The organism is Actinomycetospora straminea, from assembly GCF_028737255.1.
GTDB lineage: Bacteria > Actinomycetota > Actinomycetes > Mycobacteriales > Pseudonocardiaceae > Actinomycetospora > Actinomycetospora straminea.
Window position 1 is genome coordinate 1 of the sequence record NZ_JAQZAN010000027.1, and the last position, 57,671, is coordinate 57,671.

The window sequence follows — 57,671 nt, forward strand, 5'->3', positions numbered from 1 at the left end:
AAACACACCAAACATTCAGCACACTGTTGAGTTCTCAAAGGACAACCACACGCGCTTCTGCGAGGCCGTTTCCGGCCCGTTTCTTCGCGGTGTCGACCACCTTACCCGATCCGATCGTGGCCGTTCCCGGGGGGTCCCGGTCGGTCCGTCCGATGATCGGACGCGGTCGGTGCGTGCACCCGAAGGGCTCGGCGCGACCGCGGTCTTCGACTGTACCCGAGGCGCTGGGCCCCGGTCGGCTCCCGGCCGGCCGCTGTCGGCGTCCGTTCCCCGGGTGCGGCGTCAACTGTACGCGACCGTCCGGGCTGACCCGCAACGCGGGGGTCAGCTCCGGCGTCGCTCCAGGTCAGGCGCCTCGTCCTCCGCCGGCGTGGCGTCGTCGTCGGTCGCCGTCGACGCCGGGCGACCCGTCGTCGCGAGCGAGCGGAGCATCGCGTTGTAGGCCTCGAGGTCGGCGTCGCCGTCGCGGTCGGCCCGGCGGTCCTCGCGCCGCGCGGTGCGCTCGTCGGCCCGCGACCACTGCACCAGCAGCGCGACGAGCACCAGCAGCATCGGCGCCTCGCCCGACGCCCACGCCAGGCCGCCGCCGGTGGTCTGGTCGGCGAGCCGGTCGATCCACGGCATCTCGAGCTGCTGGTAGAAGCCCGAGCCGATCACCGTGTTCGAGCTCATCACCGCGATCCCGAAGAAGGCGTGCAGCGGGATGGCGACGAAGAGCAGGCCGAGGCGGCCGATGGGCGGCAGCGGACGAGGGCTCGGGTCGATGCCGACGATCGGCCAGAAGAAGATCAGGCCGACGAGCAGGAAGTGCAGGTTCATCGCCACGTGCGCCCAGTGAGACGCGAGCGCGACCTCGAACAGGCCCGAGAAGTACAGGACGTAGAAGCTGCCGACGAAGAGCGCGAGGGCGACCAGCGGCTGGGTCAGGACCCGCGCGACCGGCGAGTGCACCGCCGCGAGCACCCACTCGCGCGGTCCCGGCGGCGCGCCCGCGCCCGCGGGCGGCAGCGCCCGCAGCAGCAGCGTCACCGGCCCGCCGAGGACGAGCAGGATCGGCACCAGCATGTTGAGGATCATGTGCTGGGCCATGTGCACGCTGAACACGGCGGGCGCGTACCGGCCGAGGCCCGAGGACGTCGCGACCAGCAGCACGAGGCACGCGGCGAGCCACGCGACCGTGCGCCCGACCGGCCAGTCGTCCCCGCGACGGCGCAGGCGCCGCACCCCGGCGAGGTAGAGCCCGGCGAGGACGAGCGAGAGCGTGCCGAAGATCAGGTCGAACCGGGCGTCGGTGAGGAGGCCGGCGGCCGTCAGCGGCTCGTCGATCGGGTAGCCGAGCAGCGCCTCGGTGCGCGTGGGCAGCGGCGCGGGCACCACGGGCGGCGGGGTGCGCCCGAGGGCCACGGCGACGCCGAAGGTCGCCGCCATGAGCAGCACCTCGAGGCCCGCGAAGCGCACGAGCGCGCCCTGGTCGCCCGCGGCGAGCGCGGGCAGCGTCCGCCGGCGGTGCCACCACCCGAAGCCGCCGAGCGCGACGAGCGCCAGCACCTTGACGAGCACGAGGGCGCCGTAGGTGCTCGTCACCAGGTCGCCGGGGGTGATGCGCACCAGCGCGTTGACGACGCCGGAGATCGCGAGCACGACCCAGCAGACGAGCGCGACCGCGGAGAACCGCCGCGCGGCGAGCGCGGGGTGGCGGCCCTTCGCGGCGAGGTGCGTGACGAGCGCGGTGAGCCCGCCGACCCACAGCGCCGCGGCGATCACGTGCATCACGAGGCTGTTGCTCGCCACGTCGTGGGCGCTGCCGCCGGCGGAGTGGCCCGTGAAGGCGAGCGGGAGGAGCCCGGCGAGCGCGACGCCGAGGCCGACCACGGTCGCGCCCCAGCCCAGGACGACGCGGGTCACGACGAGGGCCACGAGGGCGACCAGCGCGGTGAGCGCCCACGCCGTCGTGGTCTCGATGCCGGTGACCGAGGCGCCGAGGATGCGAATGTCGAGCATCTCGGAGACCGGTCGCCCGTAGGCGTCGGCCGCGCTGAGCGGGATCATCAGCAGCGCCGCGGCCGACCACGACGCCGCGGACCACGACGCCACGCGCACCGCCCGGTACCCGTCGGCCGACAGCCAGCCCGAGGAGGCTGGTGGCGTGAAGAAGGCCGCGAACAGCAGGAAGCCGACCGTGGCGGCCGCCGCCACCTGGCTGATCGCCCGGACCACGGGCAGGGCGTAGACGGTGACGGGGCCGGGGTCGGGCAGGCCGAGGCGGGCGAACGTCGCCGCGCCCGACAGCGTGCTCAGCGCGAGGGCCACCACCGCGGCGACGGCCAGCAGCGGCCCGACCTGCGCGGCGAACAGGCCGCCGGGAGCGGCGCGTGCCGCGGGGGTCGGCGCCTCGGTGGGCGGCGGGGTCGTGGTGGCCACGCGACCAGGGTAGGTCGCCGTCGTGGGGTGCACGTCCGGTCGGGCTACGCTCCCCCGCGAGCCCCCGTAGCTCAACGGATAGAGCATCGGCCTTCTAATCCGACGGTTGCACGTTCGAGTCGTGCCGGGGGCGCCTCCGCTCGACGAGGGTGTCGAGGCCGTGGGCCCGATCGCCGAGCAGCCGCCGGCAGAGCGCGGCCTCCCGGTCGTGGGTGAAGAGTTCGCTGGTGTCGGTCATGCGACCACGCTGACGCGACGCCGGCGACCGGGCCAGGGTCCTTGCCGGAACGGCACAGCCTCAAGGGCCGGCCAGGAAGTCGAGGACCTCGCGGGTGAGGCGGTCGGGGTCGTCCTCCATGAGGAAGTGCCCGGCCCCGTCGACCACGACGAGCTCGGCGCCCGGGATGTCCTTCACCAGCCGCTCGGCGTAGGAGACGGGCTGCCACCGGTCCTCGCGCCCCCACACGATGCGCACGGGCACCGCGATCTCGCCGAGCCGGTCGGTGAGCTCCTCGGTCCAGCGCGAGTCGTAGTGGCGGACCTGGTGCTCGAAGAAGGAGGTCCGGCCGATCGGGGTGCGGTGCGGGGCGAGGAAGGCGCGCAGCTCGTCGCCGGTCATGACGGACTCGTCGGCGACGGTCATCGTGAGCTGGCGGGTCATCATCGCCTCGAAGTCCTCGGCCGACATGCCCGCGTAGCTCTCGAGGCGGGTCCGGATGATCTCCCGCCAGGTCTCCGACGGCCACGAGTCGTAGCTGACGGTGTCGATGAGCATGAGGCGCCGGACCGTGCCGGGGTGCAGGACGGCGACGCGCTGGCCGATCGCCCCACCGATGTCGTGGGTGATCAGGGTCGGGCACGTGACGCCGAGCTCGTCGAGCAGGCTGAGCAGCAGTTCGGTCTGGGCGGCGACCGAGGTGTCGCGGTCGAGCGGGCGCTCGGAGTCGCCGTAGCCGAGGAGGTCGTAGGTGATGACCCGGTGGCCCGCGGCCTCGATCGCCGGCGCGACGTGCCGCCACTCGTGGGAGTACGAGGGCGTGCCGTGCACGAGCACCACGGGGTCGCCCTCGCCGCGGTCGCGGTAGGCCAGGCGGACGCCGTCGACGAGGAGGTGTCGGTCGAGGAAGGTCATACTAGGTAGACTAGTCTACCCAGCATGAGCGCACGAGGATCTGCCCGCGCGAAGCTGCTGGACGCGGCGGCGGCGCGCTTCTACGCCCACGGCGTGGCGGGCACGGGCATCGACGTCATCACCGCGGACGCGGGCGTCGCGAAGATGAGCCTCTACAACAACTTCCGGTCGAAGGCCGAGCTCGTCGCCGCCTACCTCGAGCGACGCCAGCAGGAGTTCCTCGACCTCCACCAGCAGCGGCTCGCCGCGCTGCCGGCCGACGCGGGCCCCGGCGTCCGCGTGCTCGCGGTCTTCGACGCGTACCTGGAGCACGCCGAGGGCGCCGCCGACTTCCGTGGCTGCGGGCTGCTCAACGCGGCCGGCGAGCTGCCCGCCGGCGACCCGGGGCGGGCGACCGTGGCGCGGCAGAAGGCCGAGGTCGAGGGGCTGCTGAGGGAGGCGCTGGCGCCCCGCGAGGACGCCGACGCGCTCGCCGAGCACCTGTCGCTGCTGCTCGAGGGGGCCATGGTCCGCGGCGGGCTCGACGGTGACCCGGACCGCCTGCGCCGGGCCCGCGCGATGGCGGCGGCGCTGGTCGGGGCGGAGTGACGGGAAATCGCGTCGTCGGGAGGATCGGCGAGTCCCTACGGTGCCGCCCATGTCGCGCATCCTGTGCGTCGCCCTCGCGGGCCACGGCCACGTCACGCCGATGCTCCCGATCGTCGGCGAGCTCGTGCGACGGGGCCACGACGTCGCCTTCGCGTGCGGTCCCGAGCACGCCGACGCGGTGACGCGCGGGGGTGCCACATGGGTGGAGCTGCCCGGGCTGCCGCCGTTCGTCCCGCCCGCCGAGGTCGGACCGGACGCAGTCCTCACCTGGCTGCGCCACTTCTTCGGCGCGCTCGCGCGGACCTATCCGGTGCTGCTCGCCCACGCCCGCGAGCGGCGCCCGGACGTCGTCGTGTACGACGCCACCAACTGGCCCGGACGGCTCGCGGCGCACGCGGTGGGCGTGCCGGCGGTGCGGACCGTGCCGAACCTCGCCGAGAACGAGCACTGGCGCGGCATCGACCACGCCCTGTTCGCCGGGCTCCACGACCACCCCGAGGCCGCCCGGCTGGGCGAGGACGTCGCCGCGTTCGCCCGCGAGCACGGCGTGGAGCTCGACGTGGCCGCGACGCTCGAGGTCGTCGAGGACCTCAACCTCGTCTTCGTCCCCCGCACCTTCCAGCCCGCCGGCGACACCTTCGACGACCGCTTCCTCTTCCTCGGCCCCGTGGTCGGCGAGCGCGGCGAGGAGCCGTTCGCGCCGCCGGTCGACGACCTCCCGCTGGTCTACGTCTCGCTCGGCTCGATCTTCACCGGCCGCCCCGACGTCTACCGCGCGTGCCGGGACGCCTTCGCGGACGGGCGGTACGCGGTGCGGATGACGGTCGGTGACGTCGACCCCGCCTCGCTGGGGCCGCTGCCGGCGACGATGGAGGTGGCGGCCTGGTCCCCGCAGCTCGCGGTGCTGCGGCACGCGGCGGCCTTCGTGACCCACGCCGGCATGAACTCGACGATGGAGGCGATCCACCACGGCGTGCCGATGGTGGCCCTGCCGCAGATGCCCGAGCAGGTCGTGAACGCCGACCGGGTCGCCGAGCTCGACCTCGGGCGGCGTCTCGCGCCCGACGGGGTCACCGCCGGAGCGCTGCGGGCCGCGGTGGACGACGTCACGACCAGTGTCACGGTGCGCGCTGCCGTCGCGGCGATGCGGGAGGACGCGGCGCGGGGCGGCGGAGCCGTGGCCGGCGCGGACGCGATCGTGCACGTCCTGGGCTTGCCCGGATCGTCCGGCTAGCGGTTGGCTCTCCGATCGTGCTCGCCCCGTTCCCCGCCTTCGCCGCGTGGCGGTTCGTCGACGGCGTCGACGGGTTCGAGGTCGTCTACCCCTCCCCCGGCCGCCTGCGCGGGCACACGTCGGCGGTCGAGGACGGCCTCCCCTACGCGGTGCGCTACGAGATCGTGCTCGACGACGACTGGCACACGCGCTGGGCGCGGGTGTGGACCGACACCCTCGACGGGCCGCGCGAGGTCGTGCTCGTGTCCGACGGCGCCGGCAGCTGGACGGTCGACGGTGCACCGGCCCCGCACCTCGACGGGCTCGTCGACATCGACATCGAGGCCTCCGCCTGCACGAACACGCTGCCGGTGCACCGGATGGCGATGCCGGTCGGCGAGGTCGTCACGGCGTCCGCGGTGTACGTCCGCGCGCTGGACCTCGCGGTGGTGCGCCTCGACCAGACCTACCGCCGGCGCGACGACCACCGGTTCGACTACACCTCCGAGGGCGACTTCACCGCGCTCCTCGTCTACGACGACGCCGGGCTGGTCGTCGACTACCCGGGGGTCGCGCGCCGCTTCGCGTAGGACGTGCCGGGGCGGCTCGTGCCGCCGTCGACGCCACCGTGCTCCGCGAGTCGGCCGGTGGCCGGCGCCGCCCGGGTGACGACCGGCCTGGTGCCGCGGCGCGATCCCGCGACACCGACTCACCAGTAGGTCACACTGGCGGACGAATCGGCGCGCCCGTCTGCGGACGGGGGCGCACCGGAGGCCGAAAGGGATGTCGATGGCGACCATGTCGTTCCGGGACGCGATGTTCCTGCTCGCGGAGTCGAGGGAACGACCGACCCACGTCGGGTCGCTGATGCTCTTCGACCGACCCGAGGGCGCCGGGCCGGACTACCTCGCCGACCTGCACCGACGGCTCGTCTCCGGCGACGTCGAGGTCGCGCCGCTGTTCCGGCGCCGCGCGACCCGGGGGCTGTCCTCGCTGGGCCAGTGGTCCTGGGTGAACGACGACGACGTCGACATCGAGTACCACGTCCGGCTCTCGGCCCTGCCCCGGCCGGGTCGCATCCGCGAGCTGCTCGAGCTCGTCTCCCGCCTGCACGGCAGCCTGCTCGACCGGCACCGCCCGCTGTGGGAGTTCCACCTCATCGAGGGCGTGGAGGGCGACCGCTTCGCGGTCTACAGCAAGATCCACCACGCGATGATGGACGGGGTGCGCGCGATGAAGCACCTCGAGAAGGCGCTCTCCACCGACCCGGAGCGCCGCGACATGCCGCCGTTCTGGGCCGTCGACCCGCGGCCCGGACGGGCCAGCCGTCCGGTGGGCGAGAAGGCCCCCGCGCCGACGGGGTGGCTCGGGTCCGCGCGCGAGTACGTCGGCGGGGCGCTGCGCACGGCGGGCACGCTCGCCGATGGCGTTGGGCAGTCGCTGAACGTGGGACCGGCGCTGCTGTCCTCGGCCTACCGCGGACTCGTCGAGCACGACCTCGCGCTCCCGTTCGAGGCGCCGCCGACCATGCTCAACGTCCCGATCACCGGCGCCCGCCGGTTCGCCGCGGAGTCGTGGCCGCTCAAGCGCATCCAGCGGGTGCGCGAGCGCACCGGCACCACGGTCAACGACGTCATGCTCGCGATGAGCGCGGGTGCCCTGCGGCACTACCTCGCCGACCACGGCGGGCTGCCCGACAAGCCGCTGGTGGCCGCGCTGCCCGTCGCCCTCGAGGACTCGGGGTCGGGCAACGCGCTGGGCGCGATCCTCGTCAACCTCGCGACGAACGAGCCCGACCCGGCCGAGCGCCTGCGGAAGATCCGCCAGTCGGGGCTGGCGGCGAAGCAGAACCTGCAGGGGCGCGACCCGATGACGATCGCCGCGCTGTCCGCGGTCGTCGCCGCCCCGATCGGCCTCGGCCTGGTCCCGGGCTCGTCGGCGGTCAACCAGGGCTTCAACCTGATCATCTCCAACGTGCCGGGACCGAAGGACCCGCTGTACTGGGAGGGCGCGAAGCTCAGCGGGATCTACCCGATCTCGGTGCCGCTCGACGGCCAGGCCCTCAACATCACGGTCATGTCCTACGCCGACTCCATGGAGATCGGCATCACGGGCGACCGGCGGGCCGTCCCGCACCTGCAGCACCTGCTCGGCCACCTCGAGGACGCGCTGGTCGAGCTCGAGGCGGTCGCGGACGCCGCCGACCGCTGATCACAGCCGGTCGATCACGGGGCCCAGCACGTCGTGCGCCCGCTCGAACAGGGGCAGGCGCGCGGCGTGCACCCGGGCGTCGGGGCCCGGGTGCCGGGTCTCGCCGAGCGGGATGCGCTCGGCGACGTCGACGAGCGCGTCGGGGCCGGGCGGGAGCAGGCCGACGCCCTGCATCCCGAGCAGCGCGGCGCCGAAGGCCGAGCCCTGGTCGACGGTCGGGAAGCCGACGGGCAGGTCGAGGGCGTCGGTGAGCAGACGCCGCCACAGCGTGCTGCGCGCGAAGCCGCCGGTGGCGCGCACCTCGTCGACCTCGAACCCGGCCTCGCGCATCGAGTCGAGCACGAGGCGCAGCTGCAGGCACACGCCCTCGAGCAGGGCCCGCACGACGTGGCCGGGCGTGTGCCGCCGGTGCAGCCCCACGAGCGCGCCGGCGCCGCCGACGTCCCAGTGCGGAGCGCGTTCGGGCAGCAGGTGGGGCAGGGCGAGCAGGCCGTCCGCGCCCGCCGGCACCTCCGCCGCGGCGGCGAGGAGGTCGTCGACGTCCCTGCCGAACGTCTCCCGGGCCCAGTCGAGGACCAGCCCGCCGTTGGTGACGGCCCCGCCGACCACCCAGCGGCCGTCGGTGAGGTCGTAGCAGAACACGCGACCGCGGGGGTCGACGGCGGGCCGCTCGACGGTGACGCGCAGGGCGCCGCTGGTGCCGATCGAGCACGCCGCGACGCCGGGACGCACGGCGCCGACCCCGAGGTTGGCCAGAGGCCCGTCCGCGCCGCCCGCGACCATCGGCACGCCGGTGGGCAGGCCCCAGCCGGTCTCGCGCAGCCGCCCGACGACGGTGGTCGGCGCGACCGGCTCGCCCAGGACGGCGGGGGTGATGCCCGCGATCCCCAGGGCCTCGGGGTCCCAGGTGCCGGCGGCGACGTCGAGGAGCCCGCTGCCCGAGGCGCAGGAGGTGTCGGCGACCCGGGCGCCGGCGGCGCGGGCGAGCACGAGCTCCTTGATGCCGCCCCAGGTGTGCGCGGCGGCGTGCAGGCTCGGGCGGGCGCGGCGCAGCCAGGCGAGCTTGACCAGCGGGCTCATCGGGTGCACGGGCGTCCCGGTGCGGCGGTGCAGGTCCAGGGCGCCGTCGCGGGCCCGCAGCTCGCGGGCGACGTCGCTCGCGCGGCTGTCGGCCCAGGTGATGAGGGGCCCGATCGGGTCGCCGCGGTCGTCGAGGGCGAGCAGCCCGTGCATCGCCGAGCTGAACGACAGCGCCGCCACCCGCGCGGGGTCGAGGCCGGCGAGGGCGTCGCGGACCGCGTCGCCGACGGCCTCGTAGACCGCCTCGGGGTCCTGGACGGCGGCGCCCGGTTCGGGCTCGTCGAGGTGGTGGGGCGCCTCGCCGCTGCCGTGCTCGGCGCCGTCGGCCGAGAACGCGACGGCCTTCGTGGCCGTGGTGCCGATGTCGACGCCGAGGACGAGGTCGGGGGTCACGGGGCCGCCACGGGCCGGGTGTCGCTCGCCGTCCACACGCCCGGCCCTGTTCCCCGCGGGGACGACGGCCCGAACCTGCCCGGAGTGTCCGTCGTGCCCCGACCTGCGTGCCCACGGACCCCGACCTAGGCTGCTCCGCGGAGGCGTCAGGGTTCCTGGTGGGCCCCGCGGTCTTCAACACCGTAGTGGCCGAGCATCTCGGCCAGGCGGGTTCGATTCCCGTCCGCCTCCGCCAATCGACACAGCCACACCACCACCTCTCCTCGACCCCAGGGGGCCAACACGTGGGTGCGCGCACCTGGCTCGGCGAGTGGCCGATCTTCCGGCAGGCCACCGGGCCCGACCCGCTCGGACGCGGCGCCGCCGTGCAGAGCCCCCGCACACAGGCCCTGGGGCCACGGACCGCGGACGCCGACGAGGTCGTCAAGTCCGTCTGCCCGTACTGCGCCGTCGGTTGCGGGCAGAACATCTACGTGCGCGACGGGCGCGTCACCCAGATCGAGGGCGACCCCGACTCGCCGGTCTCCCGCGGGCGCCTGTGCCCCAAGGGCTCCGCGTCGACGTCGCTCGTGACCTCCCCGACGCGCGTGACGACCGTGCGCTACCGGCGCCCGTACGCCACCGAGTGGGAGGACCTCGACCTCGACACGGCGGTCGACATGATCGCCGACCGCGTCATCGACGCCCGCCGGCGCGGGTGGCAGGACACCGACGACGACGGCCGCGTCCTGCGGCGCACCCTGGGCTTCTCCAGCCTGGGCGGCGCGACGCTGGACAACGAGGAGAACTACCTCATCAAGAAGCTGTTCATGGCGCTCGGCGCGATCCAGGTGGAGAACCAGGCGCGCATTTGACACAGCGCCACCGTCCCCGGTCTGGGGACCAGCTTCGGTCGTGGCGGCGCCTCGAACTTCCAGCAGGACCTGCAGCACAGCGACTGCATCGTCATCGAGGGCTCGAACATGGCGGAGGCCCACCCGGTGGGCTTCCAGTGGGTCATGGAGGCGAAGCGCCGCGGCGCCACGGTCATCCACGTCGACCCGCGGTTCACGCGCACCAGCGCGGTGGCCGACCTGCACGTGCCGTTCCGGGCGGGCGCGGACATCGCCTTCCTCGGCGGGCTCATCCACTACGTGCTGGACAACGAGCTCGACTTCCGCGAGTACGTCACGACCTTCACGAACGCGGCCGAGATCGTCGGCGAGGACTTCGCCGACGCGGACGCCACGGGCATCTTCTCGGGCTACGACCCCGAGACCGGGCGCTACGACCCGATCTCCTGGCAGATGGAGGGCGGGGGTTACGAGGCGCCGGCGGCCGGGATGCGCGACCACTGGGAGCCCGAGTTGCGCGAGCACCACGCCGCGCACGCCTCGGACACCGCCGGTGGCGCGGGCGAGCAGGCCCACGCCCCCGCCGACCCGCCGCGCGACGACACCCTCCAGCACCCGCGCTGCGTCTACCAGGTGCTCAAGCGGCACTACGCGCGCTACACGCCCGAGGCGGTCGCGTCGGTGTGCGGGATGTCGACCGAGCAGTTCCTGGAGGTCGCCCGCGCGATCACGAGGAACTCCGGCCGTGACCGCACCACGGCGTGGGTGTACTCGGTGGGCTGGACCCACCACACCGTCGGCGCGCAGTACATCCGCGCGGCGGCGATCCTGCAGACGCTGCTGGGCAACATGGGCCGTCCCGGCGGCGGCATCCTCGCGCTGCGGGGGCACGCGTCCATCCAGGGCTCGACGGACATCCCGACGCTCTACGACCTGCTGCCGGGCTACATCCCCATGCCCAACGCGCACCTGCACGAGGACCTGCGGAGCTTCCTCGACGCGGACGCCGCGAAGACCGGGTTCTGGGGTCACATGGACGCCTACCTGGTCAGCCTGCTCAAGGCGTGGTGGGGCGACGCGGCGACGCCGGAGAACGACTTCGCGTTCGGGTACCTGCCGCGCCTGACCGGCAACCACGGCACGTACGGGATCGTCCGCGACCAGATCGACAAGAAGACCTTCGGTTACTTCCTCGTCGGCGAGAACCCGGCGATCGGGCACGCCAACGGCAAGATGCAGCGCCTGGGGCTCGCGAACCTCGAGTGGCTCGTCGTCCGCGACATGCAGATGATCGAGTCGGCGTCGTTCTGGAAGGACGGCCCGGAGATCGAGACCGGGGAGCTGCGCACCGAGGACATCGGCACCGAGGTCTTCTTCCTGCCGTGCGCCAACCACACCGAGAAGTCGGGCACGTTCACCAACACCCAGCGGCTGCTGCAGTGGCGCCGCGAGGCGGTGCACCCGCCGGGTGACGCCCGCTCGGAGCTGCACTTCTACTTCCACCTCGGCAAGCGGATCCGGGAGAAGCTCGCCGGCTCGACCGACGAGCGCGACCGCCCGCTGCTCGACCTGACCTGGGACTACCCGACGTTCGGCGTGCACGCCGAGCCGGACCCGGAGTCGGTGCTCGCCGAGATCAACGGCTTCGACGCCGACGGCGACCACCTGTCGAGCTACACGCAGATGAAGGCCGACGGGTCGACGTCGGCCGGCTGCTGGATCTACACCGGGGTGTTCAAGGACGGCGTCAACCAGGCCGACCGGCGCACGCCCGGCTCCGAGCAGGACTGGGTCGCGGCGGAGTGGGGCTGGGCGTGGCCCGCCAACCGGCGCACGCTCTACAACCGCGCGTCCGCCGACGCCGACGGCAGGCCGTGGAGCGAGCGCAAGGCCTACGTGTGGTGGGACGCCGAGCAGGGCTCGTGGACCGGCCACGACGTCCCCGACTTCGAGGCGACGAAGCCGCCGTCGTACCGGCCGCCGGAGGGTGCGCACGCCGAGGACGCCCTGTCGGGCACCGACGCGTTCATCATGCAGGCCGACGGGAAGGCGTGGCTCTACGCGCCGACCGGGCTCGCGGACGGCCCGATGCCCACGCACTACGAGCCCGTCGAGTCCCCGGTGGCGAACCTCCTGCACGACCAGCAGGACAACCCGGCCCGCGAGGACATCGACCGGGCGTGGAACCGGCTGAACCCGGCCATGTCGGAGACGTATCCCTACGTCTTCCTGACCTACCGGCTCACCGAGCACCACACCGCGGGCGGCATGAGCCGATTCCTGGGCTACCTCTCCGAGCTCCAGCCGGAGTTCTTCTGCGAGGTCTCCCCCGCCCTGGCCCGCGAACGGGGCCTCGAGCACCTCGGGTGGGCCACGCTGATCTCGGCGCGGACCGCGATCGAGGCCCGCGTCGTCGTGACCGAGCGCATGAAGCCGCTGCGCATCGGGGACCACGTGGTGCACCAGATCGGACTGCCCTACCACTGGGGGTCCAACGGCCTGTCCCAGGGCGACCCGGCGAACGACCTGCTCGGCGTCGTCATGGACCCCAACGTCCACATCCAGGAGTCGAAGGTGGCGACCTGCGACATCCAGCCCGGGCGTCGACCTCGCGGACCCGCGCTGCTCGAGTTCGTCGAGTCCTACCGGCGCAAGGCCGGGGTGGAGCCGGGAGGCATCACGTGACCAACGTCTTCGACCGGGCGGGCGGGAAGGTCTGGGACGCGTTCTCCGGGACCACGCCGTCGCTGTCCGGGCCGCTGCCGGACCCCTCGACCGACGCGGGCTGGTCGGGCGATCACCCCAAGCGGGTGGGCTTCTTCACCGACACCTCGGTGTGCATCGGCTGCAAGGCCTGCGAGGTGGCGTGCAAGGAGTGGAACCTGGTGCCCGACGACGGCACCGACGCCTCCGACCTCTACCGCCTCACCGGGATGTCGTACGACAACACCGGTGACCTCGGCGCCTCGTCGTGGCGGCACGTGGCGTTCATCGAGGACGTCCGCCCGCACGGCACGGCGACGCCCGCGCACGGTGGTCAGCAGACCGGTTTCCTGCCCGCCGGGCTGCCCGCGGTGCACGGCGGGGGCAACGGCCACACGCCGCGCGACGCCGCGACGGCGCCGCCCGACGGCGGGACCGTCGATCTCCTCGCACTGCTCCCGGACAGCGGCGCGCACGGCCAGCAGACCCCCGACGACGAGCGCGACGTGCGCTGGCTGATGTCATCGGACGTCTGCAAGCACTGCACGCACGCCGGGTGCCTGGACGTCTGCCCGACCGGCGCGCTCTTCCGCACCGAGTTCGGCACGGTCGTCGTGCAGGACGACATCTGCAACGGCTGCGGCTACTGCGTGCCGTCGTGCCCCTACGGCGTCATCGACGTGCGCGAGTCCGACGGCGGCGCCCACAAGTGCACGCTCTGCTACGACCGGCTCGGCGAGGGCCTCGAGCCGGCGTGCGCGAAGGCGTGCCCGACGAACTCCATCCAGTTCGGCGACCTCGACGAGCTGCAGGCCGCGGCCGACGCCCGCCTCGCCGAGCTGCACGGACGCGGCGTCCAGGAGGCGCGGCTCTACGGGCGCGACCCCGACGACGGGGTCGGCGGCGACGGGGCGTTCTTCCTGCTGCTCGACGAGCCGGAGGTCTACGGGCTGCCGCCGGACCCGATCGTCACCACCCGGGACCTGCCCGAGATGTGGCGCAACGCGGCGCTCACGGCGGTCGGCCTCGGTGCGGCCGTCGTCGCGGCGTTCTGGAAGGGAGGTCGGCGGTGACCGACACCAACCCGGCCGAGATCCCGACCCGGTTCGGGCACGACGAGGGCCGCGAGGCCGACCGCGGCAGCGAGCGGCGCGGGCGGGGACGCAAGGGCGAGCAGCTGCAGGTCCCCGAGGCCGAGTTCCGCTCGTACTACGGCCGCCCGATCATCAAGGCGCCGGTGTGGAAGAACCCGGACGTCCCGCTGTACCTGTTCCTCGGTGGGCTCGCCGCGACGTCGGCCGGGCTCGGCGCGCTCGGCGGGGCGACGGACCGCCCGACGCTGCGGCGCACGGGACGCCTGGCCGCGGCCGGCGGGGCGGTCGGCGGCACCGTGTTCCTCGTCCACGACCTGCACCGCCCGTCCCGGTTCCTGCACATGCTGCGGGTCTTCAAGCCGACCTCGCCGCTGTCGGTCGGCACCTGGATCCTCTCGCCGTTCGCGACCTTCGCCGCGGCGACCGCGGCCGCCGAGGTGGTGGAGCCGTCCCTGCGCCGGCGTGGCGCCCACGGGCTCGCGCGCGTCGTCCGGCGCGCGGGCAACGCCTCCGGGGCCGCGTCCGCGGTCATCGGCCCGGCGCTCGGCACCTACACCGCGGTGCTGTTCTCGAACACCGCGGTGCCGACCTGGCACGAGGCGCACCGCCACCTGCCGATCGTGTTCGCCGGCAGCGCGGCGGCGGCCGGCGGCGGGATGGGGCTGGTCGGGTCGTCGGTCCGCGACAACGTGCCCGCGGCGCGGCTGGCCGTGGCGGGCGCCGCGGTGGAGCTCGCCGCGGGCGAGGTCATGGAGCGCCAGCTGGGCCTGCTCGGCGACGTGTACCGGAAGGGCCGGGCGCACACGCTGATGCGCGCGTCGAAGGCGTGCCTCGCCGCCGGGGCCGTCGGGACCCTGCTGGGCCGGCGTCGTCGCTGGTCGGCGGCCCTGTCCGGGCTGGCGCTGATGGCGGGCTCGGCGCTGACGCGGTTCGGCGTGTTCGACGCGGGCATCGCCTCGGCGAACGATCCGGCCCACATCGTCGTCCCGCAGCGAGAGCGCCTCGAGCAGCGGCGCTCGACGATGGACCAGGACGTGGCCCCGCCGGACCGCACCTTCGCCTGACGTCGGTACTGCCCCGCGCGGGTGGCGGCCGGCGCTCACGCCGCCGTCGGGCGGCGGCGTCGCCGTCGTGTGACGATCGGTGGCCGTGACGGACGCGCGGGTCGAGGTGCGGCGCCGGACGGGGCCGCCGCCGTGGGCGGTGCTGGCGGGGTTCGCGGTACTGGTCGTCGGGGGCCTGCTGTGGGCGAAGTGGGCGCCGTACTGGGTGAAGGTCCCGTCGGTGGCGGGCTCGCACTCGCTCGGACCGTCCATCCTCACCGGCGGGGAGCCCGCCCCGCCCGGGGTGTCGCTGGGTGCCGGCGTGGAGTTCGCCGGCACGTACTTCCTGGCGATCTGGCCCGCGCTCGTCGTCGGGCTCGTGCTGGCGGCGGCGGTGCGGGTCGCCCTGCCCTCCGCGTGGATCGCCCGGGTGTTCGGCGCGGGCGTGCGCGGCGGTGTGCGCGGGAGCGCGCTGGCCCTGCCGTCGCTGATGTGCTCGTGCTGCGCCGCGCCGGTCGCGGTCGGGCTGCGGCGGCGTGCCGCGGACCTGACCGCGACGCTCGCGTACTGGCTCGCGAACCCCGCGCTCAACCCTGTCGTCCTCGCTTTCTGCGCCTTCGTCCTGCCGTGGCCGTGGACCGTGCTGCGCGCGGCCGCCGGGGTCGCGGTCGTCGTCGCGGCGGTCGCGCTCGGCCGGTGGTGGGCGCGGCGCGCCCCCGGCGACGCCGTGGTGGACGCCGCCGACGTCGTCGGTGTCGCCGAGGAGCCCTCGGCGGACGGCCGCCCGCTGGTCGTGCGCTTCCTGCGGGCGCTCGGCGGGCTCGCCGTCCGATTGCTGCCCGAGTACCTGCTGCTCGTCGTCGCCCTGGGCGCGTTCCGCGGCGTGCTGTTCCCGGTCGGCGCGTCGTGGCTGACGGGCACGGGGGTCGTGCTCGCCGTCGTCGCGGTCGTCCTGCTGGCCGTCGCCGGGACGCTGCTGCCGATCCCGACCGGCGCCGAGGTCGCGGTGGTGGTGGCGCTGCTCGCGGTGGGGGTGTCCGGGCCACTGGCCGCGGCGCTGCTCGTCACCCTGCCCGCGGTGAGCCTGCCGTCGCTGCTCATGGTGCGCAGCGCCTTCCCGCGCCGGCTGCTCGTCGCCGTCACCGGATCGGTCGTCGCCGTCGGCCTGCTGACCTCGGCGGGGGCGTGGGCCGTCGGCCTGTGAGCGCACAATGGGCGCCGTGAGCGACGATCACCGCCGCCGGGTGCCGCGGACCGACACGGTGCTCGCCGACGCGCGGCTGGAGCCGGCGCTGGCGACGCTGGGGCGCGCGCGTGTCAAGGAGGTCGTCGTCGCCGCGCAGGGCCGGGCGCGGGCCGGGGAGATCGCGCCGGAGGCCGTGGCCGACGAGGTCGTCGCCTCCCTCCCCCGCACGGCCGCGAGCATGCGCCCCGTCCTCAACGCCACCGGGGTGCTGCTGCACACGAACCTGGGGCGCGCGCCGCTGTCCGCGGCCGCCCGGGACGCGCTGGACGCGGCCGCCGGCACGACCGACGTCGAGCTCGACCTGGCCACGGGCGGGCGGGGGCGTCGCGGCGCGGGGGCGCTCGCCGCGCTCGCGGCCGCGGTGCCCGACGCGGGCGGGGTGCACGTCGTCAACAACGGGGCCGCGGCGCTGATCCTGGCGGCGACGGCGCTGGCCGGCGGCGGGCGGGAGATCGTCATCGCGCGCGGCGAGATGGTCGAGATCGGCGACGGGTTCCGGCTGCCCGACCTGCTCGAGTCGACCGGCGCGCGGCTGCGCGAGGTCGGCACGACCAACCGGGTGCGGGTGGACGACTACGCGGACGCGATCGGCCCGCAGACCGGCATGGTCCTCAAGGTCCACCCCTCGAACTTCGTCGTCACGGGCTTCACGTCGTCGGTGCCGGCGTCGGCGCTGACCGGGCTGGGCGTGCCCGTCGTCGCCGACATCGGGTCCGGGCTCCTCGCGCCGCACCCGCTGCTGCCCGACGAGCCCGACGCGGCCACCGAGCTGCGCGGCGGGGTGCCGCTGGTGACGGCGTCCGGGGACAAGCTGCTCGGCGGGCCGCAGGCCGGGCTGCTGCTCGGCGACGCCGACCTCGTCCACCGGCTGCGCCGCCACTCCCTCGCGCGGGCGCTGCGCGTCGACAAGCTGACCCTGGCGGCGCTCGAGGCGACGCTGCGCGGGCCGGAGCCGCCGGTGCGCGCGATGCTCGCCGCGGACCTGGCCTCGCTGCGCGCGCGGGCCGCCGAGGTGGCCGCGGCGATCGGGGAGCCGGCGGCGGCGGTCGACTGCGCCGCGCAGGTCGGCGGCGGCGGCGCGCCGGGGGTCGAGCTGCCGAGCGCCGGGGTGGCCCTGCCGTCGTCGCTGGCGTCGGCGTTGCGTCTCGGGTCCGACCCCGTGGTGGCGCGCGTCGAGCAGGGCCGGTGCGTGCTGGACCTGCGGTCGGTGCCGCCGTCGGAGGACCCGCGGCTGGTGGTGGCGGTGCGGGCGGCCCTGCCGTGAGGGTCGTGGCGACCGCCGGGCACGTCGACCACGGGAAGTCGACGCTGGTCCGCGCGCTGACCGGGATGGAGCCCGACCGCTGGGCCGAGGAGCGCCGGCGCGGCATGACGATCGACCTCGGCTTCGCGTGGACGACGCTGCCCGGCTCCGCCGAGCCGGTCGCCTTCGTCGACGTCCCGGGCCACGAGCGGTTCGTGACGCAGATGCTCGCCGGGGTGGGCCCGGTGCCGGCGACGATGTTCGTCGTCGCGGCGGACTCGGGGTGGATGCCGCAGTCGACCGAGCACCTCGACGCCCTCGACGCGCTCGGGGTGCGCGACGGGCTGCTCGTCGTCACCCGCAGCGACCTGGCCGACCCGGAGCTCGCGCGGGACGAGGCGCTGGAGCACCTCGCGGAGTCGTCGCTGGGGCGGCTGCCGGCGGTGTGCGTGTCGGGGGCGACCGGCGCCGGGCTGGACGAGCTGCGCTCCGCGCTGTCGGCGCTGGTGGGCGGGCTGCCGGCGCCGGACCTCGACGCCGACGTGCGCCTGTGGGTCGACCGCGCGTTCACCGTGCGGGGCGCGGGCACCGTGGTGACCGGGACGCTCGGGGCCGGGACGATCCACGTCGGCGACGAGCTGGCGCTCGGGTCGCGGACGGTGACCGTGCGCGGGCTGCAGGCGCTGGGCGAGAGCGTCGACCCGGTGGCGGCCGTCGCGCGGGTGGCGCTGAACCTGCGCGGGGTGGGCCTCGACGAGGTCGGGCGCGGCGACGCGCTGACGACGCCCGGGAAGTGGCTGCGCTCCGACGTCGTCGACGTGCGGGTGGGGCCGCCGCGCGGCGCCGACGTCGCGGTCGACCTGCCGCAGCAGGTGATGCTGCACGTCGGGTCGGCGGCGGTGGCGGCACGGGTGCGGCCGCTGTCCACCGAACCCGGCGCCGAGCGGATGGTGCGGCTGACGCTGCGCGAACCGCTGCCGCTGCGGCCCGGCGACCACGCCCTGCTCCGGGACCCGGGCGCGCACCGCGTGCTGGGCGGGGTGACGGTGCTCGACGTCCGGCCGCCCGCGCTGCGGCGGCGCGGCGCGGCGCGGGCGCGGGCCGGGGAGCTCGCGGCGACCGACGGGACGCCGGACGCCCTCGGGGAGCTGGCGCGGCGGCACCTCATGCAGCGCGACGAGCTGGTGGCGCTCGGGGCGTCGGTGCCCGACGAGATCCCGTCGGCGGGCGGGTGGCTGGTCGACCCGGGATGGTTGCCGACGCTGGCGTCGCGGCTGGTGGCGGCGGTCGCCGCGCACGCGGAGGCGCAGCCGCTCGACGCGGGCCTGCCGGCGAAGGCCGCGGCGCGGGCGCTGGAGCTGCCCGAGCCGCGCCTGCTCGACCTCGTGCTCGCCGAGCCGGGCGCGTCGTCGCTGGTCGCGGCGGGCGGGCGGATCCGGTCGCGGGACGCCGGCGGGCTGCCCGAGGGGGTGCGGGCGGCCGTGGCGACGGTGCGCTCGGAGCTGGCGGAGGCGCCCTTCGCGGCACCCGAGGCCCACCGGCTCGCCGAGCTGGGCCTGCGCACCCGCGAGCTGGGCGCGGCGGTGCAGGCGGGCGCGCTGCTGAAGGTGGGCGACGGGATCTACCTGGCGCCCGACGCGGTGGACGTGGCCGTGGCCCGGCTCGCCGGCCTGCCCTCGCCGTTCACGCTGTCCGAGGCCCGCCAGGCGCTGGGCACGACACGACGCGTGGCGGTGCCGCTGCTGGAGTACCTCGCCCGCCAGGGCCGCACCCGCCGCGACGACGAGGGCCGGCACGCCCTGCGCTGAGCCCGGTGCGAGCGGGGGGGTTGCCAGCGTGGCGTCCACGCTGGCACTCAACGTCAGGAAACCCCCCACGATCACCCGGCTTCCCCGCCGTCCCGACCCGCGCCAGGATCGCGTCATGGACCTCCGGCGCGACGTCGCCCTCGGCGCGCGGCTGGCGGTGATGCGCGCCGGCGGGCTGGCCATGGCCGCGGCCGGCGACCCGGTGCTGCGCCTGCTCCACCGCCCCTGGATCGACGACCCGACGTCGGTGCACCGGCAGCTGCTCCAGGGCCCGCAGCCCTACGCGAGCCGCACCGGCGTGCTCGTCGTCGCCACCCACGCGCTGTGCCGCGACCTCGTGCGGGACCGCCGCTTCCTGGTGCGACCGCGGGACGGCGGCTCGCTCGGCGGGTCGGTGGCGGGCGCCCGCGACCCGCTGCTCGAGCCCGTCGACCTGTCGTTCCTCGGCATGGACCCGCCGGAGCACACGCGGCTGCGGCGGCTCGTGGGCGGCTGGTTCACGCCGGCGCGGGTGGAGGCGTACGAGCCGCTGGTCGTCCGGCTGGCCGAGCGGCTGGTCGACGACGCGGTGCGGCGGGAGCGGTTCGACCTGGTCGCCGCGGTGGCGACGCCGCTGCCGGTCGCCGTGATCGCCGAGCTGCTGGGCGTGCCGGACGAACACGCGGCGTCGTTCGCGCGGTGGGGGCGGTCGGTCGGCGCCGGGCTGGGCGGGGTGCGGTCGGCGCGCGCGCTGCACCGGCTCGACGCCGCGGTCGGCGAGCTGCGCGGGCTGCTCGGCGACCTGCTCGCACGGCGGCGGCACGACCCCTCCGACGACCTCCTCAGCCACCTCGCCGCGCAGGACGCCGACGTCGAGGAGACGATCAGCCTCGCCGCGCTGCTGCTGCTCGCCGGGTTCGAGACGACGAGCACGCTGCTGGGCAACGCCGTCGCCGCCATGACCGACGCCCGCGAGCCCTGGGCCCGGCTGGCCGCCGACCCGGCGCGCGCCGCCGACGCCGTCGAGGAGAGCCTGCGCTTCGACGCGCCGATCCGGTTCACCGCGCGCACGCCGCACGAGACGGTGTCACTCGGCGAGCGGGACGTCGCGCCGGACACCGTGGTCCTGGCGATGCTCGGGGCGGCCGGGCACGACCCGGCGGTGCACGCCGACCCCGACGTGTTCGACCTCGACCGCCCGACGCGCGGCGAGCACCTCGCGTTCTCTGGGGGCATCCACTACTGCCTCGGTGCGCCGCTGGCCCGGCTCGAGGCGCGCGTCGCGCTGGCGGCGCTGGCCGAGCGGATGCCGACGCTGCACCGCACGAGGGGCGCGGTGCGGCGGCGCTCGCTGCTGCTGCGGAGCTACCTGCGCCTGCCCGTCGCCGCGTGAGCCGGAGTGATCGTGGGGGCTTTCCCGACGTTGAGTGCCAGCGTGGACGCCACGCTGGCACACCCCGTGCGCCGAGCAGCCCACGGCGTGCCGCGCGGGCGAGGATGTGGCGATCCTGGCGGTGGACGCCAGCCATGCCGCATCGCTCGCAGGGAGCCCTACGACGCCGGCGGGTCCGAGAGGTCGGCGCGGAGGGTCGCGAGGGTGCGGGTGAGCAGGCGCGAGACGTGCATCTGCGACACGCCCACGCGCTCGGCGATCTGGGTCTGGGTCATGCCCCCGAAGAACCGCAGCATGACGATCGTGCGCTCGCGCTCGGGCAGCTTGCGCAGGGCCGGCTGCACGGTCTCGCGGTGCTCGACCTGCTCCAGCTCGGCGTCCGCGGACCCCAGCACGTCGGCGAGCCGCCCGGACGACGGGTCGTCGACGAGCATGTCGTCCAGCGAGCTGGAGCGGTACGCGTTGGCGGCCTCGAGCGCCTCGAGGACCTCCTCGCGGCTGCGCTGGAGGTGCTCGGCGAGCTCGCCGGCGGTGGGCGCGCGGTTGAGCTCCTGCGACAGGTGCGGCATCGCCGACCCGATGGCCAGGCGCAGGTCCTTGAGGCGCCGGGGCACACGCGTCGACCACGCCTTGTCCCGGAAGTAGCGCCGGACCTCGCCGGTGATGGTCGGCACCGCGTACGACAGGAAGTCCGAGCCCCGCTCCGGCGAGAAGCGGTCGACGGCGTGGATCAGGCCCACGGTGGCGACCTGCTCGAGGTCCTCCTGCGGCTCGCCGCGCTGGGCGAAGCGTCGCGCGATGTGCCGCGCCAGCGGCAGGTACCCCTCGACGAGCCGGTCGCGCAGCACCTCGCGACGCGGGTCGTCCTGGTCGAGCCCGGCGTGCTCGGTGAGCATCGGGACCAGGTGCTCGTACGAGTCCTCGTTCCGGGAGCCCGACGACCCGCCCGCGCGGCCCGGCAGGGCGCGCGCCGCCTCGCTCACGGGTCGAGCCGTTGCTTGCGCAGGTGGATGCCGAGCCACTCCGGGTCGGCGTCGAGGACCTGGGCGTCGTCGGTGAGCGTGGTGAGCACGCGCCAGCCGAAGGTGTCCTGGCGCAGCGCGGCGTCCCCGGTGACCGGGACCCGGCAGATCACGTCGATCCGCCCGTCGGACATCGCGAACCCGCAGCGGAGCTGCCCGCCCTCGCGGGCCAGCGGCACCAGCGCCGAGCACGCCTCGTCGACCGCCATGCGGAGGTCGGAGACGGCGTCGAGGTCGAAGTCGGCGCGCGCGGCGAGGTCCGCCGCGACGGCGCGCACCGACGGGATCAGCGCGGGGTCGGCGTGCACGCGGACCTCGACGGGCGTCGGGGTCTCGGCCAGTCCGCCCGAGCCGGTGCCCGGATCGGTGGCGGTGGACGAACGATCACGCTGCTGCGGTTCCGGCGTCTGCACGGCTGCTGATCTCCGTTTCGCGGCAGGTGAGGCGGGCGGTGGCGGGGTGTCACCGTATCGGCGCAGGCGGTGCCGACGGCAGGCCCCCGCACCGGTCATCCGGCGAGCGCGGCCTCGACCGAGGGGTAGAGCGCGAACAGGTCGGTCAGCCCCGTGGCCTGCAGCGGCCGGCTCACCGGTCGCGAGTTCGCCACGAGGCGCAGCGCGACGTCCCGGTTGCGGGACTCGTCGAGCGCCTCGACGAGCAGCGCGAGGCCGCTCGACCCGAGGAACTCGACGGACAGCATGTCGAGCACGAGCACCGTGGGCTTGCCCTGGAGCTCCTCGTTCACCTTGGCGCGCAGCGCGGGCGTCGTCAGCATGTCGATCTCGCCGGCCAGCCGGATCACCGACGCGCCGTTCGACCGCTGCACATCGACGCCCAGCGGGTCCTCCGCGGTGAGGTCGTCATCGGTGGCCACGGTCTGGTCCCCCTCCGGTCTGGTCGGGTGCGCTCGGGGCGTGCGCCGAGCACTCCTCGTCGATCCACGGGCAACGTACTTGCCGTGGTGGCGAGCCTACTCGTCACCCCCCGTGGGCACCTGTTCACGGCCCGGACGACCGCCCGGACGATGTCGTGCAGCCCGCCGGCGGGTGGTGACACGCCGAGCATGACGCACCCGACGCTCGATCGTGACCCGCACTGGGCCGTTCAGGGGTGTTTGGCGTCTCGGAGCGCGGGGGATACCGCGCCTGCACCTCCGGTTCCGGGAGAACAGTCCCCCGCCCGGACGCCCTGAATGGGAGGACCGCCATGGCCGACATCCGCCTCCTGCCCGGCCCGATCATCGACGAGTGGGACTGGCAGCTCCACGGGTCGTGCCGCGGGATGGACTCGAGCTTCTTCTTCCACCCGGACGGGGAGCGCGGACCGCGTCGCGAGCACCGCGCCGCCGAGGCCAAGAAGGTGTGTGCGAGCTGCCCGGTGATCGAGCCGTGCCGCCGGCACGCGCTGGCCACCCGCGAGCCCTACGGCGTCTGGGGCGGCCTGACCGAGGACGAGCGCCGCGTCGCGCTGCGCGGTGACCGCCGCGTCGCCACCCCCGAGGCCGGCGCCGTCGTCTACGAAGCCCCCTGACCGACCCTCACAGGTCCCTCACAGGTACTGCCCGCCGCCGCCGTCCCCGCTCGCCGCGGGACGGCCGCGGCCCTGACGCATCTGTTCGAGCTGCCCGCGCGCGGCCATCTGCTGCGCGAGCACGGCGCTCTGGATGCCGTGGAAGAGCCCCTCGAGCCAGCCGAGCAGCTGTGCCTGGGCGATCCGCAGCTCGGCCTGCGAGGGCGTCGCCTCCGAGGTGAACGGCAGCGTGATCCGGTGCAGCTCGTCGCGCAGCTCCGGGGCCAGGCCCTGTTCGAGCTCGCGGATCGAGCGCTCGTGGATGTCGGCCAGCCGTGAGCGTCCCGCCTCGTCGAGCGGCGCCGAGCGGACCTCCTCGACGAGCTTGCCGACCATCCCGGCCACCCGCATGACCGCGCCCGGCGAGGCGACCAGGTCGCCGGTGCCCGCACCCTCCCCCGCACCCGACGCGGCGGCCGCCGCGAGGGCGGACGAGGGACGTTCGTCCTGATCGCTCATGAGCCCATCATGGCGCGCCACGGCCGGCCCGTCAGATCGGCCCGCGACCGGTCCCCCGCCGCTCGTCCACGCCGGGCGACCCGTCGGCGGGGACGCGCATGCCCCTCCGGGGGCGGGGGTACCAGGGTCCGGAGGTGAGTCGTGGACACAAGGATCGAGCTGTCCCTCGAGAACACGGGGGACGGCGAGGGCGACGCGTGGCCGGACCCGAACGGGACCGGACGCGGGGCCCCACCGGTGGTCGTCGCGCTGTCCGGTCCCCTGTCCCTGACCACCGCCCGCCCGCTCGTGGAGCGGCTCTGCCAGGCGATGCGCGGCTACGGCGCCGTGGTCGCCGACCTGTCACGGGTCGAGCTCGTCCACTCCGGGGCGGTGCACGCGTTCCCCGAAGCCGCCGCGCGCGCCGGTGAGTGGCCCGAGGTGCGGCTCGCCCTCGCGGCCCCGGACGCGACGACCGCCGCGCTGCTCGAGAGCTCGCGCGTCACCGAGCGCGTCCCGGTCCACCCCGACGTCGACGCCGCCCTGGCCCACCTCGACGAGCGCCCGGCGCTGGTCCGCGGCTGGTGGCGCTTCGGTGTGGACCCCCGCGCCCCCGGCGACGCCCGGACGAACGTGCGTCGGGTCTGCGGCTACTGGTCGGTCGACGAGGACGCCCGCGAGGCCGCCGAGATCGTCGTCACCGAGCTCGTCACCAACGCCGTCGAGCACGCGGCGAGCCGGTCGGTGGTCGAGGTGGAGCGCCGCGAGCACCGACTGCGCCTGACCGTGCGCGACTTCGACCTCGCGCCCCTGCCCGAGGCGCACCTGCCCGCGCCCACGTCACCGCGGGGGCGTGGCCTGGCCATGGTCGCCGCCGTCACCACGTCCTGGGGCGTCGAGGCCCACCGCGACGGCAAGACCGTGTGGGCGGAGATGACGACGGCCTGAGCCGCCGTCACCCTCGTCACCCCCGGGGCGTCACGCCGCGGCGGCGAGGTCGACGACGCCGCGGTGGTCGAGCAGCTCGAGCACGGCACGCTCGACGTGCAGGCGCATGGCCCGGTCGTCGCCGGGTGCCGAGCGCAGCGCCTCGGCGATGGTCCGGCCCTGCTCGAAGTGCGTCACGATCACCGGGTCGACGTAGGAGCGCTTGCACACCGCGGGGGTGTTGCCCAGCTGCTCCGCGACGGCCTTCATCGTCCGCGTGACGGCGCTCTTCTGCTTGCGCTGCGCCCGTGGCGGGGCGCCGGCGTCGTCGCACTCGCCGGCGAGCGCCACGGCGGCCTGCACGCCCGCGTTCCAGGTGCGCAGGTCCTTGGCGGTGAACTCCTCGCCGATCAGCTCGCGCACCGCGTCGTTGACGTCCTGCGCCGTGACGTCGTGCCACGGCCCGCGGTCGCCGCCGCGCCCGCCGCGTCGGAACGCGAGCAGGTCCTCGCCCCCGCCGCGACGGCGCTTGAGCGAGGTGACGAGGGCGTGCACGTGCTCGTCGTGCAGCGTGATCCGCCGCGGGACGCCCGACTTGGCGGTGTAGCGGAACTCGACGCCACCGTCGCGCCGGGCGATCGCGTGCTCGCGGCGCAGCGTCGCGAGCCCGAAGGACGCGTCGCCGGGCGAGTCGTCGCTGGCGTACTCCTCGTGCCCGACGCGGAAGACGCCGAGGTCGAGCATCCACACCGCACCGGCGAGCACCCGGTCACGGCCGAGGCCACGACCCGCGGTCAGGCGTGCGGCGATCTCGGTGCGGGCGTCGCCGATGACGTGCCCGAGGCGGGCGACGCGGATGAACTTCTCCTGGTTGCGCTGCAGCGTCCACTGCTCGTGGTAGCGGTACTGCCGGCGACCGGCGGCGTCGGTGCCGACGGCCTGGATGTGGCCGAGCGGGTCGGCACAGATCCAGACGTCCTCCCACGCCGGCGGGATGACGATCTTCCGGATGCGGTCCAGGTGGGCGGCGTCGGTCACCGACGCGCCCGACTCGCGGTCGAAGTAGCTCCAGCCCTTGCCGCGACGACGGCGACCGAGACCGGGTCCGTAGGGCTCGACGTGCACCAGATCCACCGGGCGGGCTTACCCGCCGGTCACCCCTCACGAACGCCGGTTTCCGGCGTGAGGCGGATGGCTAACACCGGCCGGTGACCGACTCCCGCCAGGATCTCCTCGGGCCGTGTGGCCCCGTCGACCGCCCCACCCGTGACGCGGTCGACGCGGCCGTCGTCCGGGTCCTCGGCGAGGGCGCCGAGCTCGGCGACGGCCAGCGCGACGCGGTGCTCGGCGCGCTCGTCGACGACTGCCTGGCCGTGCTGCCGCCGGCCGCGGGCAAGACCGCCGTCTACGCCGTCACCGGTCTCGTGCTGGGTGGTCGGACGGTCGTGGTGTCCCCGACGCTGTCGCTGCACCGCGACCAGGTCGCCCACCTCGTCGACGCGGGCCTGCGCGCCGAGGTCCTGAACTCGACGCTCGCGAAGGGCCGGCACGCCGAGGTGCTCGACGCGTTCGAGGCCGGCGACCTCGACGTGCTCGTGACCTCCCCCGAGCAGCTCGCGCGCCCCGACGTGCTCGACGCGCTCGCGGCCGGCGAACCCTCGTTGCTGGCGATCGACGAGGTCCACTGCGTGTGCGACTGGGGCCCGGACTTCCGCCCCGACTACCTCACGCTCGCCGTCGCGCGCCGCCGCCTCGGCCACCCGCGGGTGCTGGGGCTCACGGCGACCGCGTCGGTGCCCGCACGCCAGGAGATCCTCGAGCTGCTCGGCGTGCCCGAGGCGTGCGTCGTCGTGCGCGACCCCGACCGGCCGCACATCCACCTCACGTCGCACCTCGTCCACTCCGAGGAGACGAAGTGGGAGCGGGTGGCCCGCGAGGTCACCGAGCTTTCCGGCGACGGGGCGACCGGCATCGTCTACGTGACGACCCGCGCGCACACCACGCTCGTGCGCGACCGGCTGCGCGACGCCGGCATCGCCGCCGAGGCCTACCACGGCGGGATGAAGAACGCGGAGCGCGCGCGGGTCCAGGACGCCTTCATGGCGGGCGAGGTCCCGGTCGTCGTCGCCACCAGCGCGTTCGGGATGGGCATCGACAAGCCCGACGTGCGGTGGGTCGTGCACGGCGACACGCCGACCTCGATCGACGCCTACCACCAGGAGATCGGACGCGCGGGCCGCGACGGCGAGCCCGCGACCGCGGTGCTGTTCCACCGCCCGCAGGACCTCGCCCGCCCCAAGCTGTTCGCCTCCGGTCGTGACGCGAAGCCGCGGGCGCTGTCGACGGTGCTCACGGCGGTCCGCGCCAACCCGCGCGGGGTCGCGATCGACGAGCTCGCCGACCCGGCGGGGCTGTCGAAGGCCGCCCTCGCGCGGGCGGTGCCCGGGCTCGTCGCCCTCGGCGCGGTGCGCCAGCTCCCCGGCCGCAAGCTCGCCCCCGGTGACGCGCTCGGCGAGGACGACATCGACGGGCTCGCGAAGGAGGCGGCCGCGCTCGTCACGCGCCGGCGGGAGCGCGAGCAGAGCAAGGTCGAACTGGTGCGCCGCTACGCCGAGGCCACGGGGTGCCGGCGGCGCACGCTGCTCGAGACGCTCGGCGCGTCCCGCGACGAGGCGTGCGGCTACTGCGACATGTGCGACGCCGGGCGCGCCGGTGACCCGGGCGACCGCGCGGGGCTGCACGAGAGCGGCGGCCAGGACGGCGACCCGGTGCCCGGAGAGGCCGTCCGCCACGACGAGTGGGGCCGGGGCACGGTGACGACGGTCGCCGAGGACTCGGTCGTCGTGCTCTTCGACGGCGGCGGTTACCGGACGCTGTCGTTGCCGCTCGTGCGGGAGAAGCACCTGCTCCAGCCCGCGTGATCGTCACGTTTCCGGCGGGGCGGCGGAGCCGATCCCGGTGGTGCGCCCACGACGGAAGGTGACCGTGCTCCACGAACCGACCATCCCCACCCTGGCCCCGCCGGCCGCCGCCCCCGACACGCTGCCCGCTCCCCGCCCCTCCTCCATCGAGGAGCCGTCGACTCCGTCGGCGCCCGAGCCGCAGGCGGTGACCATCCGGTCGAGCGGGCGCCAAACGCCGCCGGCCGACCTGCGGGCCCTGGCCCGCCGGGCGCGTCGGGACACCGTGGCGGCCCGGGAGCTCGCGGCCGCGCTGCTGGCCCGCGGGTGGGACACGGGGCGCGCCGCCGCGGCCACCGGTCTGGCCGAGGGCGCCGTCGCCGCGCTCGCCGGGGTGCGCCGTCCGGGCACCGCGGCCGGCGCCGTCGCCGCCGACGTCGCCGCCCGGGCAGCGCGCCGTGCCGCCGGCACCGAGGAGCTGCCGCCCGCGCCGCGGGCCCGCCCCGCGTCCTGACATCCTGCTCCTCCCCCCGCCCCACCGAACCGAGGAGACGCCGGTGCCCGAGCCGGTCGAGCCGGATCTCGCCGAGCTCGCCACCGCCCACGGCGTGGCGGTGCGGTACCGCGACGCGGACGAGCAGGAGGTCGAGCTCGACCGCGGCGTCGTCCTCGACGTCCTCGCGGCGCTCGACGTCGACGCCCGCACGCCGGAGGCGCTGGGCGCGGCCCTGCAGCGCCTGCGCTCGGTGGACCCCGACGCGCTGCCGGCGACGCTGGTCGTCGACGTCGGGACGACGCGACCGCTGCCGGCGTCGGGCACGGTGACGCTGGAGGACGGCACGCGGCGGTCGGTCGACGAGGTGCCCGACGACCTGCCCGTCGGCTACCACCGTCTCGCGTGCGGCGACCAGGACGTCGCGCTGATCGTCGCACCGCCCGCGCTGGACCCGCCGCCGCCGACGTGGGGGTGGATGGTGCAGCTCTACGCGCTGCGCTCGGCGCAGTCGTGGGGGTGCGGGGACTACGGGGACCTCGCGACGCTGCTGGCGCGGACCGCGTCGGAGCAGGGCGCGGGAGCGCTGCTGGTCAACCCGCTGCACGCGCTGGCGCTGGCCCCGGAGGTCGAGGCGTCGCCGTACTCGCCGTCGAGCCGGCGCTTCCTGCACCCGCTGTACGTGCGGGTGGCGGAGACGGCCGCGTACGCCGCGGCGCCGTCGTCGGTGCGCGCCGACGTGGACGCGCTGCGGCCGCCGACGGGCGACCTCGTTGACCACGACGCGGTGTGGGCGGCCAAGCGCGCGGCGCTGGAGCTGCTGCGGCCGTACGACACCGCGGCGCCGGCCGACGTCGACGCGCTCGACGAGGAGCTGCGCGACGTCGCCACCTGGTACGCGCTGGCCGAGCGCCACGGCAGCGACCTGCACGCGTGGCCGGCGGGGTTGCGGCACGTGGGGGACGTCGAGGTCGATGCCGCGCGGCGGGAGCTCGCCGACCGCGTGCTGTTCCACGCCTGGTGCCTGCAGCTGGCCGACACGCAGCTGGCGGCGGCGCACGAGGCGACGGCCGGCATGGCCGTCGGGCTGATCGCCGACCTGGCCGTCGGGTGCTCGGCCGGGGGTGCCGACGCGTGGACGCTGGCGGACGCGCTCGCGCCCGGGGTGACCATCGGCGCGCCGCCCGACGACTTCAACCAGCAGGGCCAGGACTGGGCGCTCCCGCCGTGGCGCCCGGACGCGCTCGCGGCGTCGGGGTACGCGCCGCTGCGCTCGATGATCCGCGGGGTGCTGCGCCACGCCGACGGCCTGCGCGTCGACCACGTCGCGGGGCTGTGGCGGCTGTGGTGGATCCCGCCGGGGCGCGGGGCACGCGAGGGCGCCTACGTGCACTACGACGCGCGGGCGATGCTCGCGGTGGTGGCGATCGAGGCGTCGCGGGCGGGGGCGGTGGTGGTCGGCGAGGACCTGGGCACGGTCGAGCCGGAGGTCACCGAGGGGCTCACCGAGCACGGGGCGCTGGGCTGCGCCGTGCTGTGGTTCCAGCGGGACCCCGACGGCGAGCTGCTGCCGCCCCGGCGCTGGCACCCCGACACGCTCGCGAGCGTCTCCACCCACGACCTGCCCACCGCGGCGGGGTTCCTGGCCGACGAGCACGTCCGCGCCCGCGCCGAGGCCGGGGTGCTCTCGGACCTCTCGGCGGCGCGGGCGGACGCGGCGCGCGACCGGGAGGAGCTGCTCGGGCTGCTGCAGGCCGAGGGGTTCGGGGTGTCCGCGTCGTCGGACGCCGACGAGATCGTGCTGGCGATGCACCAGCTGCTCTCGACCGCCCGCTCGCGGATCGTGCTCGCGGCCTTCACCGACGTCCTCGGCGACGTCCGCCAACCCAACCTCCCCGGCACCGTCGACGCCTACCCGAACTGGCGCATCCCCCTCTCCGCCTCCCTCGAGGACCTCCTCACCGACCCCCGCGTCCGCGCCGTGGCCCAGGCGCTCCGCGCACGTGCGTGATCTTCTGAGCTATAGCTCAGAAGATCACGCACGCAAGGCAGATGGATCCGCTGGCGGACCGTCTGCGTCGAACCCGACATGGACGAGTTCGACGCCTGGGCGCAGCTCCGGGCTCACCAGCACGATGTGGTCACCCGGGCCCAACTGCTGGCGCAAGGGTTCACCGACGGAGGAATTCGGGCGCAGGTCGATGCCGGGCGGTGGCAGCGCCTCCACGAGGGCGTGTACGCACTCTTCTCCGGCCCGGCGGGTCAGGAGGCACTCCGCGTCGCCGCACTCCTCGCCCGTCGCGGCGTCGCTCTCCTGAGCCACGAGACGGCCGCGGAGATCCACGGCTTCGTCCGGCACGACCCCGAACGCCCGATCCACGTGACCGTTCCCTACGGGACGTCGGCGTTGCGTTCGGACGGGCTCGCGGTCCATCGCTCACGAGCCTTCGCCCACCTCGCGCTCCCCGGCTCCGCCCCGCCGCGCGTCACGCCGGCACACACGGTGCTCGACCTCGCGGTCGCTGCGCCCAGTGCGCCCGAGGCGATGCGGCGGGCTCACCAGCACGCGCTGGACGGCGGCGTACACCCCCTCGCCCTCGAGCGGGCCGTGGAACTCCGCCGCCCCGCGCGCTACCGACGTGCCATCGCGGATGCCGTCGCCCTCCTCCGCGACGGAGTCCTGTCGGCGCTGGAGTACCGCTACCTCGTCGACGTCGAACAGGCCCACGGGCTCCCGGTCGGGCATCGGCAGGATCCCGTCCTCGTCGACGGTGTTCGACGCTACGAGGACGTGACCTACGACCTGCCCGGCGGTCGGGCCATCGTCCGTCTCGACGGGTTCGGGCACCACCGCGACAGCGCGACGGCTCTCGTCGACCGGCGGCGATCGGCCACCGCCGTGCTCGCAGGGACGCCGTCGATCCCGTACGGCTGGACCGAGGTCACGACATCGCCGTGCCGGACGGCGTCGGAGATCGAGGCACTCATCCGGCCTCTTGGCTGGCCGGGGACGTTGCGTCGGTGTTCTCGTCCTACGTGCGTGATCTTCTGAGCCATAGCTCAGAAGATCACGCACGTAGGGCGTCGACGGCGGAGATGCCGCGGTCGGGGAGGGCGGTGGGGGACTCCTGGTGGTAGGCGCCCCCGGGCAGGATGCCGGCGGCGCCGCGGTGTGCCATGACCCGCTGCTGGGAGTACACGTCCTCCCCGTGCGCGTCGGTCGGCACGTCGCGCCAGAACTCGAACCCCCCGGCCTCGACCAGCGCCGCGCGGTCGAACAGCACGCACCCCGCCACCCAGGCCACCTTGTACGGCACGTAGCGCTCGGGCGAGGGCACCGGCGACCCCGGCCCGTCGAGCCCCAGCGACTCGGCCAGGTGCAGGCCGTTCGCCGCGTTGTGCAGGCGCCAGCGCTCCCAGCCCGGGCCGTCCTTGACCAGCGTCTCCGGCTCCACCGGCCCCGACCACGGCTCGAACGACGTCACCTCGCCCGGCCGCCGGTCGTCGGCGTGCCCGAGCGCCTGCATCGCCGCGCCCACCATCCCGCACCGCAGTTCGCCGAGCGCCCGGTGCAGGCGCGCCAGGGCGCCCGGCTCGAGCCACACGTCGTCGTCGAGGTAGAGCACCGCCGGCGCCACCGCGCACGAGAGCAGGAACGCGCGCTGCTCGGCCATCCCCCGCCGCGGCAGGTGACGATGCAGATCCACGGGGACGCCGCGCCGGCGCAGCCAGCGGATCACCGTCCACGCGGGCGAGGTGTCCCAGGAGGGCGCGTCGTCGGACTGGTCGGAGATCACCAGCCGGTACGACACCCCGGTCTGCGCCGCCAGGCCCGCGAGCGTCGTCGCGAGCTCGATCGGCCGGTCCTTCGTGGGGACGAGGACGTCGACGTCGGTCACCGCGCCGACCCCCGGATGCGGTCGACGATCGCGGTGGTCGAGCGGTCGGGCAGGTAGTCGAGGATGACCGTGTGCCCGCCGTAGGCGCGCACCGTCTCGGCCTCGCGCAGCATCTCCGGGGTGTAATCGCCGCCCTTGGCGTACACGTCGGGGCGCAGCAGCTCGAGCAGCTCGACCGGGGTGTCGGCGTCGAACGTCGTGACGTGGTCGACGCAGCTCAGCGCGCCGATCACCGCCGCGCGGTCCGCGAGCGGGTTCACGGGGCGCTCGGGACCCTTGAGCCGGGCCACCGAGTCGTCGGAGTTCAGCGCCACGACCAGCACGTCGCCCAGGCGCTTGGCCTGGTTGAGCGAGGCGATGTGCCCGCGGTGCACGACGTCGAAGCAGCCGTTGGTGAACACCACCCGCCGGCCCATGACCCGCTGCTCGTCGACGAGCGCGGCCAGCGACGCCGCGTCGAGCAGCGGGCCCTCGGCGGCGGCCACGCGCTCGGCGAGCTCGCCGGTCGCGCACACCGAGGTCCCGGGCCGGCCCACGACGACGTCGGCGGCGGCCTGGGCCAGCTCGACCGCCGTGGCGGCCGGGGTGCCCGCGGCGAGCGCGAGGGACAGGGCGGCGGTGAACGTGTCGCCGGCCCCGCAGGTGTGGCTCTCGGGCGCCGGGCGGGCGAAGGTGCGGTGCGTCGGCGCCTGCTCGTCGGGCAGCAGCAGCGCGCCGTCGCGGTCGAGGGTGACGACGACCGCGCCCGCCCCCGACCGCGCCCGCAGCTCGGGGCCCGCGGCCTCGGCGGCGGCCACGCGGTCGGGCCCGCCCAGCTCGCGGCCCAGGAGCCACCCCGCCTCCCCCGCGTTCGGGGTGACGACGTCGGGCCGCGCGGGCGCCCAGCGGCCCGGGTCGTGCGCGTCGACCACGAGTCGCCAGTCGCGCCCGGCGTGCAGCGACCCGACCAGCGCGACCGTCGACTCGTCGAGCACCCCGCCGCCGTAGTCACAGACGACGACGGCGTCGGCGCCCTCGACGGCGGCGCGCAGCGCGGCGTGCACCGTCTCGCGCACGCCGGCGTCCAGCGGGGTGCGCGGCGTGGTGTCGAAGCGCGCGACGAGCGCGTCGTCGGCGAGCACGCGGCGCTTGGCCGCGGTGGGGCGCGTCGGGTCGGTGACGACGCCGTCGGTGCCGACGCCGTAACCGGTGAGCAGCTCGCGCACGGTCGCGGCGTCCGCGTCGTCGCCGAGCACCGAGACGAACTCGGTGCGCGCGCCGAGCGCGGCGAGGTTGGCCGCGGTGTTGGCGGCGGCGCCGGGCGAGCCGCGGGTGTGGTCGACCTCGACGACCGGCACCGGCGCCTCGCGCGACAGGCGCGTCGACGGGCCGGTCAGCCACTGGTCGAGCACCGCGTCGCCGAGCACGACCACCCGCGGGGCGGCGGCGGCCAGCCGCGCGGGGAGGTCCGCCGCGAGCGGCGCGTCGTCGAGCGGGGGGACGACGACGGTGTCGCGACGACCGGTGTCGCGACGGTCGATCTCGGGGGCGGCCATCAGCGATCCGTCCTTCCGGGGGAACACCTACGGGTGCGTTCGGCGGGGTGCGTACCCGCCGGTCGGCGCGGCACCGGTGGCGTGGGTACTGTCGTCCCCCGCCCCGTCACGCGCCTCCGGGAGTGCCGATGGCCCAGGACCCCCCGACCGATCCCGCGCTCGAGACCCAGGGCGCCACGGACACCACCGACGTCACCACCCGCTTCCTGACCCCGGCCGTGGCCGTGGTCCGCCCCGTCGGCGACATCGACACCGCGACGGCCGGGCCGCTGCGCAGCACGATCCAGGAGCAGGTCGCCGCAGGCGCCCAGCACGTCGTGCTGGACCTCTCGGGCGTCGACTTCATGGGCTCGGCCGGGCTGGCCCTGCTCATCGCCGAGCGCGAGGCGGCGATCGCCCGCGAGGGCGAGCTGCGCCTGGCCGGCGTGCCACGGACGGCGGGTCGGGCGCTGAGCCTCACCGGGCTCACCGAGCTGTTCGACACCTACCCGGATCCGGACGCGGCTGCCGCCGACCTGCGCTGACGGGTCGGTCACGGGGGCTCCGGTCACGGGTACGAGCCCTCTTCCGACGACGTGACGACGAGCTCGCGCACCTCGCTGCCCGCCGGGCGGGTGAGGGCGTAGAGCACGGCGTCGGCGGTCTGGGCGGGGTCGTTGAGCTTGGCGTCGGCGCCCGGCTTGTACTGGTCGGGGCGGTCGTCGAAGAAGTGGGTCCACATGCCGCCGGGGATCAGCAGCGTGACCCCGACGCGGCCGGCGGTCTCGGCGGCCAGGGCGCGGGTGAAGCCGACGACGCCGAACTTCGAGGCGCAGTAGGCGGTGGCGTCGGAGACGGCCTTGACGCCGAGCGTCGAGGACACCGTGACGACCTTGCCGCGCCGCGACTCCAGCTCGGGCAGCGCGGCGCGCACGACGGCGGCGGTACCGAGCAGGTTGACCGCGATGACGCGCTCCCACTCGGCGGCGTCGACGTCGACGAGCCGGCCGCAGCGATCGATACCGGCGGCGGTGACGACGGCGTCGAGGCCGCCGACCTGCTCGCTGGCGCGGCCCACGGCGGTCTCGGCGGCGCGGGTGTCGGACAGGTCGACCTCGACGAAGGCGTGCCCGGCGTCGGGCGCCTTGACGTCGAGCACGACGGGCGTCCCGCCGGCGGCGACGACGGCCTCGCACACGGCGGCGCCGAGGCCGGACGATCCGCCGGTGACGAGCACGTGGCCCGGGCCCCGGCGCTGCGTGTCGGCGGCGCGGGTGGCCTCGGGGTCGGCGGCGGGGACGGGGGACGCGGCGGCGCTGGTCATGGGGTTCCTCCCGAGGGGACGGCGTCAGGGGTCTCGTTCTCGAGGCGCGCCAGCAGGCGGGTCGACGAGCGGCCGGCGTGGTACGGCACGGCCACGACCTCGCCGCCCCAGCTGCGCACCAGCGGGGTCTCGAGCAGTTCGTCGGTGGCGTAGTCGCCGCCCTTGACCCAGACGTCGGGACGCAGGCGGTCGAGGACGGCGCGCGGGTCGTCCTCGTCGAACACCTCGACGGCGTCGACGGCGGCGAGCGCGGCGAGCATCTCGGCGCGGTCGGCCTCGGTGACCACGGGCCGGTCGGGGCCCTTGAGGCGGCGCACCGAGGCGTCGGAGTTCAGGCAGACGACGAGGACGCCGTCCTCGCCGGCGAGCCGTCGTGCCGCCGCCAGGGTCCGGGCGTGCCCGGCGTGCAGGAGGTCGAAACACCCGCCGGTGGCGACGACGGTGGCGCCGCGGGCCCGGGCATCGGCGACGACGTCGGTGGTCGCCGGCTCGTGCGGGCTCTCGGGCTTCTCGGGCTCGGCGTCGTCCAGCGCGGCCGCGCCACCGGCGGCGACGAACGCGGCGGCCGCGGCGACGGCCGTGCGCACGGCGTCGTCGACGGCGGACCCGTCGGCGAGGGCGACGGCCACGCTCGCGGCGAACCGGTCGCCGGCGCCGCAGGGGTCGCCGCCGCGCGCGAGGGTCGCGGGCGTGACGGACGTGCCGGTGGCCCCGCGCAGCACGGCGCCGTCGCGGCCGGCGGTCACCGCGACCGCGTCGACGCCCCACTGCGCGCGCAGGGCCTCGCCGAGCGCGGCGGGCTCGTGCGGGAACCCATGTGCGTGATCTTCTGAGCTATAGCTCAGAAGATCACGCACATAGCCGCGAGCCTCCGACAGGTTCGGCGTCACGAGGGTGGCGCCGGGGACGGGCGGGGCGCCATGGGGGTGCGGGTCCCAGACGACCGGGACGCGCCCGGCCGCCTCGGTGAGCGCCGCGCGGACGGCGGGGTCGGCGGTGATGCCGCGCCCGTAGTCGGACACGAGGACCACGCCGGCGCCGGCGATCGCGTCGAGCAGCTCCCGGCTCGCCGCGCACGGCTCCAGGCCGCCCTCGTCGAGGCGCAGCAGCACCCGGTCGTCGGCCAGCATGCGGGTCTTGGTCGGCGTGGTGCCGCCGGTCTCGACGGCGATCACGTCGACGCCGGCCAGCAGCTCACGCATCGCGTCGGCGTCGGACCCCAGCACCGTCGCCAGGCGCACCGGGCGCCGGGTGCTGCGCGCGGCGAGCAGCGCCGTCAGGCCCGCGCCGCCGGGGCGCTCGCGACGCTGCGCGGCGGCGAGCACCGGCGCCGGCGCGTCGGGGCAGAGCCGCTCGACGGCGCCGAAGACGTCGACGTCGCGCAGGCAGTCGCCGACCACCACGATCGAGGAACGCGTCCGGGGGCTCACGGCACGAGCTCCTCGGCGGCCCGCGACGACGGCGCCGACGCCCGCCCGGCGAGCGCGCGGTCGACCATCTCGCAGATGAGGTGCACGGTCACCAGGTGCGCCTCCTGCACCGACGGGGTCTCCCCCGGCAGGCACAGCGCCTCGCTGGCGGCGTCGGCGAGCGGGTTCGGGCCGGGTCCGGTCAGCGCCCACACGGTGAGCCCGAGGGATCGGCCCGCCTCCGCGGCGGCGACGAGGTTCGGGCTGCGCCCGCTCGTCGAGAGCAGCACGAGCACGTCCCCGGGACGCCCGTGTGCGCGGACCTGGCGGGCGAAGACCTCGTCGTAGCCGTAGTCGTTGCCCAGCGCCGTGATCGTCGAGGTGTCGGCGTGCAGCGCGATCGCCGACAGCGGCTCGCGCTCCCCGCGGTAGCGCCCGACGAGCTCGGCGGTGAGGTGCTGCGCCTCGGCCGCGCTGCCGCCGTTGCCCGCGGCGAGCAGCCGCGAGCCGTGGCGCAGGCGGGTGGCGAGCTCGGTGCCCCAGCGCTCGATGCGCCGCGACTCGCCGGCGAGCCCGTCGAGCGTGGCGGCCAGCCCGCCGAGGTGGCGGCGCACGATCCCGTCACCGGTCATGCCGGGCTCCCCGTGGTCAGGGCGCCGACGGCGTCGACGGCACCGGCGATCACCTCGCCGTACACGTGTTCGTGCGCGGCGGCGACGCGGTCCCAGCCGTACTCGGCCTCCGCGCGGCGGCGCCCGGCCCGTCCGAGGGCGCGGGCGCGACGCGGGGCGCCACGCAGGCGATCCAGGGCCGCGGCCACGGCCGCCGGGTCACCGGCGGGCACGTGGTGGCCGGTGACGCCGTCGACGACGGTGTCGGCGAGCCCGCCGACCGCCGCCGCCACGACCGGGCGGGCGCACGCCATCGCCTCGAGCGGGACCAGGCCGAACGGCTCGTAGGCGGGCACGCAGGCCACGGCGTCGGCGGAGCGGTACAGGGCGGGCAGCGCGTCCTGGCCGACGGCGCCGAGGAAGTGCACGCGGTCGGCGACGCCGAGCTCGCGGGCCAGCCGGCGCAGCCGCGCGACCTCCGGGTCGTCGTCGAGGCCCTCGGCGCGCGGCCCGCCGGCGACGACGAGCTCGGCGTCGTCGGGCAGGGCCGCGAGGGCGGCGACGACGGTGTCGACGCCCTTGCGCGGCACGAGGCGGCTCACGGTGAGCACGCGGAAGGCGCGGCCACGGGGAGCGGTGTCCCCCGCCGCCGTGAAGTGGGAGACGTCGACACCGCACGGCACCACGGTCACCTGGTCGACCGGCACCCCGAGCGCGACGAGCTCGTCGACCTCCTCGCGGCAGGTCGCGAGCACGCGGTCCACCTAGGCGCCCAGGTCGCTCTCGACCGCGACGCGGCGGGCGGGGCTGGTGTCCTCGGCGCCCTGGTGACGGCGCTTGACCGACCCGAGGGCGTGGAACGTCTGCACGACCGGCACCCCGAGCGCGCGGGCGGCCGGCAGCGCGGCCATCCCGGACATCCAGAAGTGGGCGTGCACGACGTCGGGACGCTCGTCCCGCCAGCAGGCGGCGAGCTCGGCGGAGAACGCGTCCATGTGCTCGACGAGCTCGTCCTTGGGCACCTCGACGGGCGGACCGGCGTCGACGTGGTCGACGGTGACGCGCGCGGCGAGCGCGACCCGCCGCGGCGTGCGGCGGTCGGTGCGGCGGGTGTGGACGACCACCTCGTGGCCGGCGTCGGCCAGCGCCAGCGCCAGCGCACGCACGGCGACGTTCTGGCCGCCGGCGTCGACGCCGCCGAGCCCGTCCGACGCCGCCAGCGGGCTGGCGTGCTCGGAGACCATCGCGATCCGCATGCGCACTCCTCCCTCGGCCCGTGCGAGGGCCGGGTCATCGTTCGGGGGCGGCGCGGCGGGCGCGCCACGGGACGGCGGGGACGCGGACCGGCACGTGGCTGGACCGGTCCCGCACCCCGGGGGTGGTCAGACCGCGGGTGCCAACCGGCGGGGCTCCCGGGCGCGCTCCGCCGCGTCGCCCTCGATCAGCTCGTCGAGCAGGAGATCCCAGTCGGCGAGGAAGCGGTCCACCCCGTGGCGGGCCAGCGCCGAGGCCCGGGCGGTGGCGCCCGCCGCGCGGGCGAGCTCCGGATCGTCGCGGTAGGTGCGCAGGCCCTCGCGGAGGACCCGCAGGTCGGTGGCCACCACGCCCGCCCCGGCCGGGACGTCGACCGCGGCCTCGGTGGTCGCGAGCGCGACCACCGGCATCCCGAGCATCATCGCCTCGATCAGCGACAGCCCCAGCGAGGTCCAGCGCACCGGGTGGAGGTACACGCGGTGGCGCGCCATCTCGGTGTGCAGCCGGTCCTGGGGCAGGTCGCCCCCGATCGCGATGCCGGGGTGGCGGACGGCCTCGCCGAGGCGCTCGCTGCCGATCCCGTAGACGTCGAGACCGACGGTGTCGGCGAAGCCCGCGAGCAGGTCGGTGCCGGTCACGCGGTTCCGGCGCACCGGCTCGTTGACGACGACCGCCGCGCGGTCCAGCTCGCCGGTGTAGCGGTCGCCCGGGTCGAGCACGCCGTGCTCGACGACGCGGACCGGCGCCCGCCCGGTGTCCCACATCAGCACGTTGAAGTGCGTCACGTGCACGACGGGGATGTCGTCGCGGTCGGCCATCGGGTGGCGCGACGTGGGGACGTCACCCTTCGGCGTGTTGTGCTCCACGAACACCGCAGGCAGGTCGACGCCGGGTCGCCGCCCCGTCCAGCGCTCGGTGAGCTCGATCTCCTCGGGGCGCTGGAGCACGACGGCGTCGATGGCCTCGGCGCGCTCGCGCAGCTGCTCCGGGGTGGCCTCCTCGGCCCGTGCCGGCCAGTCCCAGGCCGCCGGCCGTCCCCCGCCCCAGGGCCCGCGCTCCGGCAGCACCGGCAGCAGGCACGTGTGCCGCCCCTGGACGAACGCGGTGGTCCAGGAGCCGTGGACGTGCCAGTGCAGGACGGTGCGCGCCGGCGTCCGGGCTGGTTCCGGGACCGACGCCGGGGACGGCGCGGGGTCGGACGGGTAGGTCACCGGCGAGGTATTGGTTCCGCGTCGAACCCATAAACTCCGCCCACCGAACTACTACTCTCCGTACACGACCGTGGTGACGGCCTTGACGACGTCGTCGCCGCGCACCCCGTCCAGACAAGGGTGACCAGGCACGGGGCAGGTCCGCGCGCGTGTTCCACGACACGGCGCGTCCTGGTCGCCGAGCAGAATCCGTGGCACTCCGTAAGGAGCCCACCGTTCCGGCGGCACCACGGGGGCGAACAGGGAGATCACCGGCACACCCACGGCGGCGGCCAGGTGCGCCGGGCCGGTGTTGCCCACCACGACCGCCCGCGCCCGGGCCAGGACGGCGGCGAGCGTGCCGAAGCCGGTGCGCCCGCCGAGATCGACACCGGCGCGGCCGGCCACCTCCGCGGTCAGCGCCGTCTCCCCCGGCGCGCCGGTGACGACGACCCGGTGGCCGGCCGCGGTGAGCGCGGCGACGCCCTCCGCGGCCCGGTGCGGCGACCACGCCCGCGCGGGCACGGACGCGCCGGGGTGCAGCACGACGTAGTCGCCGTCGACCTCGTGCGCGGCGAGGAGGTCGGCGGCCTCCCGGCGCGCGGCGTCGTCGACGGTGACGGCGAGGCGCCCGTCGTCACCCGGGGGCAGCGCGTAGCCGGCACGCTCGGCGATCGCCAGGGCGCGCTCGGCCTCGGGGAGGTCGTCGGGGAGATCGACGGTCGGGTCGAGGGCCGGGTCGCCGGGGCGCAGGCGGACGTCGAGGAGGCTGCCCGGGTAGTCGACCGACGCCGCGGTGATGCGCGGGACGCCGGCGAGGCGCAGCACGAGCGCGGTCGGCAGCGGCGACTGGTGGAACGAGGTCAGCACCACCGCCTCGTCGACGCGCAGGGCGGCCAGGGCGTCGACGACCTCCCCGGTGCCCTCCCGCGTCACCGGCTGCGGCTCGCCGTCCACCCACGGGCAGCGCCACACCGCGACGGCGTCGACGCCCGGCAGCAGCCCCGCCGCCTGCCGCCCGCGGGGCCCGACGAGCGCGACCACCTCGTCCGCGCCGGCGGCCACCGCGCGGATCGCCGGCCCGGACAGCAGCACGTCGCCGTCGCTGTCGAGGCGAACGACGAGCACCCGCGTCACGAGTCGAACCCCAGGAGCGCCACGGCGCCGAGCAGGTCGTCGGCGAGGATGCCGCGCGCCCCGGCGGCGTCGACCTCCTCGGGGCGGGTGGCCGCGGTCGGCACGAGCACCGCCCGCGCGCCGGCCGCGTCGGCCGCGCCGACGTCGGCGGCGATGTCCCCGACCACCGCGACCTCGCCCGGCGCGACCCCCAGCGCCGCCGCGGCGGCGAGCACCATGCCGGGCGCGGGCTTGCGGCACCCGCACCCGTCGTCGGCGCCGTGCGGACACCAGCGCCAGTCGGCGAACGGGCCCAGCAGCTCCCCCACCCGGGTGTTCACGGCCGCCACCTGCGCGGGGTCCAGGAGGCCGCGCGCGACCCCCGACTGGTTGCTCACGACCCCCACCGGCACGCCGGCCGCGCGGAGGCGCGCGAGGGCCGCGGCGGCGGTCGGCACCGGCACCACGAGATCCGGATCGCCGTTGTAGGGGACGTCGACGACGAGGGTGCCGTCGCGGTCGAAGAGCACCGCGCGGGGACGGGTCACGGCGCGGCAGCACACCACGACGGCGGGCGGCGCGCACGTCACCCCGGCGGGCTCCGGCGCGTCGAGGGCTCGGTTTGTGGGGTGGGGGCCCGGGTACACGCCGGGAGACCGGAGCCTCGCCGGTCTGTCCGCCGCCCGCGCGGGCGTGACCGACCAGGAGGACCTGCGTTGATCAGCCCCCAGCCACCCGAACACCGGGGCATGGGTGCGCCGCGTGACGTCGAAGTGCGCGTGCTGCCCGTGCCGGAGGCGCTGGTCACCGTGCGCACCGTCGCCGGCGACCTCGCCGCACGTGCCGAGTTCACCCTCGACGTGGTGGACGACCTGCGTCTGGCCGTCGACGAGGCGTGCACCTCCCTCGCCGCGCTCGCGCGGCCCGACACCAAGCTCACCGTCACGTTCGCCGTCGAGGACGAGCGGATCGTGCTGACCGCGTCGGTCTCCACCACCGGGCCGACGACCCTGGCGACCGACACGTTCGCGTGGCGCGTGCTCACCGTCCTCGCCGACGACGTGCGCGTGCTCGCCGAGGCGCCGTCGGTGCCGGGCGAGCCACACCGTCTCGCGCTGCGCGTGATCGTCGAGCGCCGCCGCGACGTCCCCCTCGCCGACGTCCTGCCCGACACCGGGACCGCCGACGACACCGCCCCCGCGGCCACCGTCTCCCGGCTCCCCGAGCCGCCGCGGGGCGCGGGCCCGTGAGGAGCCCCGCCGCCGGCGCGCAGGCCGGAGCCACCGCCCCCGATCCCACGGATGTGAGCTCGATCGACGTCATGACCGACACCGCCGGCGCGACCGGTACCCAGGCCGCCGACGACGACGCGACCACGGCGCCGCGCCCCGAGCCGCGGGACACGGGGACCGAGGAGCGCACCGACGGCCGCCAGGACGGTCGGAACTCCGACCGCAAGGGCTCGCGCGGCGAGTACGACCACCTCATGCCGAAGCTCGCCGAGCACGCGTCGCTGGAACAGGGCTCGCCCGAGCGGCTGCGGCTGCGCGACGAGCTCGTGCGCGGGCACCTGCCGGTCGCCCAGCACATCGCGCGCCGGTTCTCCCGCCGCGGCGAGCCGGAGGAGGACCTCGAGCAGGTCGCCACGCTCGGCCTCATCAACGCCGTCGACCGGTACGACCCGGCCCGCGGCACCGACTTCCTGTCCTACGCCGTGCCGACGATCACCGGGGAGGTGCGCCGGCACTTCCGGGACCAGGCCTGGTCGATGCGCGTCCCGCGCCGGCTCAAGGACCTCAACGTCACGCTGAGCTCGGCGATGTCGCAGATGTCGCAGACGCTGGGCCGCGCCCCCAACGCCGCCGAGCTCGCCGAGCACCTCGGCATCGGCAAGGAGGAGGTGCTCGAGGCCCTCGAGGCGTCGAACGCCTACCGCAGCGGCTCGCTCGACGAGATGCTCGTCGACGACCCGGACTCGGGCACGGTCTCCGACCTGCTCGGCGAGGCCGACGCGGCGCTCGAGCAGGTCGAGTACCAGCAGTCGCTGGCCCCGCTGCTCGAGAAGCTCCCGCAGCGCGAGCGCACGATCATCATGCTGCGGTTCTTCAAGAACATGACGCAGTCGCAGATCGCCGAGCGCGTCGGGATCTCGCAGATGCACGTCTCCCGCCTGCTCGCCAAGACCCTCGCCCAGCTGCGCGACGGCCTCGGCGACGCGCGCTAGGGACGTGCCTCCCACCGCCGTCGTCCTGCGCGACCTCGGCCTGGGCGACCTGCTCGTCGCCGTGCCCGCGCTGCGCCTGCTGCGCCGCGCCCTGCCCGCCCACGAGATCGTCCTCGTCGCCCCCGACGCCCTCGCCTCCCTCGTGGCACGGCTGCCGGAGGTGGACACCCACGTGCGTGATCTTCTGAGCTATAGCTCAGAAGATCACGCACGTACGGACGTGGCGGTCAACCTGCACGGCAAGGGGCCGGAGAGCCACGCGCGGCTGGACGCCCTGGCGCCGCGACGGCGGATCGGGCACGCGGCGCCCGGCTGGGACGGGCCGGCGTGGACCGACGACCCCGCCCGCCCCGAGCGCCGCCGCTGGTGCGACCTGCTCGCCGCCACCGGCCTCGTCGCCCCCGACGACGCCCGCGCCGGCGCCGACGACCTGACGCTCCCCGGCCGGCGCGCCGTCCCCGGCGGGCCGGTCGTCGTGCACCCCGGCGCCGCGTTCGGGTCGAAGCGCTGGCCACCCGAGCGGTTTGCGGCGTGCGCGGCGGCGCTCGCCGCCCAGGGCCACGCGGTCGTCGTCACCGGCGGCCCCGGCGAGCGCGCGCTCACCGCCGAGGTCGTCGCCCGCGCGGGCCTGCCCGACGACGCCGACCTCGGCGGGCGCACCGACCTCACCGGCCTGCTCGACCTCGTCGCCGCCGCGTCCCTGGTGCTCGCCGGCGACACCGGCATCAGCCACGTCGCCACGGCGTTCGGCACGCCCTCGGTGACCCTGTTCGGCCCCGTCCTGCCGACGCAGTGGGGGCCGCCGCCCGGGGGGCCGCACGTCGTCCTCGGCGACGACGCCGCGCGCCGCGGCGAGCGCTTCGCCGACGACCCCGACCCCGCGCTCCTCGCCGTCACCCCGGCCGACGTGCTCGCCGCGATACCGGCCGCCGCCGTCCCCGCCTAACCTCGCCCCCGTGAGACTGCGCTACGAGCTCCTGGGCTGTGCGCTGCACGGGCACGCGCTCGTCGGCACGGACGCGGCCGCGGTGCGCGCGCAGGACGCGCTGCTCGTGCGCGAGGACGCCGACGGCCTGCGCTGGCACCGCTGCCTGCGCTGCGACGGATGGGAGCCCCGCGCGGCCCCGACCGCACCGGCGCGGGACACCGTGCCCGGTCCCGACGAGGTCGAGGTCCCGCTGCGCGGGCGCCCGCTGCGCGACCGGTTCGTGCTGCGCCTCATCGCCCTGGACCGCGCGGTGCACGTCGTGGCCCTCTCCCTGCTCGGAACCGCGGTGCTCCTGTTCGCCACCTACCGCGAGGCGTGGGGCCCGACCGCCGGGCAGATCGTCGGCATCCTGCAGGCCGGGATCGGCGGGCCGGTCGGCCACGGCGGACCGACCCTGCTCGTCGAGGTCGAGCGCGCGTTCGACGTCCCGGCCGCCACGCTGTACGGGCTCGCCGCCGTCCTGCTCGCCTACGCGGTGCTCGAGGCCGTCGAGGCCGTCGGGCTCTGGTACGCGCGCCGGTGGGCGGAGTACCTGACGTTCGTCGCCACCACGGTCCTGCTGGTGCCCGAGGTCTGGGAGCTCACGCACGGGCCGACCCCGCTGAAGATCCTCGCGCTGGTCGTCAACCTCACCGTCGTCGCCTACCTCCTCGTCGCCAAGCGGCTGTTCGGGCTGCGGGGCGGCGGGCGGGCCGAGGAGGCCGAGCGGGCGCACGACACGGGGTGGCCCGCGGTCGAGCGCGCCGGTCCGGGTACCGAACGGCTGACCGCGAGCTGACCACTCGTCATGTCGCCGACGGCAACGACCGATCGGCCCCCGAGCGGTGCCCTCCCGCCCCCGCGTGTGAGGTCCGCGTGACCGGTTGTGCACCCGGGCGGCGGGGTAAGCCAGGGCAGTGCCGCGTCTCGTCTCCTCGTCGTCCCCACCCGTGGCCTTCGCCCGGTCCCTGGCGGCGTCCGTGGCCGCCACGCTGCGCGGGCGGGACCTCGCCGCCGTCGCCGCCGGCCTGACCTACTTCGCCGCCCTCGGCGTCGTGCCGTGGCTGCTGCTCGCGGTCTGGGGCGCGGCCCTGCTGACCTCGCCGGAGACGATCGCCGGGTTCCTCGCGGACCTGCGGATGCTGGTGCCGCCGGAGATGGGCGCGCGACCGGTGTACGACGGTCTCGTGCGCGCGGGACTGAACCTGGGGTGGTGGGGCGCGCTCGCGACGATCGTCCCGGCCACCTTCTACGGCGAGGGCCTGCGCCGGGCGTCGCTGCGCCTGTCCCCGCGCACCGACCGCTTCACCGGCTGGCGCGCGCGGGTGAGCCTGCTGCCGCTGGTGCTCGCCGTGCCGGTGCTCGCACTCGGGGTGTTCGTCACGGCCCCGCTGCTCGCCGACCTCGCCCGCACCGGCGGCTTCTGGGGCACGCTCGGCCAGGTCGTCGTCGCCTTCCACGTCTCGTTCGTCGCGGTCGGGGTCGTGCTGACCTGGGGCTTCCGGGTCGTCGCGCCTGGCGGGCCCGGCTGGGCCGCGACGCTGCTCGGGGCGTTCGGCACCGCCGCGGTGATCTCCGGCTTCCTCCAGGGCTTCCTGCTGTTCCTCGCGCTCCCGATCGACCTCGGCATCCCGTTCGGCGGCCTGGACATCGTCGGTGCGACGGTCGCGATCGCGCTGTGGATGTTCGTGCTGCACGTGCTGCTGCTCACCGGCTGGGCCACCACCGACGCCCTCGACCGCCGCTTCCGCGCCGCGGCCCGGGCCCGCACCGACGGGACTCCCGACCCCGGCCCGTCCTCGTCGCCGTCCGCCGCCCCGCTGTCCGTCGGGGCGGGACGGTGAGCACCACCCACACCCGCCCGGTCACGCGGCGCCGCCCGACCCTCCGACCCTCCTGGCACGCGGTGCCGTGGGCGTTCGGCGCGGGCGTCGTCGGGGTGCAGATCGCGTTCCCGCTCACCGGCGGCGGCACCCCGACGCTGACCGTCCTCGCCGTCGCGCTCTTCGCGGCCGCCTCGGTGTCCCACGCCCTGCTCACCCGCGGGCCGGCCGCCGCGGTCGGTCTCGTCGTCGTCGCCGGCGGCGGCGGGCTGCTCGTCGAGGCCGTCGGGCTCGCGACGGGCGTGCCGTTCGGCGAGTACCGCTACACCGGCACGCTGGGCCCCGAGGTGCTCGGCGTCCCCGTCGTCGTGCCCCTGGCCTGGGCGATGATGGCCTACCCGTCGCTGGTCGTCGGCCGCCGTCTCGCCGCGGCGCTCGGTCGCGGGCGGGGCGCGGTCACGGTGCTCGGGGCCTGGGCTTTGGCCACCTGGGACGTCTTCCTCGACCCGCAGATGGTCGAGGCCGGGCACTGGTACTGGCTCGAGCCCTGGCCGACGCTGCCCGGGGTGCCGGGCATCCCGGTGTCGAACTTCGCGGGCTGGCTGCTCGTCGCCCTGCTCATGATCGCCGCGCTCGACCGCGTCGTGCCGGCGCCGCAGGAGGGCGACGACCGGCTGCCGCTGACGCTGTGGTGCTGGACGTTCCTGTCCTCGACGATGGCCGCCGCCGTGTTCTTCGGGCGGCCGTCGGTGGCGCTGGTCGGCGGCGTGCTCATGGGGCTGGTCGGGGTGCCGCTGCTCGTGGTGCTGCGACGCCACGGGGCCCGGACGTGAGGGTCGGGCGATGCGGGACCGCGCTCGGGACGGCTCTCGCCCTGGCGTCCCTCGGACTCACCGTCGACAACCTGCGCCGGCTGCGGGTCCCCGACCCGACCGCGCCGCCGCCGCGCGAGCGGGTCGCCGTGCTCGTGCCCGCCCGCGACGAGGAGGCCGACATCGTCGACTGCGTGCGGGCCCTGCTCGCCGCGGTCGAGGGCTGGCCGGTGCCGGCGGAGATCCTGGTCCTCGACGACGGGTCCACCGACACCACGGCCGCCCGGGTGCGCGCGCTCGGCGTGCGCGTCCTCGACGGCGTGCCGCCCCCGCCCGGCTGGCTCGCGAAGCCCTGGGCGTGCCACCAGCTCGCGCGCGCCACCACGGCCGACGTCCTCGTGTTCGTCGACGCCGACGTGCGCGTGGCGCCGCACGGGCTCGCGGCGACGGTCGACCTGCTGCGCCGCGCCGGCCTCGACCTCGTCAGCCCCCATCCCCGCCAGCGCGCCGAGGGCCCCGCCGAGCGGCTGGTGCAGCCGCTGCTGGCGTGGTCGTGGCTCGCGACGCTGCCGCTGGGGATCGCCGAGCGCTCGCCCCGCCCGACGCTGTCGGCCGCCAACGGGCAGCTGCTCGCCGTCGATGCGCGCGCCTACCGCGAGGCCGGCGGGCACCCGCCCGACCAGGTCCTCGACGACCTCGCCCTGCTGCGCGCGCTCAAGCGCCACGGCCGGCGCGGCGTGGTCGCCGACGGGACCGCGGTCGCCGAGTGCCGGATGTACCACGGGGCGGCGGAGGTCCGCGCGGGCTACACGAAGTCGCTGTGGGCGGCGTTCGGCACCCGCCCGAGCGCGGCCGCGGTCGTCGGGATGCTGGTGCTCGTCCACGTCGTCCCGGCGCTCGCGGCCCTCCGGGGCTCGCGGGTCGGGCTGGTCGGCTACCTCGCGGGGGTCGCGAGCCGGGTGCTCGCGGCCCGGCGCACCGGCGCGCGCCCGGGCGACGCCGTCGCGCACCCGGTGTCGGTGCTGGCGGTCGCCGCGCTGACCGTCGAGTCCTGGCGGCGTCGCCGCGCGGGCACCCTGCGCTGGCGCGGGCGCCCGGTGGTGGCCGAGTCGCCGTCGCGGGCGGCATGACGCGCGCGGTCGTCGTCGGCGGGGGGCTCGGCGGGCTGGCCGTGGCCGCGCGGCTCGCCGCGTCCGGGCAGCGGGTGACGCTGCTCGAGGCGGCCGAGCGGGTCGGCGGCAAGCTCGGCACGGTCGAGGTCGACGGGTTCCGCTTTGACACCGGACCCTCGCTGGTGACCATGCCCGCGGTGCTCGAGCGCCTGTTCGCCGACACCGGCCTGCCCCTGCACGACGTCCTCGGCCTGCAGCGCCTCGACGTCGCGGCGCGCTACCGGTTCGGCGACGGCGTCGAGCTGGACCTGCCCGGTCGCCGCGAGCAGATCGCGCCGGCGCTCGACGACGCCCTGGGCGCCGGGGCGGGCACGCAGTGGGAGGCGTTCCTGGCGCACGCCGAGCGCGTGTGGGACGCGACGCACGAGCACTTCCTCGAGTCGCCGGTCTCCCCCGGCGGGCTCGCGCGGCTGTCGCTGCGGGTGCGTGACGTGCTCGCCGTCGCCCCGTGGCGCAGCCTGCGCGGCGTCGGCGACCGCTACCTGCGCGACGAGCGCCTCGGCCTGCTGCTGGACCGCTACGCCACCTACTCAGGGTCGGACCCGCGGCGCGCGCCGGCGGCGCTCGCGGTCGTGCCGTACGTCGAGCAGCAGTTCGGGTCCTGGTACGTGCGCGGCGGGCTGCGGCGGCTCGCCGAGGCGGTGGCCGACCGGTGCCGGTCGCTGGGGGTCGAGCTGCGGACGGGGACGCGGGTCGCGGCGATCGACACGGTCGGCGACCGGGTGTCGGGCGTGCGGCTGGCCGACGGCGAGCGGCTGGCGGCCGACGTGGTCGTCGCCAACGCCGACGCGGCGACGGTCTACGGGCCCGACGGGCTGCTCCCCCACGCGGCGTCGGCCCGGCGCCTGGCGCGCACCACGCCGTCGTCGTCGGGGTTCGTGCTGCTGCTCGGGCTCGCCGGTCGCGACATCCCCGGTCCCGGGACGCCCCACCACCGCGTGCTCTTCCCGCCCTCGCGCGCGGCCTACGACGCGGAGTTCGACGCGTACCGAGGCGGCGCCCCGGCGTCGGCGCCCGCGGTGTACGTCCACGCCCCCGACGACCCGGCGCTGCGCCCAGGCGGCGACGGCGAGGGGTGGTTCGTGCTGGTCACGGCCCCGCGCCACGACCCGGCGGGCGGGGTCGACTGGGACGCGCCGGGGCTCGCGCCGCGCTACGCCGAGCGGATCCTCGAGGTCATGGCGCGCCGCGGGCTCGACGTGCGCCACCGCATCCGCTCGTGCACCGTGCGCACGCCTGCCGACCTGGAGCGCGAGACCCTCGCCCCCGGCGGCTCGATCTACGGCACGTCGTCCGACGGCGCGCTTGCCGCGTTCCTGCGCCCGGCCAACCGCTCCCCGGTCGCCGGGCTCTACCTCGTCGGCGGCTCCTCCCACCCCGGCGGCGGCCTCCCCCTCGTGACCCTCTCCGCCGAGATCACGGCCCGCCTGGTCCGGTCCCGTCCGTGAGTGAAATTCGCGGCTATAGCCGTGAACATCGCTCACGTACGGAGCCGGCGGAAGACCGTCACCACGACCTGCACGAACCCGACCACGGCCAGTACCGCCGCGATCACCACCGCGATCGTGGCCACCGGCAGGCCGGGCGTCAGCGCCGTGCCCAGCAGCCCCAGCGCCGTCACGATCACGCGTGAGGGCCGCTCCCACACGCTGACGACACCGACCTCGGGCAACGCCGCCGAGGCCCGCACCGACTCCTGCAGCAGCGTCAGCGTCCCCACCCCGACCGCGAGCCACCCCGGCGCGCCCGCCAGCACCAGCGCCACGAGGAACGCGACGTCGCCGACCCGGTCGACGAGCTGGTCGAGCACCCGCCCCCACGCCGTCGCGGTGTCGGTGAGCACCGCGACCGCGCCGTCGAGCCCGTCGAGCAGCGCGCACAGCACCGCGAGCACGGCGCCGAGCACCACGCCCCACCGACCGAGGAGCACCGCCGACGGCACCGCCACCCCGCACACCAGCGACGCGAGCGTCAGCACCCACGGCGGCACCCGCCGGCGCGCGAGCGGGCGCACCAGCACGTGCACCACCCGCAGCCAGCCGAGCACGAGGCCCCGGGGCTCGATCCCGCCGTGCGCCGCCGACCACCGGCGCAGGTGGTCGGGGAACTCGGGGAAGGAGGTCACTGCTCCCGCACGACGTCGCCGGGATCCTTGTCGACGCGCAGGCCCTGGTAGCGCGGGTGGCGCAGGCGCCCGTCGCTGGTCCACTCGCCGAACCCCACCGCGCAGACCAGCTCGGGGCGCACCCAGTGCTGCCCCTTCTCGCGCACCGCGTCGACGAAGGGGCTCTCCGTCGTCGCCAGCGGGTCCAGCCGGTCGCGCAGCATCACCAGCGTCGCCGCGTCGTAGCCCGTCCCGACCTTCCCCGCGTAGCGCAGGTCCCCGTCGGCGTAGTAGCCGACGAGCAGCGCGCCCAGCCCGCGCCGCGAGCCGGACGGATCGGTCCAGCCGCCGATGACGAACTCCTGGTCGCGGACGCACTTGAGCTTGAGCCAGTCGCGGCTGCGGCCCCCGACGACGTACGGGGCGTCGCTGCGCTTGGCGATCAGCCCCTCCCAGCCGTCCGCGCACGCCTCGGCGAGCAGGTCCGACGGGTCGCCCTCGAGCGCGGGCGAGCGGAACAGCGGCGCCTCGAGACCGACGACGGCGTCGAGGATCCGGTGCCGCGTCGACTGCGGCAGCCGCGTCACGTCGACGTCGTCGAGCACGAGCAGGTCGAACAGGTGCGCCTCGACCGCCACGCCCGTGCGCCGCGCCCGGTCGGGGTTCGTGAGGTGCATGCGCGCCTGCAGGCTCGAGAACGTCCCGTCCGCCGCGGTGATCTCGCCGTCCAGCACGAACCGCGACGGCCCGTGCGCGGCGAGCGCCTCGACGATCTCGGGGTAGCTCGCGTCCATCGACTTCTCGTTGCGCGACCACAGCCGCGGCGCCTCGCCCCGCTCCCGGGTCGCGATCACCCGGACGCCGTCGAGCTTGCGCTCGAACACCCAGCCGGCACCCGGCGGATGCTCCTTCGAGAGGGTGGCGAGCATCGGCGCCCGGTAGCGCACGTCCTCCGCCCGGCGCAGCGCGCGCTGCTGCTCGGGCGGCAGGTCCCACACGTCGTCGGGCACCCCGCCTTCCTACCCCCTACCGTTCCGGTCCATGAGCGAGCAGCGTCAGGACGCCGCCGACATCGAGCAGCGCTACGTCCAGGAGTACGACGAGGACGCGGCGCTGGTCGAGGGCCTCGACCCCGACAAGCCGCGCGAGCAGAAGACGACCGACCAGGTCGAGGCCGTCGGCGACGACGTCGAGACCGATGTCGAGGAAATGGCCGACCCCGAACGCTGAGGTCACGCCGGTGACCGACCGGTAACCACGCGTGGCGGCCGATCGTGGCCTGTGCCACGATCCTCCGCCATGCGGTATCTGGTGACCGGCGGTACCGGGTTCCTGGGGCGGATGGTGCTCACGCGCCTGCTGGCCCGCGACGACTGCGAGGCCGTCTACGCGCTCGTGCGCGAGGGCTCGCGCGACCGGCTGCTGCGCCGCCTCGCCGACACCCCGGGCCACGACAAGGTCGTACCCGTCGTCGGCGACCTCACCCGCCCCCGCCTGGGCCTGCACGACGCCGAGGTCGACGGGCTCGCCGGCCGCGTCGACCACGTCCTGCACCTCGGCGCGGTCTACGACATCACCGCCGACGACGACACCAACCGCGCCGCCAACGTCGACGGCACCCGCGGCGTGGTGGAGCTGGCGAGCCGCCTGCGCGCCGGCTGCCTGCACCACGTCTCGAGCGTCGCCGTCGCCGGCGAGTACGAGGGCACGTTCACCGAGGACGACCTCGACGTCGGGCAACGCTTCGGCAACCCGTACCACGAGACCAAGTACGAAGCGGAACGCATCGTCCGCGAGGAGGGAGGAGTCCCCTGGCGCGTCTACCGGCCCGCGGTCGTCGTCGGCGACGCGCAGACCGGTGAGATGGACAAGGTCGACGGGCCGTACTACCTGCTCACGGCGATCTCGCTGCTCGGGCGGTTGCCGAGCGCGCTGCGGTTCGCGATCCCCGAGCTGGGCGCGACCAACGTCGTCCCGGTCGACTTCGTCGCCGACGCGATGGTCCACCTCGTGCACCGGCCCGGCTCCGACCGGCGCGCGTTCCACCTCGTGCACCCGCGCCCGCAGCCGCTCTCCGAGGTCTACAACGCCCTCGCCGCGCCGCTGGGCGCCCCACAGGTGCAGGCGACGATGCCGACCGGCGTCGGCGACCTCGTCCGTCGCGGCGCCGACCTCGCCCAACGCGTGCCCGCGCTCGCCGCGGCCCGCGACATCGTGCTGGCCGAGCTCGACATCCCGCCCGAGGTCCTGCCGCACCTGACCTTCGGCGCCCGGTTCACCGCCGAGAAGACCAACGCCGAGCTCGCCGGCACCGGCATCCGCAGCCCCGAGATCGGCGAGTACGCCGGCAACCTCGTCGCGTACTGGCGCGAGCACCTCGACCCGAACCGCCACCGCCGCCCCCGCCCGGGCGGACCGCTGCAGGGCCGGCGCGTCGTCATCACCGGCGCCTCGTCGGGGATCGGGCGCGAGACGGCGTTCAAGGTGGCGCGCGCGGGCGGCGTCCCGCTGCTGGTCGCGCGGCGCACCGAGGAGCTCGAGGAGGTCAAGACCCAGATCGAGCGCGACGGGGGCCAGGCCTGGGTGTACTCGTGCGACATCACCGACGCCGAGTCGGTGGACGCGCTGGTCAAGGCCATGATCAACGACCACTCGGGCCCCGACACCGGCATCGACATGCTGGTCAACAACGCCGGCCGCTCGATCCGCCGCGGTGTGCGCCTCGAGCTGGAGCGCTTCCACGACTTCGAGCGCACGATGGCCATCAACTACTTCGGCGCCGTGCGGCTGACCCTCGCGCTGCTGCCGCACATGCTCGAACGGCGCTTCGGGCACGTCGTGGACATCTCGTCGATCGGGGTGCAGACCGGCCCGCCACGGTTCTCCGCCTACGTCGCGAGCAAGGCCGCGCTCGACGCGTGGGCGTCGATCGTCGCCACCGAGGTGCTCGGCGAGGGCGTCACGTTCACCACCGTCCACATGCCGCTGGTGCGCACGCCGATGATCGCCCCGACCCGCATCTACGACGCCTTCCCCACCGACTCCCCCTCCGAGGCGGCGGACAAGGTGATGCACGCGCTGGTCGACCGGCCCAAGCACGTCGGCACCGCGCTCGGCACGTTCGGGGCGGTGGCGGGTGCGCTGACGCCCGGTGTCAAGGACGCCGTCATGCACGTCGCCTACCGCGTGTTCCCGGAATCAGCGGCGGCACGTGAGGGTAGTGATCGTCCGAACCACGACGACGCGCGGACGCTGGACACCGGCCCGCTCTCGCGTGGCGCCCAGGCCATGGCCCGACTTCTCCCTGGAGTGCACTGGTGAAGACCCCGTTCGGCACCCCGACCGAGCTCGCCACCGGCCTGCGGCTGCTGACCGGGGCGGGCGTCGTCGCCCCGATCCCGCCGCACCGGCTCGCGATGTTCCCGACGGCGCTCTACCGCTACGGGTTCACGCCGACCACGGCCTACGTCGTCTCGCGCTGGCGCCACCCGGACCGCGTCGCGATCATCGACGACCGCGGCACCGTGACGTTCCGCGAGATCCACGACCGCACCGACCGCCTCGCCCGCGCCCTCGCCGACCGGCGCGTCGGGCCCGGCAGCCGCGTCGCCGTGCTCTGCCGCAACCACCGCGGGCCGATCGAGACGATCCTCGCGGTGAGCAAGCTCGGCGCCGACGTCGTCCTGCTCAACACCGGCCTGTCGCCGTCCCAGATGAAGGCCGTGGTCGAGGAGCAGGAGATCACGACCGTCGTCTCCGACTCCGACCTCGGCGACCGCCTCGACGAGGTCCCCGACGACGTGCGGCGCATCTGGGCGTGGACCGAGGGCACCGGCTGCTGGGGCGACGACACCCTCGAGGGCCTCATCGGCGCCGACGGCTCGCAGGAGCTGCCCACCAAGCCCCCGATCGGCAAGACGATCGTGCTGACCTCGGGCACCACCGGCACGCCCAAGGGCGCCGAGCGGCCCTCGATCGGCGGGATCGGGCCGGTCAACGCCATCCTCTCGCGCATCCCGCTGACCGCCCGCGAGCCCGCGCTGGTGTCAGCGCCCCTGTTCCACACGTGGGGCTTCGCCGCGTTCCAGATCGGCTCGCTCATGGGCTCGACGCTGGTGCTGCGCCGCAAGTTCGACCCCGAGGACGCGCTGGCCCAGCTCGCGCAGCACCGGTGCACCGCCATGTACGCGGTGCCGGTGATGCTGCAGCGCATCCTCGAGCTCGACGAGGAGGTCATCGCCCGCTACGACGTCTCGGCGCTGCGGACCGTCACCGCGACGGGTTCGGCGATGCCGCCGGCGAAGGTCACCGAGTTCCTCGAGACCTTCGGCGACAAGCTCTACATGCTCTACGGCTCGACCGAGGTGTCGTGGGCGTCGATCGCGAAGCCCGAGGAGCTGCGCGCCGAGCCCGGCACCGCCGGCCGCCCGCCCGTCGGCACCGTCCTGAAGATCCTGGGTGACGACGACCGGGAGCTCCCGGCCGACGAGACCGGGCGCATCTTCGTCGGCAACGAGATGCTGTTCACCGGCTACACCGGCGGGCGCGGGGAGACCGAGCTCGTCGACGGGATGCTCGGCACCGGCGACCTCGGGCACTTCGACCGCCAGGGCCTGCTGTTCATCTCCGGCCGCGCCGACGACATGATCGTCTCGGGCGGCGAGAACATCCACGCCGGCGAGGTCGAGGGCCTGCTCGCGGAGATGGACGGGGTCAAGGAGGCCGCGGTCATCGGCGTCGACGACGACGAGTACGGCCAGCGCCTCGCCGCCTACCTGGTGCTCGAGTCGGGCGCGACGGTCGACGCCGACCAGGTGCGCGACCACGTCAAGAACCACCTGGCGCGCTTCGCCTCGCCCCGCGACGTGGAGTTCCTCGACGAGCTCCCGCGCAACAACACCGGCAAGGTGCTGAAGAAGGAGCTGGGCTCGTCGGCCTCGTGAGTGTCGGCGAAGTATCCCTCTCGGCGTGCTCGACTGGATGCTGACACTCAACGTCCGTGTCGGTCCTTCGATCACTCCGGGCGGGCGCACGCGCGGATCGGTCAGACTGGTCCCGTGACGACGCCGCAGTCGGGTGGCGCGCGCCTGCGCACGCCGGCCCACCGCGTCAGCCGGCGCGCCCGGGTGTGGTGGGCGATGCGGTCAGCGATCGGCACGCTCGTGGTGCTCGCACCGCAGGTCGTGGCCGCCGTCGTCTGGCCGCGCGTCGCCGACGTCCTGCTCGTCACCGGCATCGCCACGTTCGTCGTCGGCGTCGCCCACCTGCTCGTCGTGCCGCGCGTGCGCTACGCGCGGCACCGCTGGGAGATCACCGACGACGCCGTGCACACGCTGTCGGGGTGGCTGCGCCTGGAGTGGCGGATCGCGCCGATCTCGCGGGTCCAGACCGTCGACACCGACCGCGGCCCGCTGCAGCGCGCGTTCGGCCTGTCGTCGGTGACGGTGACGACGGCGTCGTCGAGCGGCGCCCTGACCATCGACGGCCTCGACGCCGGCGACGCCGTGGTGCTCGCCGACCGCCTCACCCGCGCCACCGAGCACCTCGGCGGCGATGCCACGTGATTACCGCGACCCAGCTGCCGTGGCAGCGCCTCGACCGCCGCATGCTCGTCGTGCACCCGATCGTCGACCTGGCGAAGCTGGTGCCGGTCCTGCTCGTCATCGCGATCACCGGCGGGACGGCCGACGACCGCTGGCGCCTCGGCGGCGGGCTCGCGCTGGCGGTCGCGGTGATGCTCTACGGCGTCTCGCGGTGGTTCACGACGACCTACCGGATCGGCGCCGACCGCGTCGAGCTGCGCACCGGCCTGCTGCGCCGCCACCACCACAGCGTCCACCGCGACCGCATCCGCACCGCCGACCTCACCGCCAACCCCGCGCACCGCCTCTTCGGGCTCGCCGTCGTGCGCGTCGGCACCGGGCGGCGGGAGGGCGGCGAGGACGCCGAACTGACCCTCGACGCCGTCGCCCGTGGCGAGGCGGAGCGGCTGCGCGCCCTGCTGCTGCGCGAGGCCGTCCCGGCCGGCCCCGACGCGCCCGCGGCCCCCGAGCTCGCCCGCCTGCGCTGGACGTGGGTGCGCTTCGCGCCGCTGACGTTCTCCGCGCTCGCCGTCGTCGGCGCGGTGTGGTTCGGCCTGCTCCGGCTCGCCGAGGAGTTCTCGATCCGGCCCGGCACGCAGGTGCTCGAAGAGACCGCCGGGCGCGCCCCGATCTGGCTCGGTGCCGTGGCGCTGCTGGTCACGGCGGTCGTCGGGGCCGCGGTCGTGTTCGTCGAGGGCTGGTGGGGCTACCGGCTCACGCGTGCCGACGACGGCGGGCTCGTGCTGCGCCGCGGCCTGCTGACGCGCCGGACGCTCTCGCTCGAGGGCCGCCGCATCCGCGGCGTCGAGCTCGACGAGCCGCTGCTCGTGCGCCTCGGGCGCGGCGCGCGCCCGCTCGCCCTGACCACCGGCCTGCGCTCGGACGGCTCCGGCGAGCACGTCGGCGCGGTCGGCCCGGCGATGCCGCGGCGCGAGGCGCACCGGGTGGCCGCGGGCGTGCTCGGCGTCGGCGAGGACGAGGCCACCCGCACCCGCCTCGTCCGCCACCCCCGCGCCGCGCTGGTGCGCCGCGTGACCCGGTCCCTCGGGCCGGCGCTCCTCGTCGCCGCCGTGCTGCTCGTGCTGCAGCGGGTGCCCGGGGACTTCGTGCTCGTGCCCGTGGTGCTCGGGCTGGCCCTGCTCCTCGCCGTCGACCGCATCCGCTCGCTCGGCCACGCCCTGACGCCGTCGGCGCTGGTCGCGCGCCAGGGCGCCTGGGTGCGCCGGACCGTGGTGCTGCGCCGCGGTGGGGTGATCGGCTGGCGCCTCGAGCAGAGCCTCACCCAGCGCCGTGCCGGGCTCGTCACGCTGCACGCGGTGACCGCGGCCGGCCGGGGGCGCTACGAGGTGCTCGACGTCGACACCGCCCGCGCGCTGGAGCTGGTCGACGAGATCACCCCCGGGCTGCTGGCACCGTTCGTGATCGACGGTCGGGGGGCTCGATCGTTCGTGCGCCGTTAGGGTCAGTCATGTGAGTCCCCGGTTGGTGTGGATCGACTGCGAGATGACCGGCCTCGATCTGCGCAACGACGCGTTGATCGAGATCGCGGCCCTGGTGACGGACGCGGACCTCGTCCCGTTCGGCGAGGGCGTCGACGTCGTCATCCACGCACCCGACGCCGCCCTCGACGCGATGCCCGACGTCGTCCGGGACATGCACGCGAAGTCGGGGCTGACCGAGGAGGTCCGCCGCTCGACGGTGACGATGGCCGAGGCCGAGAAGCTGGTGCTCGACTACGTCCGTACCCACGTGCCCGACGGCCGCTCGGCGCCGCTGTGCGGCAACTCGATCGCCACCGACCGCGGCTTCATCGCCCGCGACATGCCGGAGCTCGACGGCTACCTGCACTACCGCATGGTCGACGTCAGCTCGATCAAGGAGCTGTGCCGGCGCTGGTACCCGCGCGTGTACTACGCGCAGCCGGAGAAGGGGCTCGCGCACCGCGCGCTCGCCGACGTCCGCGAATCGATCCGCGAGCTCGAGTACTACCGCCGCACCGCGTTCGTGCCGATGCCCGGTCCGACCACCGAGGAGGCCCAGGCCGCGGCGTCGTCGGTGGTCGCCGACGACCGTGCCGGGGTCGTCGCCGCCGAGGCCGACCGGCCCGGACCCGCGGGCGGTCAGGCACCGCCGCCGGGGGCGTGACACCCACGTTTGGGTGACGGCGCCGTCCGGTATCCCGGGCCCCGGCAGCCACGCCTCCAGCACGAGGGGCCGTTCGCCCCTGCCTCCCCCACCGCGAGGAGCGCCGATGCCGCACGCCGTGACCACGCTGGGCGCCGAGGGCGCGCCGAGCCGCGTCGCCACCGCCGACGACTGCACGTGGGAGGTGTGGAACGACGAGCGCGGCCACCTGCGCTGGTGCCTGCTCGTCGACGGCGCCGACACCGCGCCCGACGTCGTCACCAGCGGCGTCATGGTCCTCGATATCGGCGGCCGGCTCGCGCCGCACCGCCACAGCGCGCCCGAGATGTACTACGTACACGAGGGCGAGGCGATCGTCGACGTCGGCGGCGAGGAGGTCTCCGTCGGGCCCGGGGCCGTGGTCCACCTGCCCGGCGACGTCGAGCACGGCGTGCGCGCCGCCGGCACCGGGCCGGTCCGCATCCTGTTCGTCTTCCCGACCTCGGCCTTCGGCGACGTCGTCTACCGCTTCAGCTCCTGACCCGAGGTCACCGACGTCGGCGGCGCAGCATCAGCCCGATGACGAGCCCGATGACGAGCGTGATCGTCAGCGCTGCCCACTGCGGCATCACGACGACCGGGATCAGCAGGCGGATCGTCACCAGGTCGCGGTTCTCGAGGATGAACACGACCACGAGCACGGCCAGGACGGCGGGGAGCACCCAGCGGGCGCGCCACCAGGGGGTCGCACTGGCCGGTCGTGGGGCGCTGCGGGGCGGGGTGTCGGTCATGGTGTCCTCCGGGCGGTCGTCGGGTG

At 75.7% G+C, this 57,671-nt stretch carries 53 protein-coding genes, 2 tRNA genes and 1 pseudogene; 34 read left to right on the forward strand and 22 right to left on the reverse strand.

What is annotated here, in order from left to right; genetic code table 11:
• Positions 1–324 precede the first annotated feature (324 nt).
• Positions 325–2,421 carry a bifunctional copper resistance protein CopD/cytochrome c oxidase assembly protein gene (locus PH190_RS26965; RefSeq protein ID WP_274234629.1) on the reverse strand — a complete coding sequence of 699 codons (2,097 nt, stop codon included), beginning with the start codon at positions 2,419–2,421 and terminating at the stop codon, positions 325–327.
• A 60-nt stretch (positions 2,422–2,481) separates the two neighbouring features.
• Between PH190_RS26965 and PH190_RS26970 the strand changes: the two genes are divergently transcribed.
• Positions 2,482–2,554: transfer RNA gene (locus PH190_RS26970), tRNA-Arg, on the forward strand.
• A gap of 165 nt (positions 2,555–2,719) precedes the next feature.
• On the opposite strand, the gene PH190_RS26975 is transcribed toward PH190_RS26970, so the two are convergent.
• Positions 2,720–3,553 carry an alpha/beta fold hydrolase gene (locus PH190_RS26975; protein ID WP_274234630.1) on the reverse strand — a complete coding sequence of 278 codons (834 nt, stop codon included), beginning with the start codon at positions 3,551–3,553 and terminating at the stop codon, positions 2,720–2,722.
• A 24-nt stretch (positions 3,554–3,577) separates the two neighbouring features.
• Between PH190_RS26975 and PH190_RS26980 the strand changes: the two genes are divergently transcribed.
• The 4 genes from PH190_RS26980 to PH190_RS26995 all read left to right on the forward strand — a co-directional run bounded on the left by PH190_RS26980 (position 3,578) and on the right by PH190_RS26995 (position 7,565).
• On the forward strand, positions 3,578–4,141 hold the full coding sequence (locus PH190_RS26980; RefSeq protein ID WP_274234631.1) for a TetR/AcrR family transcriptional regulator: 564 nt from the start codon (positions 3,578–3,580) through the stop codon (positions 4,139–4,141).
• Positions 4,142–4,190: 49 nt separating this feature from the next.
• Entirely contained in the window at positions 4,191–5,375 is a 1,185-nt protein-coding gene (locus tag PH190_RS26985) for a macrolide family glycosyltransferase (protein WP_274234632.1), read from the forward strand.
• 17 nt (positions 5,376–5,392) lie between these two features.
• Complete coding sequence (locus tag PH190_RS26990) at positions 5,393–5,944, forward strand: putative glycolipid-binding domain-containing protein (protein WP_274234633.1); 552 nt, start codon at positions 5,393–5,395, stop codon at positions 5,942–5,944.
• 199 nt (positions 5,945–6,143) lie between these two features.
• Positions 6,144–7,565 carry a WS/DGAT/MGAT family O-acyltransferase gene (locus PH190_RS26995; protein ID WP_274234634.1) on the forward strand — a complete coding sequence of 474 codons (1,422 nt, stop codon included), beginning with the start codon at positions 6,144–6,146 and terminating at the stop codon, positions 7,563–7,565.
• Here the strand turns inward: PH190_RS26995 and PH190_RS27000 are convergent, their stop codons facing one another.
• Entirely contained in the window at positions 7,566–9,038 is a 1,473-nt protein-coding gene (locus PH190_RS27000) for a gluconokinase (RefSeq protein ID WP_274234635.1), read from the reverse strand.
• A 139-nt stretch (positions 9,039–9,177) separates the two neighbouring features.
• On the opposite strand from PH190_RS27000, the gene PH190_RS27005 reads away from it, so the two are divergent.
• The 8 genes from PH190_RS27005 (at position 9,178) to PH190_RS27040 (ending at position 20,380) form a co-directional block, all read left to right on the forward strand.
• Positions 9,178–9,273: transfer RNA gene (locus PH190_RS27005), tRNA-Sec, on the forward strand.
• Positions 9,274–9,322: 49 nt separating this feature from the next.
• Entirely contained in the window at positions 9,323–12,556 is a 3,234-nt protein-coding gene (fdh, locus tag PH190_RS27010; protein ID WP_274234636.1) for a formate dehydrogenase, read from the forward strand.
• Between the two features lie 62 nt (positions 12,557–12,618).
• Positions 12,619–13,647, forward strand: coding sequence for a 4Fe-4S dicluster domain-containing protein (locus PH190_RS27015; RefSeq protein ID WP_274234700.1), 1,029 nt, complete (start codon positions 12,619–12,621; stop codon positions 13,645–13,647).
• The gene (gene nrfD / locus PH190_RS27020; protein WP_274234637.1) at positions 13,644–14,732 is read left to right on the forward strand and encodes an NrfD/PsrC family molybdoenzyme membrane anchor subunit; all 1,089 of its coding nucleotides are present in this window, start codon (positions 13,644–13,646) and stop codon (positions 14,730–14,732) included. Before PH190_RS27015 ends, nrfD begins: the two co-directional genes overlap by 4 nt.
• 85 nt (positions 14,733–14,817) lie before the next feature.
• Complete coding sequence (locus PH190_RS27025) at positions 14,818–15,915, forward strand: permease (protein ID WP_274234638.1); 1,098 nt, start codon at positions 14,818–14,820, stop codon at positions 15,913–15,915.
• Between the two features lie 7 nt (positions 15,916–15,922).
• A complete protein-coding gene (gene selA, locus PH190_RS27030) occupies positions 15,923–17,221 on the forward strand; it encodes an L-seryl-tRNA(Sec) selenium transferase (protein WP_420791718.1) in 1,299 nt (432 codons plus the stop codon).
• Complete coding sequence (selB, locus tag PH190_RS27035; RefSeq protein WP_274234640.1) at positions 17,218–19,008, forward strand: selenocysteine-specific translation elongation factor; 1,791 nt, start codon at positions 17,218–17,220, stop codon at positions 19,006–19,008. The genes selA and selB overlap by 4 nt, the downstream gene beginning before the upstream one ends.
• Before the next feature lie 115 nt (positions 19,009–19,123).
• Positions 19,124–20,380, forward strand: coding sequence for a cytochrome P450 (locus PH190_RS27040; protein ID WP_274234641.1), 1,257 nt, complete (start codon positions 19,124–19,126; stop codon positions 20,378–20,380).
• 158 nt (positions 20,381–20,538) lie between these two features.
• On the opposite strand, the gene PH190_RS27045 is transcribed toward PH190_RS27040, so the two are convergent.
• The 3 genes from PH190_RS27045 to PH190_RS27055 all read right to left on the reverse strand — a co-directional run bounded on the left by PH190_RS27045 (position 20,539) and on the right by PH190_RS27055 (position 22,276).
• The gene (locus PH190_RS27045; RefSeq protein ID WP_274234701.1) at positions 20,539–21,276 is read right to left on the reverse strand and encodes an RNA polymerase sigma factor SigF; all 738 of its coding nucleotides are present in this window, start codon (positions 21,274–21,276) and stop codon (positions 20,539–20,541) included.
• A gap of 83 nt (positions 21,277–21,359) precedes the next feature.
• Positions 21,360–21,815, reverse strand: coding sequence for an ATP-binding protein (locus PH190_RS27050; RefSeq protein ID WP_274234642.1), 456 nt, complete (start codon positions 21,813–21,815; stop codon positions 21,360–21,362).
• 95 nt (positions 21,816–21,910) lie between these two features.
• A complete protein-coding gene (locus PH190_RS27055) occupies positions 21,911–22,276 on the reverse strand; it encodes an anti-sigma factor antagonist (protein ID WP_274192486.1) in 366 nt (121 codons plus the stop codon).
• Positions 22,277–22,608: 332 nt separating this feature from the next.
• Between PH190_RS27055 and PH190_RS27060 the strand changes: the two genes are divergently transcribed.
• Entirely contained in the window at positions 22,609–22,932 is a 324-nt protein-coding gene (locus tag PH190_RS27060; protein WP_274234643.1) for a WhiB family transcriptional regulator, read from the forward strand.
• A gap of 18 nt (positions 22,933–22,950) precedes the next feature.
• Here the strand turns inward: PH190_RS27060 and PH190_RS27065 are convergent, their stop codons facing one another.
• Positions 22,951–23,430, reverse strand: a complete 480-nt coding sequence (locus PH190_RS27065; RefSeq protein WP_274234644.1) for a bacterial proteasome activator family protein — start codon at positions 23,428–23,430, stop codon at positions 22,951–22,953.
• A gap of 141 nt (positions 23,431–23,571) precedes the next feature.
• Here PH190_RS27065 and PH190_RS27070 point away from each other — a divergent pair, with 141 nt between their 5' ends.
• Entirely contained in the window at positions 23,572–24,357 is a 786-nt protein-coding gene (locus PH190_RS27070) for an ATP-binding protein (RefSeq protein WP_274234645.1), read from the forward strand.
• Positions 24,358–24,387: 30 nt separating this feature from the next.
• Here the strand turns inward: PH190_RS27070 and PH190_RS27075 are convergent, their stop codons facing one another.
• Positions 24,388–25,470, reverse strand: coding sequence for a DNA topoisomerase IB (locus tag PH190_RS27075; RefSeq protein WP_274234646.1), 1,083 nt, complete (start codon positions 25,468–25,470; stop codon positions 24,388–24,390).
• A 74-nt stretch (positions 25,471–25,544) separates the two neighbouring features.
• Between PH190_RS27075 and PH190_RS27080 the strand changes: the two genes are divergently transcribed.
• The 3 genes from PH190_RS27080 to malQ all read left to right on the forward strand — a co-directional run bounded on the left by PH190_RS27080 (position 25,545) and on the right by malQ (position 29,740).
• On the forward strand, positions 25,545–27,257 hold the full coding sequence (locus PH190_RS27080) for a RecQ family ATP-dependent DNA helicase (protein WP_274234647.1): 1,713 nt from the start codon (positions 25,545–25,547) through the stop codon (positions 27,255–27,257).
• A gap of 64 nt (positions 27,258–27,321) precedes the next feature.
• Positions 27,322–27,750 (forward strand): hypothetical protein, encoded by a 429-nt coding sequence (locus PH190_RS27085; protein WP_274234648.1) that lies wholly within the window; start codon positions 27,322–27,324, stop codon positions 27,748–27,750.
• Positions 27,751–27,793: 43 nt separating this feature from the next.
• Positions 27,794–29,740: a 4-alpha-glucanotransferase gene (gene malQ, locus PH190_RS27090; protein ID WP_274234649.1), complete on the forward strand. Its 1,947-nt coding sequence runs from the start codon at positions 27,794–27,796 to the stop codon at positions 29,738–29,740.
• A 24-nt stretch (positions 29,741–29,764) separates the two neighbouring features.
• Here malQ and PH190_RS27095 read toward each other — a convergent pair whose 3' ends face one another.
• The 4 genes from PH190_RS27095 to rfaE2 form a co-directional block, all read right to left on the reverse strand.
• On the reverse strand, positions 29,765–30,109 hold the full coding sequence (locus PH190_RS27095) for a hypothetical protein (RefSeq protein WP_274234650.1): 345 nt from the start codon (positions 30,107–30,109) through the stop codon (positions 29,765–29,767).
• A 57-nt stretch (positions 30,110–30,166) separates the two neighbouring features.
• A complete protein-coding gene (locus tag PH190_RS27100) occupies positions 30,167–30,457 on the reverse strand; it encodes a hypothetical protein (protein ID WP_274234651.1) in 291 nt (96 codons plus the stop codon).
• A 340-nt stretch (positions 30,458–30,797) separates the two neighbouring features.
• Positions 30,798–31,628, reverse strand: coding sequence for a glycosyltransferase family 2 protein (locus tag PH190_RS27105; protein WP_274234652.1), 831 nt, complete (start codon positions 31,626–31,628; stop codon positions 30,798–30,800).
• Positions 31,625–33,163 (reverse strand): D-glycero-beta-D-manno-heptose 1-phosphate adenylyltransferase, encoded by a 1,539-nt coding sequence (gene rfaE2 / locus PH190_RS27110; protein WP_274234653.1) that lies wholly within the window; start codon positions 33,161–33,163, stop codon positions 31,625–31,627. The genes PH190_RS27105 and rfaE2 overlap by 4 nt, the downstream gene beginning before the upstream one ends.
• Positions 33,164–33,291: 128 nt before the next feature.
• On the opposite strand from rfaE2, the gene PH190_RS27115 reads away from it, so the two are divergent.
• Positions 33,292–33,687 carry an STAS domain-containing protein gene (locus tag PH190_RS27115; protein WP_274234654.1) on the forward strand — a complete coding sequence of 132 codons (396 nt, stop codon included), beginning with the start codon at positions 33,292–33,294 and terminating at the stop codon, positions 33,685–33,687.
• 23 nt (positions 33,688–33,710) lie between these two features.
• Here the strand turns inward: PH190_RS27115 and PH190_RS27120 are convergent, their stop codons facing one another.
• From PH190_RS27120 to PH190_RS27150, 7 genes and pseudogenes are all read right to left on the reverse strand, one after another.
• On the reverse strand, positions 33,711–34,466 hold the full coding sequence (locus PH190_RS27120) for an SDR family oxidoreductase (RefSeq protein ID WP_274234655.1): 756 nt from the start codon (positions 34,464–34,466) through the stop codon (positions 33,711–33,713).
• Positions 34,463–35,896, reverse strand: coding sequence for a PfkB family carbohydrate kinase (locus tag PH190_RS27125; protein WP_274234656.1), 1,434 nt, complete (start codon positions 35,894–35,896; stop codon positions 34,463–34,465). Before PH190_RS27125 ends, PH190_RS27120 begins: the two co-directional genes overlap by 4 nt.
• Positions 35,893–36,507, reverse strand: a complete 615-nt coding sequence (locus tag PH190_RS27130) for a D-sedoheptulose-7-phosphate isomerase (RefSeq protein WP_274234657.1) — start codon at positions 36,505–36,507, stop codon at positions 35,893–35,895. The genes PH190_RS27125 and PH190_RS27130 overlap by 4 nt, the downstream gene beginning before the upstream one ends.
• A pseudogene (locus tag PH190_RS30905) lies at positions 36,504–37,742 on the reverse strand (glycosyltransferase). Before PH190_RS30905 ends, PH190_RS27130 begins: the two are co-directional and overlap by 4 nt.
• A 126-nt stretch (positions 37,743–37,868) precedes the next feature.
• Complete coding sequence (locus PH190_RS27140; RefSeq protein WP_274234702.1) at positions 37,869–38,876, reverse strand: glycosyltransferase; 1,008 nt, start codon at positions 38,874–38,876, stop codon at positions 37,869–37,871.
• A 126-nt stretch (positions 38,877–39,002) separates the two neighbouring features.
• A complete protein-coding gene (locus tag PH190_RS27145; protein WP_274234658.1) occupies positions 39,003–40,067 on the reverse strand; it encodes a glycosyltransferase family 9 protein in 1,065 nt (354 codons plus the stop codon).
• A complete protein-coding gene (locus PH190_RS27150) occupies positions 40,064–40,594 on the reverse strand; it encodes an HAD-IIIA family hydrolase (RefSeq protein ID WP_337993863.1) in 531 nt (176 codons plus the stop codon). Before PH190_RS27150 ends, PH190_RS27145 begins: the two co-directional genes overlap by 4 nt.
• Positions 40,595–40,795: 201 nt before the next feature.
• On the opposite strand from PH190_RS27150, the gene PH190_RS27155 reads away from it, so the two are divergent.
• The 8 genes from PH190_RS27155 (at position 40,796) to PH190_RS27190 (ending at position 48,492) form a co-directional block, all read left to right on the forward strand.
• Positions 40,796–41,296: an ATP-binding protein gene (locus tag PH190_RS27155; RefSeq protein WP_274234659.1), complete on the forward strand. Its 501-nt coding sequence runs from the start codon at positions 40,796–40,798 to the stop codon at positions 41,294–41,296.
• A gap of 236 nt (positions 41,297–41,532) precedes the next feature.
• Positions 41,533–42,270: an RNA polymerase sigma factor SigF gene (locus PH190_RS27160; protein WP_274234703.1), complete on the forward strand. Its 738-nt coding sequence runs from the start codon at positions 41,533–41,535 to the stop codon at positions 42,268–42,270.
• Positions 42,271–42,274: 4 nt separating this feature from the next.
• Entirely contained in the window at positions 42,275–43,216 is a 942-nt protein-coding gene (locus tag PH190_RS27165; RefSeq protein ID WP_274234660.1) for a glycosyltransferase family 9 protein, read from the forward strand.
• Between the two features lie 10 nt (positions 43,217–43,226).
• The gene (locus tag PH190_RS27170; protein WP_274234661.1) at positions 43,227–44,036 is read left to right on the forward strand and encodes a DUF2127 domain-containing protein; all 810 of its coding nucleotides are present in this window, start codon (positions 43,227–43,229) and stop codon (positions 44,034–44,036) included.
• Between the two features lie 151 nt (positions 44,037–44,187).
• Positions 44,188–45,081: a YhjD/YihY/BrkB family envelope integrity protein gene (locus PH190_RS27175; protein ID WP_274234662.1), complete on the forward strand. Its 894-nt coding sequence runs from the start codon at positions 44,188–44,190 to the stop codon at positions 45,079–45,081.
• Positions 45,078–45,893 carry a carotenoid biosynthesis protein gene (locus PH190_RS27180; protein WP_274234663.1) on the forward strand — a complete coding sequence of 272 codons (816 nt, stop codon included), beginning with the start codon at positions 45,078–45,080 and terminating at the stop codon, positions 45,891–45,893. The genes PH190_RS27175 and PH190_RS27180 overlap by 4 nt, the downstream gene beginning before the upstream one ends.
• On the forward strand, positions 45,890–47,002 hold the full coding sequence (locus tag PH190_RS27185; protein ID WP_274234664.1) for a glycosyltransferase family 2 protein: 1,113 nt from the start codon (positions 45,890–45,892) through the stop codon (positions 47,000–47,002). The genes PH190_RS27180 and PH190_RS27185 overlap by 4 nt, the downstream gene beginning before the upstream one ends.
• Positions 46,999–48,492, forward strand: coding sequence for a phytoene desaturase family protein (locus PH190_RS27190; protein WP_274234665.1), 1,494 nt, complete (start codon positions 46,999–47,001; stop codon positions 48,490–48,492). The genes PH190_RS27185 and PH190_RS27190 overlap by 4 nt, the downstream gene beginning before the upstream one ends.
• A gap of 32 nt (positions 48,493–48,524) precedes the next feature.
• On the opposite strand, the gene PH190_RS27195 is transcribed toward PH190_RS27190, so the two are convergent.
• Together PH190_RS27195 and ligD are read right to left on the reverse strand one after the other, a co-directional pair.
• Positions 48,525–49,169 (reverse strand): CDP-alcohol phosphatidyltransferase family protein, encoded by a 645-nt coding sequence (locus tag PH190_RS27195; RefSeq protein ID WP_274234666.1) that lies wholly within the window; start codon positions 49,167–49,169, stop codon positions 48,525–48,527.
• Positions 49,166–50,158, reverse strand: a complete 993-nt coding sequence (ligD, locus tag PH190_RS27200) for a non-homologous end-joining DNA ligase (protein WP_274234667.1) — start codon at positions 50,156–50,158, stop codon at positions 49,166–49,168. Before ligD ends, PH190_RS27195 begins: the two co-directional genes overlap by 4 nt.
• 31 nt (positions 50,159–50,189) lie before the next feature.
• Here ligD and PH190_RS27205 point away from each other — a divergent pair, with 31 nt between their 5' ends.
• The 7 genes from PH190_RS27205 (at position 50,190) to PH190_RS27235 (ending at position 57,395) form a co-directional block, all read left to right on the forward strand.
• Positions 50,190–50,378 (forward strand): hypothetical protein, encoded by a 189-nt coding sequence (locus tag PH190_RS27205; RefSeq protein ID WP_274200072.1) that lies wholly within the window; start codon positions 50,190–50,192, stop codon positions 50,376–50,378.
• Positions 50,379–50,447: 69 nt separating this feature from the next.
• Positions 50,448–52,469: an SDR family oxidoreductase gene (locus PH190_RS27210; RefSeq protein WP_274234668.1), complete on the forward strand. Its 2,022-nt coding sequence runs from the start codon at positions 50,448–50,450 to the stop codon at positions 52,467–52,469.
• Positions 52,466–54,091: an AMP-binding protein gene (locus tag PH190_RS27215; protein ID WP_274234669.1), complete on the forward strand. Its 1,626-nt coding sequence runs from the start codon at positions 52,466–52,468 to the stop codon at positions 54,089–54,091. Before PH190_RS27210 ends, PH190_RS27215 begins: the two co-directional genes overlap by 4 nt.
• 114 nt (positions 54,092–54,205) lie before the next feature.
• Entirely contained in the window at positions 54,206–54,712 is a 507-nt protein-coding gene (locus PH190_RS27220; protein WP_274234670.1) for a PH domain-containing protein, read from the forward strand.
• Entirely contained in the window at positions 54,709–56,190 is a 1,482-nt protein-coding gene (locus PH190_RS27225; protein ID WP_274234671.1) for a PH domain-containing protein, read from the forward strand. Before PH190_RS27220 ends, PH190_RS27225 begins: the two co-directional genes overlap by 4 nt.
• Before the next feature lie 10 nt (positions 56,191–56,200).
• Positions 56,201–56,875: an oligoribonuclease gene (gene orn / locus PH190_RS27230; protein ID WP_274234672.1), complete on the forward strand. Its 675-nt coding sequence runs from the start codon at positions 56,201–56,203 to the stop codon at positions 56,873–56,875.
• A gap of 106 nt (positions 56,876–56,981) precedes the next feature.
• The gene (locus PH190_RS27235; protein ID WP_274234673.1) at positions 56,982–57,395 is read left to right on the forward strand and encodes a cupin domain-containing protein; all 414 of its coding nucleotides are present in this window, start codon (positions 56,982–56,984) and stop codon (positions 57,393–57,395) included.
• 7 nt (positions 57,396–57,402) lie between these two features.
• On the opposite strand, the gene PH190_RS27240 is transcribed toward PH190_RS27235, so the two are convergent.
• Positions 57,403–57,645, reverse strand: a complete 243-nt coding sequence (locus tag PH190_RS27240; protein ID WP_274234674.1) for a LapA family protein — start codon at positions 57,643–57,645, stop codon at positions 57,403–57,405.
• Positions 57,646–57,671: the final 26 nt, after the last annotated feature.

Excerpts from the sequence above, each read along its gene's own strand:
- PH190_RS26975 (WP_274234630.1), bottom strand. The coding sequence starts at position 3,553 with ATGACCTTCCTCGACCGACACCTCCTCGTCGACGGCGTCCGCCTGGCC.
- PH190_RS26980 (WP_274234631.1), top strand. The coding sequence starts at position 3,578 with ATGAGCGCACGAGGATCTGCCCGCGCGAAGCTGCTGGACGCGGCGGCG.
- PH190_RS26985 (WP_274234632.1), top strand. The coding sequence starts at position 4,191 with ATGTCGCGCATCCTGTGCGTCGCCCTCGCGGGCCACGGCCACGTCACG.
- PH190_RS26995 (WP_274234634.1), top strand. The coding sequence starts at position 6,144 with ATGGCGACCATGTCGTTCCGGGACGCGATGTTCCTGCTCGCGGAGTCG.
- selA (WP_420791718.1), top strand. The coding sequence starts at position 15,923 with ATGGGCGCCGTGAGCGACGATCACCGCCGCCGGGTGCCGCGGACCGAC.
- PH190_RS27040 (WP_274234641.1), top strand. The coding sequence starts at position 19,124 with ATGGACCTCCGGCGCGACGTCGCCCTCGGCGCGCGGCTGGCGGTGATG.
- PH190_RS27045 (WP_274234701.1), bottom strand. The coding sequence starts at position 21,276 with ATGCTCACCGAGCACGCCGGGCTCGACCAGGACGACCCGCGTCGCGAG.
- PH190_RS27060 (WP_274234643.1), top strand. The coding sequence starts at position 22,609 with ATGGCCGACATCCGCCTCCTGCCCGGCCCGATCATCGACGAGTGGGAC.
- PH190_RS27065 (WP_274234644.1), bottom strand. The coding sequence starts at position 23,430 with ATGAGCGATCAGGACGAACGTCCCTCGTCCGCCCTCGCGGCGGCCGCC.
- rfaE2 (WP_274234653.1), bottom strand. The coding sequence starts at position 33,163 with ATGGCCGCCCCCGAGATCGACCGTCGCGACACCGGTCGTCGCGACACC.
- PH190_RS27115 (WP_274234654.1), top strand. The coding sequence starts at position 33,292 with ATGGCCCAGGACCCCCCGACCGATCCCGCGCTCGAGACCCAGGGCGCC.
- PH190_RS27120 (WP_274234655.1), bottom strand. The coding sequence starts at position 34,466 with ATGACCAGCGCCGCCGCGTCCCCCGTCCCCGCCGCCGACCCCGAGGCC.
- PH190_RS27130 (WP_274234657.1), bottom strand. The coding sequence starts at position 36,507 with ATGACCGGTGACGGGATCGTGCGCCGCCACCTCGGCGGGCTGGCCGCC.
- PH190_RS27155 (WP_274234659.1), top strand. The coding sequence starts at position 40,796 with ATGGGTGCGCCGCGTGACGTCGAAGTGCGCGTGCTGCCCGTGCCGGAG.
- PH190_RS27160 (WP_274234703.1), top strand. The coding sequence starts at position 41,533 with ATGCCGAAGCTCGCCGAGCACGCGTCGCTGGAACAGGGCTCGCCCGAG.
- PH190_RS27190 (WP_274234665.1), top strand. The coding sequence starts at position 46,999 with ATGACGCGCGCGGTCGTCGTCGGCGGGGGGCTCGGCGGGCTGGCCGTG.
- PH190_RS27205 (WP_274200072.1), top strand. The coding sequence starts at position 50,190 with ATGAGCGAGCAGCGTCAGGACGCCGCCGACATCGAGCAGCGCTACGTC.
- PH190_RS27210 (WP_274234668.1), top strand. The coding sequence starts at position 50,448 with ATGCGGTATCTGGTGACCGGCGGTACCGGGTTCCTGGGGCGGATGGTG.
- PH190_RS27235 (WP_274234673.1), top strand. The coding sequence starts at position 56,982 with ATGCCGCACGCCGTGACCACGCTGGGCGCCGAGGGCGCGCCGAGCCGC.
- PH190_RS27240 (WP_274234674.1), bottom strand. The coding sequence starts at position 57,645 with ATGACCGACACCCCGCCCCGCAGCGCCCCACGACCGGCCAGTGCGACC.